Origin of the sequence: Pararhodobacter marinus, assembly GCF_003122215.1 — a bacterium.
Lineage (GTDB): Bacteria > Pseudomonadota > Alphaproteobacteria > Rhodobacterales > Rhodobacteraceae > Pararhodobacter > Pararhodobacter marinus.
Genome location: NZ_QEYD01000002.1, coordinates 171,329 through 228,344 on the forward strand (window position 1 = coordinate 171,329; position 57,016 = coordinate 228,344).

The following is a 57,016-nucleotide window of genomic DNA, read 5'->3' on the forward strand; positions in this document are numbered from 1 at the left end:
TGCAAATCCTGAGTTCGGAAAACTGATGATACGCGGGCTGCTGGAAATCGCTTCCTCCAACCCGCTCTTGCAAGCTGCCAATCGTTCTTAGGCTCAGAAATCCGTCGGCGCGCCGCCCTCTTCCTTGCGGCGCGCCACGAAGGCCTGCAATTCCTCGCGGATCGCCGGGTCCATGGGCGGGGCCTCGAACGTGTCGACGATCCCGCGATAGATCCGGTGCGCGCGTTCGGGTGTCTCGACCGCGCCCGCCTGTGCCCAGGCCTCGTAATTGCGCCAGTCGCTGACCAGCGGATCGTAGAACGCCGTGGCATAGCGCGCCTGCGTATGCGCGCAGCCGAAGAAATGCCCGCCGGCGCCCACGTCGCGCACCGCGTCGAACGCGATGGACTCGGGGTCGGTCGCCACCAGGTCCGGCTCCATGTAGCGCTCGATCATCTGCAGCAACTCGCAATCCATCACGAATTTCTCGGGGCTGGCGATCAGCCCGCCCTCCAGCCAGCCGGCGGCGTGATAGACCATGTTCGACCCCGACTGCACCGCCGCCCAGAGCGAGTTCGACGTCTCCCACATCGCCTGCCCGTCGGGCACATTCGCGGTGCAGACCCCCGAAGAGCGCAGGGGCAATCCGTAGAACCGCGCCAGCTGCCCGGTGATCTGCGTCGCGCGCATGTATTCGGGCGTGCCGAAAGCCGGCGCGCCCGAGCGCATGTCCACGTTCGAGGTAAAGGTGCCTATCCCCACCGGACAGCCCGGCGCCGCGTATTGCAGCAGCGCCACGGCGGCCAGTCCCTCGGCGATGGACAGCGCCACCGCGCCCGCCATCGTCACCGGCGCCATCGCGCCCGCCAGCGTGAAGGGCGTCACGATCACCGGCTGGCCGCGCCGCGCAAGGCGAAGCGCGCCGTCTATCATAGGGAAATCGTGCTTCAGCGGGCTGACCGAATTGATGTTGGTATACATCCGCGGCGCGGCCTCGAACTCGGCATGGCTGAGCCCGCCGGCGATGCGCACCATGTCCATCACGTCCTCGACCCGCTCGCGACCGAGGCTGTAGGCGTGGCAGACCTTGTCGGTCAGGGTGAGCTTCTCGTAGAGGCAGTCGAGATGGCGCACCGACGGGTGGATGTCGATCGGCTCGACCGGGTAGCCGCCGGCGATATGGATGCAGTTGAACGCCTGCGTCAGCATCATGAATTCGCGGAACGTGGCGAAATCGCCGGGCCGCTTGCCGCGCACCAGGTCCCAGGCATTCGGCGGGCTCGAGACATTGACGAAGGCCATGTAGCCATCGCCGATGGTCACCTGCCGGGCGGGATTGCGCGGGGTGATGGTGAACGAGGCGGGGGCACGGCCCACCATCTCCATGACGAAATCGGCGTCCATCCGAACGTTCTGCCCGTCCACCCGGCATCCCGCGTCGCGCAGGATCGTCAGCGCCTCGTCATTGAGAAATTCGATGCCGATATCCGACAGGATGCGCATCGCGCCGGCATGGATCGCCTGCACGCCGGCCTCGTCCACCGGTTCGACCGGACGGTCGGTGTTGCGCGGTACCCGCCAGGGTCTCTGTTCCAGCTGAAACCCGCTCGCCCGCCGCGCATTGCCGCCCCGCCCGCCCTGCCGCGTCCTGCGGGCCACGCTGTCATCCATCGGCGCCTCCGTCTGTCCGGTGAAAAGCCTAGAGCGCTCCGGCATACGGCGGCAATGCGAGAGAAGTCAGCGCTAGGTGGCGCGAAGTGACGGGCGCTTACGTCGCGGGCGCTGCGCAGCCGGGCCCTTGGCCCGCGCGAGAGCATCTGCACCGTCCCGGACCCTCCCGCAGGAGAGCCATGGTTCAAGGATGCCGCCTTCACACCGTGTCAACCCGGCGCATCTTTACGCCGGAAATATCCTCGGGGGTGAATTGGCCGCAAGGCCAAGAGGGGGCAGACAGCCCCCTCGACCCGCTCACCGCACCTCCAGCGCCCGGACCCAGCGCGCCGCGTCATGCGCGTGGATCTCGGCATGGCGGATATGCCGGTCGAAGCCCTGCGCCAGATCGCGGATCAGCGGTTTCGAGCGCACCAGCATGTAGGTATCGCCGGTATAGACCGCCGCGCGGGTATAGCCGAACACGGTCATCGGCGCGGCGAACCGCTTGCGGCCGTCGAACAGATACATGCGGAAGGCCGGGTAGAGCTCATCGAGCGTCGCGGCGATATGCGCCAGTTGCTGCGCGCGGGCTTCGGCGTCGAGTCCGGTCCAGATGCCCGCGCCTTGCGCGAAGATCTCAAGCGTTTGCAACGGCATGCACAGCTCGATATCGCTTTCGGGCATGCGCGAGAAATGCAGCCTGCGGTCGGTCTGGCTTTGCAGCCTGCGGCGTTCCTGCTCGTTCGACGCGGCCTGGTAGGCGATCACCTCGGGCGTGCGCATCAGGTCGGGCAGCCAGGCGGGGACGTAGCGCACCTTCTGGCCGCTGGCTTCGTGGTGCCAGCGCTCCATCGCCGTGCGGTTCTCCGCATCGAGCGCCTGCTCGGTCTCGACCGCGCCCAGCACCTGCATCGAGCGCCCCGGTTCGTCGCTGAGGCCCAGAAGCCAGTCGGCCGATACCCGGAACCGCGCGGCCAGCGCCAGCAGGGTCTCGGCCCGGGGCAGGCGGGGGTTCTGGCCGGAAACCAGTTGCGACAGCGCCGAGCGGTCGATGCCGATCTCGGCGGCGAAGGCGGTCTGCGACAGGCCCGAGCGCGCCTGCACATCGGCCAGCCGCTTGCGGAAGGCGGCGGCGGTCTCGCGTTTGTCCATGGCTTCCCCGGGGTTATCTGTCGCTTTCAGTAAACAGATGTGACTTGATGCGTCAATCGCGGCCCATACTGACGTGCAAACGCGCGTTGCCGTGCGCGTCAAAACGCTCACACTGGCGGCATTCTTTCATGACGGGAGACAGGATGCGCCGGGCATTGCGCCTTGAATGGCCGACATTGGGGCTGATCGCCTTTTGCTACGGCGCGTGGCTCGGGGCCGGTTTCTGGCTCTATCCGCGCGCCCCCCTCGCGGCGCTGGCGGTGATGGCGCTGATGACGGCGCTGCATTCCTCGCTGGTGCACGAATGCCTGCACGGCCATCCCACGCGCCACCGGCTGATCAACGAGGCGCTGGTCACGCTGCCCCTGTCGCTGGTCTATCCGTTCCGTCGGTACCGCGCGCTGCATCTGGCGCATCATCACGACACAAGGCTGACCGATCCGCTGGACGATCCCGAAAGCTATTATCGCGAGCGCTGGCTTTACCGGGCGCTTCCGGCGGTTCTGCGCGGGCTGTTGCGGGCCAACAATACGCTGACGGGGCGGGTCGTGATCGGTCCCTGGCTGGCGGCGATCGGGTTTCTGGGCGCCGAGGCGCGGCTCTTGCGCCAGAATGCCTGGGGGGTGCGGCTTGCCTGGGGGCTGCATTTGCCGGCGATGCTGGCGGTGCTGATCGCGGTCCAGGCGATGGGGATCCCGTTGTGGCTCTACCTTCTGGCGGTCTGCTGGCCGGGGCTGTCGCTGATCGCGCTGAGAACCTTTGCTGAGCATCAATGGCACGAGGCGCCTGAGGGCCGGACCATCATCGTCGAGCGCTCTCCGCTCGCCTGGCTCTATCTCAACAACAACCTGCATATCGTCCATCACCGCCATCCCTCGACGCCATGGTACGCGCTGCCGGCGCTCTACCGGTCGCGGCGCACGGAATGGCAGGCGCTGAACAAGGGTTACGTCTTTCCGCACTACTGGGCATTGTGGCGCCAGTGGGGGCTGCGGGCGAAAGAGCCCGTCGCCCATCCTGTCCTGAGACGCGAGCCCGAGACTTCATGACCCAGACGACACCGCTTGCCAGCCTGCCGATGTATGACTGGCCCGAGGTTCACGCCGAAACCGATGCCCAATGGCAGGCCCTGCGTGCCGCCATGGCCTGCGTCGACCTGCCCGAAACGCTGACCCGTCCCGATACCGGGCCCTACAAGCTCAACGATCACTGGCGCGATCCGGCGCTGGTGTTCAGCCAGTGTTGCTGGGGGCCGCTGGATGCGGGGATGATCGGCTTCCTGATCCCGCTGGCGCAGCCCGATTACGGCGCCTGGCCCGGCGGGCGCGGGCCGTTCTATCGCTCTGCCATGGTGGTCCGCAAAGGCGAGGGCGCTCCGGCGCCGCTGCCGTCGGGGTCAGCGGCGGAATTGCCGGACGGGGCGCTGAAGGGCCGGCGCTTTGCCTATAACGATACCGAGTCGCTGTCGGGCTACCGCGGCCTTGCCGCCGATCTGGGCGCCGATCCCGCGACGCTTGCGGCGCAGGCGATCCTGTCGGGCGGGCACCGCAATTCGGTACGCATGGTCGCGCAGCACGAGGCCGACATTGCCGTGATCGACTGCCGCTCCTGGGCGCTCGCGCAGCGATTCGAGCCCGAGGCGGCGTCGCGGCTCGAGGTGATCGGCTGGACCGGCGAACAGCCCGGCATCGCCTATGTCACCAGCCGCGCCACCGAGGCCTCGGCGGTGACGGCCATGCGCGAAGGTCTGCTGGCTGCCGGGTGTCACCCGGTGGCGCCACGCTGAACGAAGGGAAACGGGATGACACGAAGCTATCGGGCGGTGGTGATCGGCGGTGGCGTGGTGGGGGCCTCGGTCCTTTACCACCTCGCCAAGGCGGGCTGGACGGATGTGCTGCTGATCGAGCGCTCCGAGCTGACCTCGGGGTCGAGCTGGCACGCGGCGGGGGGCTTTCACACGCTCAACGGCGATCCCAACGTGGCGCGGCTTCAGGCCTATACCGTGTCGCTTTACGAAGAGCTCGAACAGATCAGCGGCCAATCCTGCGGCTTGCACCTGACGGGCGGCGTGATGATGGCCGACAGCCCCGAGCGGATGGACTTCCTGCGCCTGACCCATGCGCGGGGCCGCGCGCTGGGCATGGAGACCGAGCTGATCACGCCCTCCGAGGCCAAGGCCATGTTCCCGCTGATGGATGAGGGCCATTTCGTCGGCGCCCTGTGGGATCCGGTCGAAGGCCATCTCGATCCGTCGGGCACCACCCATGCCTATGCCAAGGCGGCGCGCGTTCTGGGCGCCGAGATCGAGCTGCGCAACCCGGTCGAGGACATCACCCAGACCCCGGATGGCACCTGGACCCTGCACACGAAGAACGGCCCCATCACCTGCGAGCATGTGGTCAATGCCGGCGGCCTCTGGGCGCGCGAGGTCGGGCGGATGGTCGGGCTGGAGTTGCCGGTTCTGGCCATGGAGCATATGTACCTGCTCACCGACACGATGCCCGAAGTCGTGGAATTCAACCAGTCGACGGGGCGCGAGCTGGTCGGCGTCATCGATTTCAAGGGGGAAATCTACACGCGGCAGGAACGCCAGGGCATCCTGCTGGGCACCTACGAGAAAGCCTGCAAGCCCTGGTCGCCGGTCAAGACGCCCTGGGATTTCGGGCACGAATTGCTGGCGCCCGATCTGGACCGCATCGCGCCCTCGCTGGAGGTCGGTTTCCGCCATTTCCCGGCGGTCGAACGCGCGGGCATCAAGCAGGTGATCAACGGCCCCTTCACCTTTGCCCCCGATGGCAACCCGCTGGTCGGGCCGGTGCCGGGGCTGACGAATTTCTGGTCCGCCTGTGCGGTGATGGCGGGCTTTTCGCAGGGGGGCGGCGTGGGTCTCGTGCTGGCCAACTGGATGACCGGGGGCGATCCCGGGCATGATGTCTTCGGCATGGATGTCGCGCGCTTCGGCGAATGGGCGACGCTCCGGTACACCAACGCGAAGGTGCGCGAGAACTACTCGCGCCGCTTCTCGATCCGTTTCCCGAACGAGGAACTGCCCGCCGCGCGCCCGGCCGAGACCACGCCGCTTTATGACCTGATGCTGTCCCAGAACGCGGTGATGGGCGATAGCTGGGGGCTGGAGACGCCCCTGTGGTTCGCCCCCTCGGCAGACGAGGCGCAGGATATCCCCTCTTTCCACCGCTCGAACGATTTCGCCCATGTCGCGCGCGAGGTGAAGACAACCCGCGAAAGCGTCGGCGTGACCGAGATCGCCAACTTCGCCAAATACGCGGTGACGGGCCCCGGCGCCGAGGCGTGGCTCGACCGGCTGATGACCAACACGATGCCGAAGACCGGACGGCTGGTGCTGACGCCGATGCTGAACGAGCGCGGCAAACTGATCGGCGATTTCACGATCGCCAAGGCAGGTGAGGAACGTTTCCTGATCTGGGGCTCGCTCGGTGCCTCGCGCTACCACATGCGCTGGTTCGAAAGCCACCTGCCCGGGGACGGTTCGGTCCGGGTTCATCGCTTTCACATGGATATGGTGGGGCTGTCGGTCTGCGGCCCGAAATCGCGCGACGTGCTGGCGAAACTGGTGGATACGGACGTGTCGAACGCGGCCTTCCGCTTCATGGATTTCCTCGAGATGGACGTGGCCGGCGCGCCTTGCATGGTCAACCGCATCACCTATACCGGCGATCTGGGCTACGAGATCTGGATGAAACCGGCAGCCCAGCGGCGCGTCTACGCTGCAATCAAGGCGGCGGGGGCGGAATTCGGCATCGCAGATTTCGGCATGCGGGCGCTGTTGTCGATGCGACTGGAAAAGAACTTCCCCACATGGTTCGCGGAACTGCGGCCGATCTACGGGCCGTTCGAGAGCGCGATGGACCGCTTCGTCAAACTGCAGAAACCCGATTTCATCGGCCGCGAAGCGGCGATGCGCGAGCGTGACGACGGCCCGAAACTGCGCCGCGTCTCGCTGGTGATCGAGGCAGGCAGCGCGGATGTGATGGGTGACGAGCCGATCTGGGCGCGGGTGGGCGACACCGATCACGGCACGATCGGCGCCCCGCATGGCTACGGCGCTCCGCGCTTCGACGCGGGCGGGCACGCGCTTGCCAAGCCCGACCCGTCGCGCGATGGCGACTGGCGGGTCGTGGGCTGGGTGACATCGGGCGGCTACGCGCATTGGGTCGAGAAATCCATGGCGCAGGGCTACCTGCCGGCGGCTTTGGCCGATCGCGGCGAAGCGGGTCTGTTCGAGGTCGAGATCCTGGGCGAACGCTGCGCGGCCCGGATTGCGCTGGAGCCGCCCTTCGACCCGACGGGCACGAGGATGCGGATGTAGCGGGGGCGGGGCGGCTCGGGCCCCGCAAGGGGGCCGCTCGCCGCCCCGGCGGGAGGCGCTTCGCCCTCCCGCGCCCTCCCGAGGATATTTATGGAACAAAGATGAACAGGGCCGCGCGGCCGCGTCCTTGTTCCGAAAGTATCTTCCGGGGGCGAGAGAACTGGTCTTCGGCCAAGAGGGGGGCAGAGAGCCCCCCTGATGCCTGCAGGGATCCGTGCGGGCGCTGCGCGACGCAAGGGCGGGCTTGCTCCGGACGCGCCGGGTGTGTTCTCTGAGGCGAAACCGGGGGGAGAACGAGTCATGAAAGCTGCAATCTGTCGGGACTTTGGTCAGCCGCTGACGATCGAGGAGGTCGTGCTCAGGGCACCGGGGCCGGGCGAGGTGCAGGTCGGGATCGAGGCCGTGGCGATCTGCCATTCCGATATCGGCTATCTCGACGGGATATGGCACAGCCAGCTTCCTGCGGTCTATGGACACGAGGCCGCCGGGCGGATCACCGCCCTGGGCGAGGGGGTGCAGGGGCTTTGTGTGGGCGATGCGGTCGTGGTGACGATGATCCGCGCCTGCGGGCAATGCCGCGCCTGCCGCCTGGGCAAGCCCTATCTCTGCGCCACGCGCTACAACCGGGCCAACGGCGTGCTCAGCCTGCCCGATGGCAGCGTGGTCGAGCACGGGCTCGATACCGGCGCCTTTGCCGAGGCCTGCGTGGTTCATGCCAGCCAGGTGGCGAAGGTGCCCGACGACCTGCCGATGGAGCTGGGTGCGCTTCTGGCCTGCGGGGTGATCACCGGCACCGGTGCGGTGATCAACACCGCGGGCGTCAGGGCGGGTGAGAACGTGGTGGTGATCGGCGCGGGGGGCGTCGGGCTCAACGCCATTCAGGGCGCGCGGCTGGCCGGGGCGGGCAAGATCATCGCCGTGGATCTCGCCGAGGAAAAGCTGGACGCCGCGAAGGAATTCGGGGCGACGGATGTGTTGCGGGCCGACATGAAGGGGCTGCGCAAGGCCGTCATGGCGCTGACCGAGGGGCAGGGGGCCGAGCATGTGATGGTCGCCGTGGGCGCGGTTGCTGCCTATAACCAGGCGGCCTCGCTGGCCTGCAAGGGGGGGCAGGTGGTCATGGTGGGGATGCCGCCCTCGGGTGCGAAGATGGAGGTCGAGCCGGTCATCGCCGCCGTCACCGCCCAGAGCTATCGCGGCAGTTTCATGGGCGCGACCGTGGTGCAGCGCGACATCCCCTATCTGGTCGAGATGTGGCGGCAGGGGCGGCTGAAGCTGGAAGAGCTGATCACCGCGCGCTACGCCTTTGAGGAGATCAATCAGGCCATCGCCGATGCCCGGCAGGGCCATGTTCGCCGCAACGTGATCGTCATGGCGCGGTAACAGGCCGGAGGGGCAAGATCCGGGCGCGGTATCGGCGGGCATTTCCGTCAGAGAGGGTGCGATGAAACTGCAGGATCTCGAGATCTTCGTCGTGGGCACGCCGCCCCCGGGCTGGGGCGGGCGCTATTGGCTGATCGTCAAGCTGACCGCCGATAACGGCATCAGCGGCTATGGCGAGGTCTACGCGGCCTCGGTCGGTCCCAGGGCAATGGTCGCAGTGATCGAGGATGTCTTCGCGCGCCACATGCAGGGCGAGGCGCCCGCCAATATCGAGACGATGTTCCGCCGGGTCTATTCCTCGGGTTTCACGCAGCGCCCGGACCTGACGGTGATGGGCGCCTTCTCGGGGCTGGAAATCGCCTGCTGGGATCTGTGGGGCAAGGCGCTGGGCCAGCCGGTCCATGCCCTGCTGGGCGGCCGGCTGAACGAACGGCTCAGGGCCTATACCTATCTTTACCCGCTGGACGGGATGGAGGCGCGCGATTTCTGGTCCTCGCCCGAGATGCAGGCCGAATCCGCGCGCGCGGCGGTCGCGCAGGGCTTCACCGCGATCAAGTTCGATCCGGCGGGGCCCTACACGATCCATGGCGGGCATCAGCCGGCGATGTGGGATATCGACCTGAGCGTGCGGATGTGTGCGGCGATCCGCAAGGCGGTGGGCAACAGCGCGGACCTTCTGTTCGGCACGCACGGGCAGTTCACGCCCTCGGGCGCGATCCGGCTGGGACAGGCGCTTGAGCCTTACAGCCCGCTCTGGTTCGAAGAGCCCATCCCGCCCGACAACCTGCTCGACTTCGCCCAGGTGGCGCAGGCGGTGCGCATCCCGCTGGCGACGGGCGAGCGGATGACGACCAAGGCCGAATTCGGCACGCTCTTGCGCTCGGGCGGGGCGTCGATCCTGCAGCCGGCGCTGGGCCGTTCGGGCGGGATCCTGGAGACGAAGAAGATCGCCGCCATGGCCGAGGCGTTCGGCGCGCAGGTGGCACCGCATCTCTATGCCGGACCGGTGGAATGGGCCGCGAATGTCCAGTTGGGCGCGACCCTGCCCAACCTGCTGCTGGTCGAAAGCATCCAGACCGGCGGCGCCTTCCATCGCGCGCTGACGCGCGAGTCGCTGGTGGTCGAGGACGGCTATATCACCGTGCCGACCGCGCCGGGGCTGGGCATCGCGTTCGACGAGGACCTTGCGCGGGCGCAGGCCTATGACGGCGATGCGCTCCACCTGCAGATGCAGGAAGCGCCCTGCGACTACACCGCCGCGAATGCCTTTCAGGGCGGCGCGCCGCGCGACTGAGGCGCGCGGGGCAGCTCGTGCGCCGCCGGCGTCCCGCGCGCGCCCGGCCTGAAACCGCGCCGCCGTCGAGGGAAAATTCGGTTGAAACTCGGGCCCTGTCGCGTTTGGATGGTAGGGTGTCGCTTTTAAGGCGGTGTGACGCGTGACCTTTGGGCCGCATGAGCTAATTCGGACCAGCGACATGACCGCGCAAAGAATCCGAGCCAACAGGGAGTTGAACCATGAAAGATCTTCACGCGAAGCGGGAGGCTGTTCGGCATCCCGTGGCCGAGATGTACGCGCGGGAATGCGCGGCGGGCAAACTCGATCGTCGGGAATTTCTGACCCGCGCGACCGCGCTCGGCGTGGCGGTTCCGGCGGCCTATGGTCTTCTGGGCCTCGCCGCGCCCGAAGCCCATGCCCAGGAGCCGCAGATGGGCGGCACGCTGCGGATGCAGATGGCGATCAAGGCGCAGCGCGACCCGCGCACCTGGGACTGGTCCGAGCTGGCCAATGCCTGCCGCGGCTGGCTTGAATACCTGGTCGACTACCAGCGCGACGGCTCGCTGCAGCCGGTGCTGCTGGAAAGCTGGGAAGCCTCTGACGACGCGACGACCTATACGCTGCATGTCCGTCCCGGCGTGACCTGGAACAACGGCGATCCCTTCACCGCGTCGGATGTCGCCCACAATATCGAGCGCTGGTGCGACGCCTCGGTCGAGGGCAACTCGATGGCCAGCCGCATGGGCTCGCTGATGGAAAACGACGCGATGCGCGAAGGCGCGGTCGAGGTCGTCGATGACCTGACCGTGCGGCTGAACCTGTCGAGCCCCGATATCGCGCTGATCGTGTCTATGGCCGATTACCCGGCCGCGGTCGTGCATCCGTCCTTTACCGGCGACGACCCGGTCGCCAACCCGATCGGCACCGGACCCTACCTGCCGGTCAGCTACGATCCGGGCATCGGCGCCGTGGTCGAGCGCAATCCCGACCACACTTGGTGGAACGAGGGCAACGGCGCCTATCTCGACCGGATCGAATTCATCGACCTGGGCACCGATCCGGCATCGTGGATCGCCGCCGCCGAGGCGGGCGAGATCGACCTGAACTATCAGGCGCAGGGCGATATCATCGACATCTTCGATGCCATCGGCTACCCGCGCTCGGAAGCGGTGACCGCCGCCACCATCGCCGTCCGCTTCAACCAGGACAACGCGCCCTACGACAACAAGGACGTGCGTCTGGCGCTGCAGAAGGCGGTCAACAACGCCATCGTGCTGGAGCTGGGCTACAACGATCTGGGCATTGTCGCCGAGAACCATCATGTCTGCCCGATCCACCCCGAATATGCCGAGCTGCCGCCGATCGAGGCCGACGCCGCGGCGGCGATGGCCCGGCTCGAGGAAGCGGGCCATGCCACGACCGAGTTCGAACTGATCTCGATTGACGAGCCGTGGCAGGCCGAGACCTGCGACGCGGTGGCGGCCCAGATGCGGGATGCGGGCATCAACATCACCCGCACGATCCTTCCGGGTGCGACCTTCTGGAACGACTGGACCAAGTACCCGTTCTCGGCCACCGAGTGGAACATGCGTCCGCTGGGGGTTCAGGTGCTCAACCTCGCCTACCGGACCGGTGGCGCCTGGAACGAGACGGCCTTCTCCAACGAGGAGTTCGACAGCCTGCTCGACGAGGCCAACGGCATCGCCGACGCCGATGCCCGCCGCGAGGTGATGGCGCGGATCGAGACCATCATGCAGGAAGAGGGTGTGCTCATTCAGCCCTATTGGCGCTCGATCTTCCGCAACGCGGCCGAGAACGTTCATGGTGCGGAAATGCACCCGACCTTCGTCGTCGATTACGTGAAGTACTGGAAGAGCTGATCTTCCCTTCGGGCGCGCCGGGTTCCGGCGCGCCCCCCTGTTTCCAGACCCGCATTTCCTGCCCGCAAGGGTTCCCTCCTTCGCCGCCGCGACACCCGGATGCCGCCCTGCCTCCGGCTTCCCTGATAATCGCGGCCCGCCATCGGAGACGCCATGCTGCTTTTCCTCCTGCGGCGCATCGGTCTGATGCTTGTCACCGCGCTCTGCCTGACTTTCGTGGTCTTCGCGCTTACCAACATGCCCGCCAAGCTGGAAACGCTGGCCAAGACGCAGGCCGGCAGCCGCATGTCCGACGCCGAGGTCACGAGCTGGCTGGAACGCAACGGCTATGCCGAGCCGATGCTGGTGCGCTATGGCGAATGGCTGGGCGTGATGCCGGGCTGGGTGCGGGTCGACGCGGATGGCAGCGTCACGGGCCGCTGTGTGGCCCTGCGTGGCACCGACGATGCGGCAGGCGAGCGTTGCGGCTTGCTCCAGGGTGACTGGGGCTTCTCCACCCGGTTCCGCGCCGAGGTCAGCGATGTCATCGCCGCGCGGCTGGGGGCGACGGGGCTTCTGATGATGTGGGTGCTCATCGTCATGGTGCCGATGGCGCTGATCGTGGGGGTGCTCGCGGGGATGCGTGAAGGCTCGCGCACCGACCGCACGCTCTCGACCTTCGCCATCGCCTCGACCGCGACGCCGGAATACGTCTCGGGCGTGCTGTTCATCGCCCTTCTGGCATCGTCCACCGTGGGCATCTCGCCGATCCTCGCCGAATGGGGCTGGATCGACGGGCGCGTGCTGTTTCAGGGCAATGCCCGCTCGGCCATCGAGGATATCACCCTGTCCAACTTCACCCTGCCGGTGCTGACCATCGCGCTCTACGGCATGGGCTATGTCGCGCGCATCACCCGTGCCTCGATGACCGAGGTGATGACCCAGCAATATATCCGCACCGCGCGGCTGAAAGGCGTGGCCTTCTCGAAGATCGTCCTCAGGCACGCGCTCCGGAACGCGCTGATCGCGCCATTCACGGTGATCATGCTGCAGATCCCGTGGCTGTTGAACGGCGTGGTCATCTCGGAAGTGCTGTTTTCCTATCCGGGCTTCGGCTGGACCCTCTACGAGGCCGCCGTGAACAACGATATCGAACTTCTGCTCGCCGCCTCGGTGGTGGCGGTCGTGGTGGTGCTGGTGACGCAGCTGATCTCGGATATCGGCTATGTCTATCTCAATCCCCGCATCCGGATTTCGTAAGGAGAGCCCGCCATGGACCCGCTCAACTGGTTCGAAATCCTCGCCCGCATGGCCCAGCAATTCCTGCCCGTCTGGGTGGCGCTGGTGGTGACCTACGCGCTTTCCATCCGGTTCAAACGCCGTCTGGGCCTCTACGGCAAACTCTTCGATTCCACGGTCGGCATGATCGGCTTCGGGATCGTCCTGTTCTGGCTCTTCACCGCGCTCTTCGCCGATCTCATCGTCACCCATGACGCGCTCTCGCAGGTCAGCGGCATGCGCAACGAGCCGCCGGGCAGCGCGCTGCGCGATCCCCGAGATCTCTATCCCTATTATCTGCTGGGCGGCGACAGCCTCGCGCGGGACGTGTTTTCGCGCATGGTGATGGGCGCGCGCGAGGTGCTGCGCATCGCCCCCTTCGCGGCGATGATCTCGTTCATGATCGGCATCACGCTGGGCCTGCCCGCGGGCTATTTCGGCGGCAAGCTCGATACCGGGCTGACCTTCCTCGCCAACCTGGTGCTGGCCTTCCCCGTCATCTTGCTGTTCTTCCTCCTCGTCGCGCCCGAGATCCAGGAAACCATCATCCCCTCGGTCATGGCAGGCATCTTGTTCCTCGTGCCGATCCTGTTCGTGACCATCCTGCTCAACGCGCGCTTCTTCACCCAGCCCGCCAAACGCAATCTCTATGTGGGCGGGGTGCTGCTTGTGGGCGTCTGGGCCTATGCCGGTCTGGTCTTCGATGCCGACCCGGTTGGCCTCTGGTCGATGTCGCCCAACCTGCTCAACGTCTTCGTCGCCGTGGTCTTCGTCAACGCGCCCACCGTGTTCCGCATCGTGCGCGGCATCACGCTCGACATCAAGTCGCGCGACTACGTCGCCGCCGCGCAGACGCGGGGCGAGGGGCCGTGGTACATCATGCTGTGGGAAATCCTCCCCAATGCGCGCGGACCGCTGATCGTCGATTTCTGCCTGCGCATCGGCTACACCACGATCCTCCTTGGCACGCTCGGCTTCTTCGGGCTGGGCGTCAGCCCCGAAAGTCCCGACTGGGGCTCGACGATCAATGCCGGGCGCCGGCTGCTCACGGTCTACCCGCATCCCGCGCTGGTCCCGGCCATCGCCCTCATGAGCCTCGTTCTGGGCCTCAACCTGCTCGCCGACGGGTTGCGCGAAGAAAGCCTGAAGGATTGAGGCCGCGCGCCCCTTTCACTCTGTTCCAAATACTCCACGGGGGTCCGGGGGTGTGAAACCCCCGGTTCCCGAACCCGCCACAGGAGAGCCCGCATGAGCGACTGGACCCCGAACCAACCGATCCTCGAGATCGAGAACCTGTCGATCAGCTTCTTCACCCGCCTGCGCGAGATCCCGGCGGTGATGGATTTCTCCTGCCGCGTCATGGCGGGCGAGGCGATGGGCCTCGTGGGGGAATCGGGTTGCGGCAAATCCACGGTGGCGCTGGCGGTGATGCGCGATCTGGGCGTCAACGGCCGCATCACCGGCGGGACGATCCGCTTCAAGGGCCGCGACCTGACCAATATGGGCCAGGAGGCGTTGCGCAAGATCCGGGGCTCGGAAATCGCCATGATCTACCAGGAACCGATGGCGTCGCTGAACCCGGCGATGAAGATCGGCGCCCAGCTTGCCGAAGTGCCGATGATCCATCAGAAGATGGCCCGCGCCGAGGCGCTGAAACTCGCCCGGCAGGTCGTGGCCGATGTCCGGCTGCCCGATCCCGACCGCATCCTCGACGCCTATCCGCACCAGCTGTCGGGCGGTCAGCAGCAGCGCATCGTAATCGCCATGGCGCTGATGTCGAAGCCCGCGCTGCTGATCCTCGACGAACCCACCACTGCGCTCGACGTCACGGTCGAGGCGGGGATCGTCGATCTGGTGGGCGAGCTGGCCGAGAAATACGGCACGTCGATGCTGTTCATCTCACACAATCTCGGGCTGGTGATGGAGGTCTGCGACCGCATCACCGTGATGTATTCCGGCGAGGCGGTCGAGACGGGCGACATCAAGGACGTGTTCGACAAGATGCGCCACCCCTATACGCAGGCGCTGTTCCGCTCGATCCCGCTGCCCGGCGCCTCGAAGACCGCGCGCCCGCTGCAAGCCATTCCCGGAAATTTCCCGCTGCCGCATGAACGCCCGCCGGGGTGCAATTTCGGCCCCCGCTGCACCTATTTCGAAGCCGGGCGCTGCGACGCGCGCGAGATCCCGATGGTGCCGGTCGCGGGGGACGAGCGCCATGACAGCCGCTGCCTGCGGATCGACGAGATCGATTGGAGCGCAAGCCGCGCCGCGGAGACCGGCGAAGCCCGCGCGCCGATCGGGGATGTCGTGCTGGAGATGCAGGAGGTGCGGAAATATTACGAGGTCTCGGCCTCGACCCTGTTCCGGGGCGGCGATCCCAAGGTGGTGAAAGCCAACGAGACGCTGAGCTTCGACGCGCGCGAGGGCGAAACGCTGGCCATCGTCGGCGAATCGGGCTGCGGAAAATCGACCTTCGCCAAGGTGCTGATGGGGCTCGAGACGGCGACCGGCGGGCAGATCATGCTGTTCGACGAGAACGTGCAGTCGACACCGATCCAGGCGCGCAACACCGATACCGTGTCATCGCTGCAGATGGTGTTCCAGAACCCGTTCGACACGCTCAACCCGTCGATGAGCGTGGGTCGCCAGATCGTCCGCGCGCTGGAAATCTTCGGCGTCGGGAAGAACGACGCGGAACGCCAGCAGCGGATGCTGGAACTGCTCGACCTGGTCAAGCTGCCGCGCGAATTCGCCACGCGGATGCCGCGCCAGCTGTCGGGCGGCCAGAAACAGCGCGTGGGCATCGCCCGCGCCTTCGCCGGCAATGCCAAGGTGGTGATCGCCGACGAGCCGGTCTCGGCGCTCGATGTGTCGGTGCAGGCGGCGGTGACGGAACTGCTGATGGATATCCAGCGCAAGAACAAGACGACGCTGCTGTTCATCTCGCACGATCTGAGCATCGTGCGCTACCTCTCGGACCGCGTCCTGGTGATGTATCTGGGCCATGTCGTGGAACTGGGTACGACCGAACAGGTCTTCGCGCCGCCCTATCATCCCTATACCGAGGCGCTGCTCTCGGCGGTCCCGATCGCCGATACGAGGATCGAGAAGAAGCGGATCGTGCTGGAAGGCGACATTCCCTCGGCGGTGAACCCGCCGCCCGGCTGCCCGTTCCAGACCCGCTGCCGGTGGAAGTCGCAGGTCCCCGGCAATCTGTGCGAAACCGAGGTGCCGCCGCTGCGTGACGTGGGCGGCGGGCTGCAGCTCAAATGCCACCTGTCGCAGGAGATCCTTGACGGGATGGAGCCGGTTTTCACCTTTGCCGCGGAATAGGCCGGGCCTCGGGGGCATCGAGCCCCCTCGGCCCGGCGGGCTGCCGCCCGCACCCGCCCGGAGGGGACGCAAGCGCCCCCTCCGGACCTCCCCTCTGATCCAAACCCTGACCTCGCGCATGGATGTTTCCGGAACAAGGAGACGGGCAACGGGTGCGTCAACGCCGCGTCGGTGATCCGAAATATCCTCGGGGGTGAAGGGGCCGCAGGCCAAGCGGGGGCAGGACGTCCCCTCATACCGTCCCCGGTCAGAGCGCCGCCCGAAGCCGTTCCATCAACGTGCCGATCTGCCCGACATCGGCATTGGCAAAGGCGATGCGCATTTCCCTGGCGCCCTCGGGGTCGCCGTCGGGCCGGAACATCGTGCCGGGCAGCATGAGGACACCAGCCTTCGCCAGGAGGCGCTTGGCCATCTCGGGCGAGGGCGCGTCATAGGGGTGGCGGGCATAGGCGAAATAGGCGCCGCAGCCCAGAAGCTCCCAGCCGTCGATCTGCCCGAACCCCTCACACATCGCGGCGCGGCGGCGCAGGATCTCGGCGCGTTCCCCGGCGAGCCAGTCTTCGAGGTTCTCCAGCCCCCAGAGCGCGGCCATCTGCCCGGGCCCCGAGACGCAGATCGTCACCGTGTCGAGGAACTTCTCGATTTCGGCCAGCCGCGCGGGCGAGGCGGCGATGGCGCCGACGCGGTGGCCGGTCAGCCGGTAGGCTTTCGAGAAGCTGTAGAGATGGATGAAGCTTTCGTCCCAGTCGGGATCGGTGAACAGCGCGTGTGGCGGGCCATCCTGGGTGTGGAAATCGCGGTACGTCTCGTCGACGATCAGCGCGATCCCGTGCCGGCGGGCGAGATCGGCGAAGGCGGCCAGCAGCGCGGGCGGGTATTCCACGCCGCCGGGATTGTTGGGCGACACGAGCGTGATCGCCCTGGTGCGCGGGGTGATCAGCGCCTCGGCATGGTCCGGATCGGGCAGAAGGTCGGCGCCGGTCGGCAGCGCCACGGCTTCGATCCCGGACATCGACAGCCACATGACATGGTTGAAATACCAGGGCGCGGCCAGGATCACCGCGTCGCCCGGCCCGGCCAGCGTGGCGATGGTGGCGCAGAACGCCTGGTTGCAGCCCGAGGTCAGCGCGACCTGACGGGCGGTGACGGTGCCACCGTACAGCGCCGCGATCCGCGCCGCCAGACGCTCGCGCAGCGGCGCATTGCCCAGCACCGGGCCGTAGAGATGCACCTCGGGATCCTGCTCCATCGCCCGGGCCATGGCCTGCCGCAGGGAGGCGGGCGGCGGGTCCACCGGCGCGGCCTGCGAGAGGTTCATCAGAGACAGCCCCTCGGGCAGCGTGGTTTCGCTCAGCCAGCGCCGGGCTTCCATCACCGGCGGCGCGAAGGTCCGGGCGAAGGCGGGATTGAGGATCAGGGACATGCGTGTCTCGTCTTGGGCGCGGACAGAGTGCCGCAGGGGAGGCCGGGGTGCAAGCGGGCGCAGGCGGGTCAGGCCCGCAAGGCGCGCCAGAGGCCCAGGGCGGTGGCAGCGCCAAGGGCGACGGTCAGAGCCAGCGGCAGAGGCGCCCCCTGCACCATGCCGAAGGTCAGCGCACCAAGGCCGGACGCGCCGAAAACCGCGTGCCCGAGAGCGGCCGGGCGTCCCAGTTCGATCCGGTTGCGGGCCATCCAGCCCATCATGAACAGCGCCAGCATCCCGGCGCCCGCAAGTACGTTGGCGCCCACCCGGTCCGCAAAGGGCCAGAGCGCGGTTCCGATCCCCCAGGGCCAGAGCATCCACAAAGCCGCAAGCAGGCCCGTCAGCGCAGTCATCGCGGCCCAGAGGACCCGCTCGGCGGCTTGCGGTCTGCGCCCCGCGCGCAGGTCTTTCGATTTCAGCATTTCCAGCACCGCCCAGACCGACAGCACCGTCCCGAAGCCGGCCAGAACCCAGGGCACCGGGCGGCTCCAATCGGCGATCTCTCGGTGAAAGAGCCCCATCAGCACCAGCATCGGCGCCAGCCCCGTGGCAACGACGCCCAGCCCGAAGCGGAGGCGCGCGGGCGAGGGGGCTTGCATCACGCTGACCAGCACCGCCGCCGCCGAAAGCCCCATCGCCGCCGCGAGCCGGACAGCCGGTCCGGGCGCGTCCCAGCCAAGGCTCCCTTGCAGCGCCGCCCCCCAGACCAGCGCGCCCACGATCCCCGAGGCCGCGGCCAGCGTCAGCGTGCGGCGGCTGCGGCGGGGATAGGGCGCAAGCGGGGTTGCAAAGAGGCGGGCGAAAAGCGCGGCCAGCGCGAAGGTCAGCGCCAGCGCGCCAAGCAGGAAGAGAAGCGTCACGGGTCCGTTTCCGTCGAGAGGTCGCGCGCACGCTAGTGGGGCGGGCAGGGCGGCGCAAGCCGGTGAACGCCCTTGCGGCCGCCACTTGGGTCCCGATCGTGGCCCGCTCGGCCCTTGCCAAGCCGGGCAGGCTGCCGCATGTGGGGGGCAACCGACCGGAGCCGCCCATGACCCCTGCCGCGCGTGACGCCGCCGCGATAACCCTCCTTGACCGCTGGCTCGAGGGCCAGCCGCTTGAAGCCGCGCTGACCAACTGGGCGCGCGCGAGCCGTTTCGCGGGCTCCGGCGACCGCGAGGCGGTGCGCGATCTGGTGTTCCAGGCGGTTCGCCGGCGGCGTTCCGCCGCGGCCCTCGGGCAGGGTGAAAGCGGGCGGGCGTTGCTTCTGGGCCTTGCGCGCGAAGCAGGGCAGGACCTGTCGACCTGGAACGGCGAGGGGCACGCGCCCGCGCCGCTGTCCGAGGCCGAGCGCGCATTGCTGGCCGCGCCATTGCCGGATCTGCCGCGCGGCGTCGCGCTCGATTGCCCCGACTGGTTGCTGCCTGACGTCGACGCGGCCCTTGGCGCGCAGGCGGAAGCGGTGTTGCGGCGCATGCGGGACCGCGCGCCGGTCTTCCTGCGCGTCAACACTGCCCGGACGACGCTAGAGGCCGTCGCGGCCCGGCTGGCCGGCGACGGGATCGAGACGCGGCCCCATCCGCTGGCCGAGACCGCGCTGGAGGTGACCGCCAATCCGCGCCGCCTGCGCAATTCGGCCGCCCTGGCCGAGGGCGAGATCGAGATGCAGGATGCGGCCAGCCAGGCCGTGGCGCTGGCTTTCGCCGCCCAAGCCAAGGCGCTTGCGGCTTCGCGCGTCCTGGACTTCTGCGCGGGGGGCGGCGGCAAGGCGCTGGCGCTGGCGGCCGAGGGGCTGGCCGTCTCGGCCCATGACATCGATCCGCGCCGCATGTCGGACCTGCCCGCACGAGCCGAGCGCGCCGGGGCCCGGATCAGGGTTCTGGGCGACGTGTCTGCGGGGGGGTGGGAGGCGATCCTTGCCGATGCGCCCTGTTCGGGCTCGGGCAGCTGGCGCCGCGCGCCCGAGGCGAAATGGCGCTTCAGCGCCGAGCGTCTGGCCGAATTGCTGCGCATTCAGGACCAGATCCTCGATCGCTGCGCGGCGCTGACCGCGCCGGGCGGGATTCTGGGCTATGCCACCTGCTCGATGCTGCGCGCCGAAAACGAAGAGCGCGTCGCGGCCTTTCTGAAGCGTCATCCCGGCTGGCAAAGCCTTTCGGACCTGCGCCTGTCGCCACTCGACGGCGGGGACGGCTTTTTTCTGGCCGTGTTGCGAAAGCAATAGGCCTCAACGCGCTTGGGGAAAACAACCTTCGGTGGTATCGTGAGCCGTTAAGAGTGCATTAACGGTATCGCAGGACACTCGCGTCATGTCCGTGCCCGAAGACCATGTTTCTTTCGTTTCGCAAGCCTCCCGAAAACCGCGCGGGGGCGATGGCCGTGCGGCTTCGGCTTTCGCGGTCGCCGCGTTGGCAAGGCTGGTGCCTGTGGTACAGATCCTGGGCGGCCTGGGGCTGTTCCTGGCCGTTTGCGGCGGGGGACTGGCGCTGGCGGGGATGCCGGTGGCGGCGCTGGTCGTCGCGGTGGCGGCGATCAGCATCATGGTGCTCGCACTAATCGCGGCCCTTGGCGCGCGCCACCGCCGAAAACGTCGCGCCCGCGTCAGCGATGCGCTGGCCCAAGCGATGGAAAGCGACCCCGATCCGGTTCTTGTCACCGATCCCGAGGGGACGGTCTGCGCGGCGAATCAGGCAGGCGCGGCGCAGGCCCTCGATCCCGTGGACGGGATGCGGGGCTGGTGCGTCTCGCCCGAGGTCATGCGCGACACGCTCCTCGCCGAAACCGCGCGGCGGGGCGCGGCCTCGCGCGAATTCTGGCGCCGGAGCGGCGGGTTGCGCGTCACCTGCAATAGCGTGGAGCGGGCGCTCGGCGACGGCGTCGTGGTCTGGCGCTTCGCCCCGATCCGACGCGGCGGCGGGCGATCGGTCGATGCGCTCGGGCTTGCGGTCCTGTCCGTCGATGACGAGGGCGTGCATCCCAATCCTGCCGCGCTGACGCTTCTGGGCTGCGACGCGGCGCAGGCAGGACCGCTTCTGGCGGGGCTCGATTCGCCGGGCGGGGACCTGCGCCCCGATCGGCGCGGCGCAGAGACAGGCGGCGCCGAATCTTTGCCAGTGTTGCTGACCCTGCGCGACGGACGAACCTTTCAGGCCGTGCCGCTTGCGTCGGATACGGCCAGCGGAACGGGCGGGCGCGACCTGCTGCTTCTCCCGGCACTCCCGGCCGGAACCGACAGCCAAGCCGCGCCGCACGCATCCGCCTTCGAAGACATTCCCGTGGCGCTGTTGCAGATCGGCCCCGACGGTCGCGTCGGACAGGGCAATCGCCATGCCCGCTCGCTTCTGGGGCTCGAACCCGATGCGCGGCCCTGGTTCTCGGAGGTGGTCGAGGGGCTGGGGCGCCCGGTCAACGACTGGCTCGACGATGCGCGGCTGGGCCGGGCGCTTGGCCGGCCCGAAGTGCTGCGCGTGACGCTCAGGGAACAGGAAACCTTCGTGCAGATCATCCTGCGGCGTGCGCAGGACGGGCCCGACAGCGGCGCGCTGGTGGCGGTGATTTCGGACGCGACCGAACTCAAGACGCTGGAAGCGCGGTTCGTGCAAAGCCAGAAGATGCAGGCGATCGGTCAGCTTGCAGGCGGAATCGCGCATGATTTCAACAACCTGCTGACCGCGATTGCCGGTCATTGCGACCTGCTTCTGCTCAACCGCGACCGGTTCGATCCCGATTACAGCGATCTGTTGCAGATCCACCAGAACACCAACCGCGCCGCAGCGCTGGTGCGCCAGCTTCTGGCCTTTTCGCGCAAGCAGTCGCTCACCCCCGAAATCGTCGGCGTCGAGAATCTGCTTGAAGACCTGACCCATCTGCTGACCCGGCTGGTGGGCGAGCGTATCAATCTCGACCTGCGCCACCACCCCGATGTCGGCGCGATCCGCGCCGACAAGCGGCAGCTCGAACAGGTGATCCTCAACCTTGTGGTCAATGCCCGCGATGCGATGCCGATGGGCGGCACGATCCGGATCGAGACCGAGATCCGGCATCTCGCCCGCGAAACGGATGTCGGACGCGCGCGGCTGCCCGAAGGCGATTACGTCCTGATCCATGTCATCGATCAGGGATTCGGCATCGCGCCCTCGGTGATCGACAAGATATTCGAACCGTTCTTCACCACCAAGAAACTGGGAGAGGGCACCGGGCTGGGCCTGTCCACGGCCTATGGCATCGTCAAGCAGATGGGCGGCTACATCTTTGCGGACTCCGTCGAGGGGGCGGGCACGACCTTCACGCTGTATTTCGGCGCCATCGGTGAGCGGCCCGCGGTCCGGCGCGATCCGCGGCCCGCAGGGGCCGCGACGCTTTCCGAGACACATGACGATCTCGATGCCGGGCACGGCCTGTCGGTGCATGACACGCTGGCCGCTCTCGACCGCGTGGCCGAAGAGATGCCCGCCACCACGGATACCGCAGCCACGGGTCCGGCCCCGCGGCCCCGCGCGCCGACAGATCCCGCCCTGAAACCGCGCGTGAGGGCCCCGGGGGCGCCGCGTGGCGGCGGCGCGATCCTTCTGGTCGAGGACGAGGCCCCCGTCCGTGCCTTCGCGGCGCGCGCGCTTCGCCTGCAGGGCTATCAGGTGTTCGAGGCGCAGGACGGCGAACAGGCGCTCGATTTCCTGCAGGATCCGGGCCTGCGCGTCGATCTCTTCGTCTCGGACGTGGTGATGCCGGGGATCGACGGGCCGGGCTGGGTGGCCAAGGCGCTCGAGAACCGGCCCGGCACGCCCGTGCTGTTCGTGTCGGGTTACACCGAGGACGCGCTGCGCGCCACGATCAGCGGCATCCCGGGCGCGATTTTCCTGGGCAAACCCTTTTCGCTGAAGGATCTGAGCGAGACCATCGCGGGCCAGCTCTCGCGCCAGTCGGGCAGGCAGCCTCCTGCGTCTCCCGCTGCGCCTGCCTCTGCCCGGCAGGTCGCCTCCCGGGCCTGACCCGTCGCGCGTGGTCCTTGCACCGCGCGCGCGGACTGCTAGGAAAGGCGCCGATATCCCAAGATCGGACCTTGCCGTGACAAACCCGCTTGCCGCCCGTATCCGCCACGTGATCGACACCAAGACCAAGCCGCTGGGCGCGCTTGGCCGGATCGAGACCCTGGCCGAGCAGATCGCGCTTTTGCAGGGGACCGACGCGCCCCGCATGACGCAATGCACACTGACCATCTTCGCCGCCGATCACGGCATCGCCGCGACCGGCGTGTCGGCCTTCCCGCAGGAAGTGACGCCGCAGATGGTGATGAATTTTCTGGCGGGCGGTGCCGCCGCCAATGTCTTCGCCGCCGTCAACGGCGTGGCGCTGCAGGTGGTGGATGCGGGCGTTGCGGGCGAGCGGATCGAGCATCCGCAGCTTATCGACCGTCGCATCGCCGCGGGCACCGCGAATTTCCTCGACGGCCCGGCGATGAGCTCCGAACAGGCGCAGCAGGCGCTCGATCACGGCGCGGGCGTTGCCCATGCGGCGACGGGCGAGGCGCTGGCCTTCGGCGAGATGGGCATCGCCAACACTGCCACGGCCGCCGCGCTGGCGCACAAGCTGACGGGCCGCCCGCTGGCCGGGCTGGTCGGGCGGGGCACCGGGCTGGACGATGCCGGGCTTGACCGCAAGCTCGACATCCTGACCCGCGCCGCCGCGCGCACCGGCGCGCTGAGCCCGGAACAGGCAATGGCCGAATATGGCGGGTTCGAGATCGTCATGATGGCGGGCGCGATGATCGAGACCGCGCGCGAAAACCGCGTGGTGATCGTCGACGGCTTCATCGCCAGTGTCGCGGCGCTTCTGGCCACCAAGCTGCAGCCCGAGACCCGGCGCGCGCTGGTCTTCGCCCATCGCTCGCACGAATCGGGCCACCGAGTCGTTCTGGAAGAGCTGGAGGCCGATCCGCTTCTGTCGCTCGACATGCGGTTGGGCGAGGGGACGGGCGCGCTGCTGGCCTGGCCGCTTCTGAAGGCCGCAGCGGCGATGATGACCGACATGGCCAGCTTCGAGACCGCCGGCGTCTCGAGCGCCGGTTGATCCGGTGCGCGCAGCCCGCGCCGCGCTGGCCTTCCTGACCCGGCTACCGGCCGGGCCGCTCGACAGCGCGGATTTCGCCCGCGCACCCGCATGGTTCACCGCGGTGGGGCTGGGGCTGGGCATCGCCTCGGCCGGGATCTGGTGGCTCGCCGCCTGCGTCTGGCCGCCGGTTCTGGCCGCCTTGGCCGCCGTCGTGGCGTTGCTCATGATGACCGGCGCGCTGCACGAGGACGGGCTGGCCGATACGTTCGACGGTCTCGGCTCGGGCCGCCCGACCGAACGCGCGCTCGAGATCATGCGCGACAGCCGGATCGGCAGTTTCGGCGCCATCGCGCTTGGCATCGTGCTGGCTGCGCGGGTGGCGGCGCTGGCCGCGCTGGGACTGGGCGCGCCGGTGGCGCTGATCGCCGGGCAGGCGCTCAGCCGCGCGGGCATGACGCTGATGCTGCGGCGCGGGCCCTATGTCCGCGCCACGGGCGCCGCGACCGGGATGACCGGCCCGATGGGGGCACATCGCTGGGCGCTGATCGGGGCCGTGGCGCTTGCCATAGTCATCACCGCCGTCACGCTGGGCTGGGCGGTCCTGGGCGGTCTTGCGGGGCTTGTCGTCGCGCAGTTGGCGATCCGGGGCTGGGCGGTGGCGCGGCTGCGCGGCATCACCGGCGACACCCTTGGCGCGTCCCAGGCTCTGGGCGATCTGGGCTTTCTTCTGGGGCTGCTGGCATGTCTGTGATTCTCTTGCGGCACACGAAGCCCGATGTGATCGAGGGCACCTGTTACGGTCGCACCGATCTGGGGCTGGCGGAATGTTTCGACGACACGGCGATCCGCATCGCCGCCGAACTCCCGCCCGTTGAGCGCATCCTCTCTTCCCCCCTGTCGCGCTGTCAGCGTCTGGCCCGTGCCATTGCCGAGGCGCGGGGCCTGCCGGTCGAAACCGATACCCGCTTCGTCGAGATGGATTTCGGCCGGTGGGAGGGCATTGCCTGGTCCGAGATCCCGCGCCCCGAGATCGACGCGTGGCGCGACGACTTTCTTGATGCGCGCCCGCATGGCGGCGAAAGCGTGCGCGACCTGCGCGAGCGCACACGCGCGGGGCTCGATGCCGTGGCCGAGGGGCCGGTGCCGGCGCTTGTTGTCACCCATGCGGGCGTCATCAAGGCCGCGCTGGCGCTGTCGGGGCAGTCGGATGGCTGGGACGCGCAGACCGAATTCGGCCATTGGCGGAGGCTCGCATGGCCCGCGCCGTGACGCTGGTTCTGGGCGGCGCGCGCTCTGGCAAAAGCGCGCTGGCCGAGCGCGTCGTGCTGCGGGCGGGCGGTGCGCCGGTCTATATCGCCACCGCGCAGGCCTGGGATGACGAGATGCGCGCGCGCATCGCGCAGCATAGGGCGCAGCGGGACGGGCAGGGCTGGGAAACCGTCGAGGCGCCCCTCGACCTGTCCGGCGCGCTGACGGATCTGGATCCCGCGCGCCCGGTGCTGATCGACTGCCTGACGCTCTGGCTGACCAATCACCTGTTGGCCGAGCATGCCATCGACCAGCAGGTCGGGGGCCTGATCGACGCGCTGCAGGGACGCCCCGGCCCGACCGTTCTGGTGGCAAACGAGGTCGGGCTTGGCATCGTCCCCGACAACGCGCTGGCCCGGGCGTTCCGCGACCATGCCGGGCGCTGCAACCAGCGCATCGCGGCCATGGCCGATACCGTGGTCTTCACCGCCGCCGGACTGCCGATGGTGTTGAAAGGCGCGCTGCCGCCGGGGATCTGAGCGCGCGCCCTTGACCTTCCGCACCCGGCGCGGACACGATGCGCCGAACCCAGCCCGGAGGCGCGGCGCATGACCGACGACACCCAACTCGAGACGCTCACCGATTACGCGTGGCTCCCGTCCGAGATCCGCGACTTCATCGCCCGGACCGAAGCCGCCTATCCCCCGGATGCGGTGAATTTCTCGATCGCCGAGCAGCGTGCCTTCTATGACAGGCTGTGCGCCGATTTCGATCAGCCTCATCCGCCCGGCCTGACGACCGAGGATCTCACCATCGCTGAAATCCCCTGCCGCCGCTACACGCCGACCCGGCCCAGGGGCGGCGTGACGGGGATCTATTTCCACGGCGGCGGTTTCGTGGTGGGCGGGCTTGAAAGCCACGATGCCATCGTTGCCGAACTGGCCGAGCGTGCCGGCCTGACGATGATCGCCGTCGATTACCGGCTGGTCCCCGAACACCGCCATCCCGCCGCCTATCTCGATTGCCTGGCCGTGGTCGATGCGGTGCCCGGGCCCAAGGTGCTGGCGGGTGACAGCGCGGGCGGGACGCTGGCGGCGTCGGTCAGCGCGGCGCGGCCGGGGCTGGCGGGGCAGGTGCTGATCTATCCGGGGCTGGGGGGAGAGGGGCTGCCCAGCTTCACCCGCCATGCCAAGGCCCCGATGCTGAGCGCCGATGAATGCCGCTATTACGAGACGGTGCGCTATGACGGTCCGGTGCCCGTGGGCGACGTGACCGCGCGCCCGCTCGATGCCGAGGACTACGGTGATCTGCCCCCGACCGCGATCTTCATCGCCGAGGCCGATCCGCTGGCCTCGGGCGGGGTCGAATACGCCGCGCGGCTGGCCGAGGCGGGCGTGGACGTGTCGCTGACCGAAGAACCGGGCATGGTGCATGGCTATCTGCGCGCGCGGCATATGTCGCCCGGCGCGGCGGAGTCTTTCGCCCGCATCGCCGAGGCGCTCGATCGTTTCGCCACGCAGGCTGTCGGCGCATGAAAAAAGGGGCCCCGCGGGGCCCCTTCGTCGTCCATACGCGCGCGCTTAGTAGCGCACGACGGTTTCGAAACTTTCGGGCAGTTCCACGTCGGGGTTCAGGATCTCGACCAGGTCGAAGCTGAACGAGGCCGAGGTGCCGTCTTCCGAAATCTCGCCCGTGGACGAGACGACCTCGGCACCGGCCACGCGGATCGTGAAGGAATGGCCTTCCAGCATCGGGCGCATCATCGCCGCCATCTGCGGATCGTTGCGCATCTCGGCGCCCTGCGCGCCCATCTCGCCGATGGGGAAGGTCACGCGGACGGTGCCGTCACCCAGATCCTCGGCGGTGGGCGACGGCTCGCCCGGCTCGCTTTCGAACACCTCGGCAAACGTGCCCGAGGTCATGACGTCGCAGCGCGCGGTCTCACCCTCGATGGTCAGCGTGCCGCCCTCGTCCTCGGGGCAGAAGGACGCGCCGCCGCCAATCATTTCAAGCATTTGCTGCTGAACGGTCATGTGGCCCGAAACGCTGGCCTGATCGGCGCCCTCGATCGTGGCGGTCATGTCGACATCGACGCAGGCCGACAGCGCCATCGCGCCAACCAGCGCCGCAGCTTGGATCATACGCATTGAAATCTCCCTTAGCGAAATGATTTGGCACCAGCCTAACGAGGGGGCTCGGCGGGTGCCAGAGACAATACGTCGGCCCGGGCGGGACCGGCGTTCAATTGCCGGTTGCCGCCGGGCGGGCCGCTGACCCGGTCGTCTATCCCGTGATCTGCTCGCGCAGGATGGCCGCCGTCATCGAGATCAGCAGGTAGATCCCGGCAAAGATCAGGAAGGCGAGCGCGGTGTTTTCGAAGGCGCGCGGATAGGTGGGTTCGTCCGGCGCCACGGGGCTCACGCCCAGCGACAGATAGCGGACCTGGCGGTTCGCCTCGATCCGGGCGGCCTCGAGTTGCTGCATCGCCTGCGCCAGCAGCATCTGCCGCGTCGCGACATCGGATTCCGCCATCACCTGTTCGCGCTGCAGCCGCGCCACCGAGGGGGTGTTGTCGCCGCCCTGCGTGAGGCTTCCGCGCAGATCGGCGATCTGGCTTTCCAGCGTCGCCACGCGCCGCTCGGCCTGTTCCAGGCGCGCCGGGTTCGGGCGCGGATTGGCGCGCAGGTCGGCAAGGCTGAGCCGCTCCATGTTCAGCTGCGTCTCCAGGTTGGTGATCTGCTGGGTGAGCAGCGTCACCTCGACCTCGGAGGACAGCATCTGGAACCGCTCCTGCAATTCCAGCACCCGAAGCTGCGCCTCGTTCATGCGCGCTTCGGCCTGCTCGACGCTTTCCTGCGCATCGGCCATCTGGTTCTCGCGCAGGCGCTGGGTCAACTGGTCGACCTGTTCCTCGGCATAGCTGACCAGCGCGCGGGCGAAGCGTTCGCTGGTCTCGGGGTCGGCGGCGATCACCTCCATGCGGATGATGCCCTCGGTGGGATCGAAGCTGACCTGCACCATGTCCTGATACAGCCTGTAGGCCGCCTCGTCGGTGGCGTCGGGCGGCAGGCGGCGCAACGGGTCGATCTCTTCGTTCTGGAAATAGCTCTTGAAGCCTTCCTCGCGGTCGAGCCGCCGCATCGCGTCGCGCGATTGCAGGAAGCTCTGAACGGTAATCGAGTCCTGGTTGGACCCCATCGCCGCGCCGCCGAACATGCCCGACAGCGCCCCGGCCGCCGCGCCGCCGGCATTGCTGTCGGCCTGCTGGATGACGAATTCCGAATTGGTCGCGTAGAGCGGCGTCGCCACGACGAAGAAATACCAGGCCGCGATCAGCGTGGGCAACGTGACGAAGATCCCCAGCCGGGCCGCCAGCAACAGCATCCGCCGGCGCCGCCGCTTGCGGATGTCTTTCTGGATGCGCGAGATTTCCGCCTTGCGCTGGTTCGGCGCCGAGGCGGGTTCCGCCACCGCGGGGGTGCCGGGCTGGCGGTAGGCTTTGGGCAGCTGCGGCTGTTCGGTGGTCGTCAGGGCGCGGCTTTTCGAGCCTTCCTCCTTGACGATGTCCAGAAGCGTCGAGCGCTCGAACGGGTCGATCCCCTGCTGGCGCAGAAGCCGTACGGCTTCCAGCCCCGAGGTCGCCTTGATCCCGTTGCGCTGCGCGACCCGCATCGCCATGCGCAATTGGCGGCCGGTCAGCTCTGACTCGCTTTGGGCCTGGCCGGCGGGCTGCGCTTTGTTCCCTGCCGTGCCGGGCGTCGCATCGCCGCTCTGCGGCGCCGGTCGGTCCGCCGCCGGGGTGTCGCGCGGCGGGCGCGGGCTGGTGCCAGCGCCGCCGGTATTGGGCCGGGCCGGGCGTGCCGGCTGTGGCGAAGGCTGCGCCTCGTCGCTCAGCCCGGCCGAGCGGGGGCTCGCGCTCTCTGCCGGGGTATAGGCGGCGCGCCTTGCGCCGTCGCGCGGCGCACTTTGCGCATCGGGTGCTTCCGCGCGTTGCGGCGCGACGCTGGTGCGCAGCGCCTCGGAACTGTCGTCGCCCAGTTTGAGCCGGAACCGCCTAGCTTTGGGTTTCGTAGTCATAAAGCGCTTTCGCCTCTTCCAGCGAGTCAAAGAACTGCAGCTTGCCATCGCGCAGCACCGCCGCCGATTTGCAGTATTTCTCCAGCGTTTCCGCCTGGTGCGACACGATCAGGACGGTGGCGTCCTCCAGCCGTTCCTTCAGGATCGCGCCCGCCCGCTTGTTGAACTTCACATCCGTGGTCGCGGGCATTCCTTCGTCGACCAGGTAAAGGTCGAACTCGATCGCCAGCATCAGCGCGAAGGCGAAGCGCGAGCGCATCCCCTGGCTGTAGGTACCGACCGCCATGTCGAAATAATCGCCAATATCGCACAGCCAGCGGCAGAAGGCTTCGACCTCGTCCGGGTCGAGCTGATAGAGCCGGGCAATATAGCGCGCATTCTCGGTCGCGGTGTGGCGATGGTTGATACCGCCCATGAAGCCCAGCGGGAACGAGACCCGGCAGGTCCGCGTGATCGTGCCCTCGTCGGGTTTTTCCAGCCCCGCCATCATGTTGATGATCGTCGTCTTGCCGGTGCCATTGGGGGCGAGGATGCCGACCGAATGGCCCAGCTCCACGCGGAACGACGCCTCGTGCAGGATGACCTTGCGGCCCTTTCCGGTCCAGAAGGACTTGCTGACGTTGTAGAACTCCAGCATCGCTCGCGCCTCGGTTTGCCGGTCCGTCCGGCGGCTTCGGCGCGGTCGGGCCCTGTAGGGGCATCTGTCGCGGCCCCGCTTGCGGCCCGTCGGGGCCGGAATTGTCCCGCCATTATGAAGCATTACGGGCTCTGAGTGTAGTGAAAACTGCGTGTTCGGACTGTTGCGGCCGCGCGGCAGAGGTTAGGAAGGGCAAAGCAGGGTCACGCGCACGCCCACGGCGCCGCGCCGCGGCCTGACCGCCAGACGATCACAGGGCCGATCCGGCCGACCACCGGGCCGATCCGGCCAAGGACACGAGAAGCAGGGCCGCCATGAGCAACGCGCCTCCCACCGATCTCGACACCGCGATGCAGCGCCTTGCCGCGGCCCCCGCCGACACGCCCGCGGAAATCAGCGCGCGCCTGGCCTTTCACGCCGAACTCAGCCGCGCGGAGCTGTTCGTGCTGCTCGATGCCGAGATCACCGGCGACAGCATGGCGCCGCGCGTCTTCGATCTGTCCGATGTGCGCGCGGTGCTGGCGTTCGACAGCGAATACCGGCTGGCCGAATTCGCCGGGACGGCAGCGGCCTATGCGGCGTTGCCCGGGCGCATCCTGGTGTCGATGCTGGCCGAATCGGGCGAGGGGCTGTCGCTTCTGGTCAATGCCGATGCGCCCCATGCCTCGCTGATGTCGGCCGAGGCGGTCGAATGGCTGGCGGCGACGCTTTCCGGCCCCGCGCCCTCGGAAGGGCAGGGCGTGGCGCAAAGCTTCGCCGCGCCCGATCTGCCCGACAGCATCCGCGAGCCGCTGGTCGCCGCGCTCGAACGGCGCCTGTCGGGGATGCCGGGCCTGTCGGGGACGGTGTTGGCGGGGGTGTTGTGGCAGGATGGCACGCGCGGGCATACGCTGGCGCTGGCCGGGCTGCCCGAGGAAACGCATCCCGCCGTTGCCCGCGCGGTCTCCGAGGCACTGGCGCTGTCGGGGCTGGAGGCGGGCGCGCTTGACGTGATCTTCCCGCCCGAGCGGATGATGCAGGCCATCGCCGCCGTGGGGCTGCCGCTGTCGCCCGCGCCTTTCGCCATGGACGAAGACCAGGCGATCACCCCCGGCGCCAATCCCGGGCTTGATCCCAGCCGGCCCCCCAAGCTGCGCTGAGGCTGCCATGCTTGCGGGATTACGCCACCGTCTCGGACACTGGATCGGTCGTTTTCTTGAACGCGACCAGCCCGAAACGCAGCCCGTCGTCGCCCAGGACCACGCGGCGCTGACGGCAACGATCCGGGTGGGCGACGTGCTGCTGGTCGAAGGCCGCGCCAAGGTGTCGACGGCGATCAAGTACCTGACCCAGAGCACCTGGTCCCATGCCGCGATCTGCGTGCAGGACCTTTCATCGGGGAGCGGGGCGGTCGAACTGGTCGAGGTGACAATGCACGAGGGCGCGCACCGCGTCCCGCTGTCGAAATACGCCAGCTACAACACCCGCCTGTGCCGCGCGGCGGGGCTGTCCGAGGACGAGCGCGCGGCGGTCGCCCGCTACATGGTCGACCGGATCGGTCTGCAATATGACATGCGCAACATCGTCGACCTAATGCGCTATTTCATTCCGACGCCGCCGGTCCCGGTCCGCTGGCGCCGTCCGCTGCTCAGCCTTGGGGCCGGGGATCCCACGCGGGCGATCTGTTCATCGCTGGCCGCACAGGCCTTCCAGTCGGTGGGCTATCCGATCCTGCCCGAGATCGAGATGCTGCGCGCGCCCTCGGGCCGTCCGCTGCGCACCGTCTGGTATGCCCGCGATTCCAGCTTCATCGTGCCGCGCGACTTCGACCTGTCGCCCTATTTCGCGGTGGTCAAACCGACGATCTACCGGGGCTTCGATCACGCGCGGATCCCGTGGGCCGAGCGCGGCGCAGAGGACGGCGACCGCGTCGACAGCCGGAAAAGTGTGGGGTAAAATAATACCCAAATCGTAACCATATGAAATATATGGGATAATCGAAAAGACGCTTCGCGCAACCGCACTTGACCTGCCGGATGGAATCGCTAGAACACGGCCATCCCGCAGCCGGGTTCCGCCGGTTGCGTCAATGCTTCTCATTTTCAGGGCTGGACCATGAAAACCTACACCGCAAAACCGGCGGAGATCGAGAAGAAGTGGATCCTGATCGACGCCGAAGGTGTCGTTCTGGGCCGCCTCGCCACGATCGTCGCCAACATCCTGCGTGGCAAGAACAAGCCGACGTTTACGCCGCATATGGACATGGGTGACAATGTCATCATCATCAACGCCGACAAGGTGCAGATGACCGGCAACAAGCGCGCCGACAAGCGTTACTACTGGCATACCGGCCACCCGGGCGGGATCAAGTTCCGCACCGCCGAGCAGGTGCTGGACGGCGCTCATCCCGAGCGCGTCGTGATCAAGGCCGTCGAGCGCATGATCTCGCGCAACCGTCTGGGCCGTCAGCAGATGACCAACCTGCGCGTCTATGCCGGCGCCGAGCATCCGCATGAAGCCCAGCAACCGACCGTTCTCGACGTCAAGTCGCTGAACAAGAAAAACACCCGGAGCGCTTGATCATGGCTGACGAGATCAAATCCCTCGACGCGCTGAAGGATGCCGTCGCCGGCGCTGCCTCGGCCGCGCCCGCCGGTGCCGAAGGTACCGAAACCGCCGCCCCCCGTGAGCCGCAGCGCGACTCGCTGGGCCGCGCCTATGCCACCGGCAAGCGGAAAGACGCCATCGCGCGCGTCTGGATCAAGCCGGGCTCGGGCAAGGTCACCGTCAACGGCAAGGACATGGACGCCTATTTCGCGCGTCCGGTGCTGCAGATGATCCTGCGCCAGCCCTTCACCATCGCCGGTGTCGAGAACCAGTTCGACGTCTACGCCACCGTCGTCGGCGGCGGTCTGTCGGGTCAGGCCGGTGCGGTCAAGCACGGCGTGTCGAAAGCGCTGCAGCTCTACGATCCCAGCCTGCGCGGTGCGCTGAAGGCTGCGGGCTTCCTGACCCGCGACTCGCGCACGGTCGAGCGGAAGAAATACGGTAAGCGCAAGGCTCGCCGCAGCTTCCAGTTCTCGAAGCGCTGATCGCTTCAGGCAGATCTTGTCGAAAGGCGCGGCTTCGGTCGCGCCTTTTGCTTTGTCCACCCGCCCGCTATCGTCCGCCCGGAACGGGGTGACGATGACGACACGCGGCTTTCAGATCTATGCTCTGACGCTCACGCTGGCGGGCATCGCGGCGCTTTGCGGGGTGATCGCCTGGCGCACGGGCGGCGCGCTCTTCTACACGCTCGACGATCCTTACATCCATCTTGCGCTGGCCGAAGAGATTCTGCGCGGCAATTACGGGATCAATCCGGGCGAGGTGGCCTCGCCCTCGTCCTCGATGCTGTATGCGCTGGCTCTGGCGCCCTTGCTCGCGCTGGGGCTGGGCACGCTGTCGCCGCTGGTGCTCTCCGTGGCGGGGCAGGGGGTGGCGATCTGGCTTCTGGCGGGCGCCCTGGCCCCGCCATTGGCCCTGCGGCGCGCGGTGGCGCTGGTGGCCGGGCCGCTTCTGGCGCTGGCGATCAACGCGATGGGCCTGCCGCTGACGGGGATGGAGCATCCCCTGCATGTCGCGGTGTCGGTGGCGATCCTGCTGGGCCTCGCCCGCGCCGCCACGGGGCCGGCGCCCGGATGGCTGCTCGTGGCGATCCTGCTCGCCCCGGCTTTGCGGTTCGAAGGCTACGCGCAGGCGCTTGCTGCCGTCGCCGCGTTAAGTTTCCTCGATCACCGGCGCATGGCGCTTCTCGCGCTGGCCGGTCTTGTCGCGCTGAGCCTTGCTTACGGGCTGGCGATGCAGGCCCTGGGCCTGCCGCTTCTGCCCAGCTCGGTCATGGTGAAAAGCGCGGCCTCGGCGGCGGCGCTCGGGGCGGATGGCCGCTCGGCGTTGATCGCGGTCATCGTCAACGCGATCCGGGGCGCGCAGACGCCGCAGGGCGCGTTGATGATCTTGGCCGGGCTGGTTTTGCTGGCGCTGGTCGTTTGGCGGCCCGACCGGGTGTCCCGCGCGGTCGTCTGGCCGCTTCTTGCCGCGCTGGCCGCGCATTTCCTCGTCGGTCGCTTCGGCTGGTTCGCGCGCTACGAGGTCTACGCCGTGGCGCTGACCCTGACCGGGCTGGGGCTGATCGTGCCGCGCCATCTGCCGGGGGCCGTGTTGCTTCTGCCGCTTGCCGCCTACGGCTGGACCTATCTGCCGACGCTGCAGCAAACGCCCGCCGCCGCGCTGTCGGTCTACCAGCAGCAATACCAGATGCACCGTTTTGCCACCGCGTTCTTCCCGCACCCCGTCGCCGTCAACGATATCGGCTGGGTCGCCTACGACAACGAGGGGCCCGTGCTCGATCTCTGGGGGCTCGGAAGCGAGGAGGCGCGGCAACTGACCGCCGCGCAGGGGCGAACTGTAGGGACCCTGCGCCAGCTCAGCGACGGGCGCGCCGATTACGCGATGGTCTATGACATCGCGTTCGAGGGCGCGATCCCGCCGGAATGGTGCCGCATTGCGACGCTTACCACCTCGCGCGTGATCGCGGCGTCGGACAGCGTGAGCTTCTACCTGATCGACCGCGATCTCGAGGCCGCGATGCGCGACGCGCTGACCGCTTTCGCGCCGACACTGCCCGCAGGGGCGGCGCTGTCGGTTCACTCGTGCCAATAGGCCCAGGGCGGGCGGCGCAGCTGCGTCGCGGCATACGCGACCTCATCGGCGCCGTTTCGCGCGCGGCTGGTCGCGCAGACCTCTTGCAGCGCCGGGATCTCGGTCCGGGTGAACAGCCGCAACGTGTATTGGCGCGCCCAGTAAAGCTCGCACAATTCGGTAAAGCCTTCCGCAGCGGCATAAGCTGCGAGCGCCTCGTGCTGCGCTGGCTGGTCGCGGATGCCGTCCTCGGTGGCGAAAAAGGCCAGCAGGTCGGGCGCATAGGCCGCGACAACCGCGTCGCTCAGCCCCTCGCGCGCGACGCGATGGCTGGCCAGCCCGTAGGTATCGAGCACCCGCAGGTCCGAGTGATAGGCCGGCGCGCCCGCATCGCCCAGGGCGACGGCCGACATCGCGCCCTCGCGCCCCAGACCGTGCAGCGCATGGCCCAGAAGGGCGTGGCTGTCGAGCACCCGGGGATAGTAATTGGCATAGACCAGAAGCTCGGCCACCCGTGCGGTGTGCCAGCCGAAAGCGCCGATATACAGCGCCAGACACAGCAAGGCCGCGTGCGCCCGCGCGCCGTCCATGCGCGACACGGCCCAGCCCAGATACAAGGCCATCGGCAGCAGGATCTGGAACGGAAAGCGCTGAAAATAGTTCATCAGCAGGTCCGAGCCCGCATAGGAATAGCCGACCGCGCCGAAATAGAGCAGCATCGCCGCGCCCGTGCGCCGGTTGCCGAAGACGAGCACCGCCAAGGCGGGCAGGATATAGGGCAGGATCGCCACCGCCTGCGCGACCCGGAACCCGTCGCCAGCCTTGATGAAATAGGTATTCGGCAGCGCCTCGCCAAACCACCACAGATGAAAGCCGAAATAGGCGCCCGCCAGCAGGGCCAGCAACGCCGAATGGATCGCCACAAGCCGCACCTCGGCCCGTGCGGCGATCATCAGCGCGGGGTAAAGGATGTAGAGCAGCCATGCCTCGGGCCGGGTCAGGACCAGAAGCGCGACGCAGGCGAGGGCCGCGCGCCATCTGAGGGTTTGCTGCAGAATGAAGAAGAGGCCGAGCGCGCCGCCATAGACAAGCGTCTCCAGCCCCGAAAACGCATGGGCCACGGTCGCCGGGACCGCCATCAGCAGCGCCAGCACGAACCCCATCCGCAGCTTGTCCCCGGCTTCACGCAGCAACAGCGTGGCCAGCACGATCAGCACCGCCAGCGACACAAGCTTGAAGGCCAGCACCATGTCTAGCCCCAGGGCGGCCGGCAGGATCGAGAGCGCGGCGAAAACGGGGTTGGTATAGGCCTGCGTCAGGTCGAAACCGTCGGGGTTATAGGCCCAGATCCCGTGATGGATCAGGTTCAGCCCGTATCGCCATGTGATGAAGGCATCGTCGACCGTGAAGCGCGCATAGATCCACAGGTTGACCAGCACCACGGGCACCAGCAGCGCGGTCAGGGTGGCAAGCGGGCGAGGGGGTGTCACGGGGCGATCTCCGGGGCTTTGGCGCGCGACGATAGGGGGATGCCCGCTTGTGGACAAGCGCCGCCCGGCTCTATCCTGCGCCCTGATCCGAGGACCCGGCGCCATGTATAACCCCACCCATTTCACCGAAACCGATCAGGCCGAGATCGAGCGGCTGATCCATGCCTGCCCGCTTGCGGCGGTCGTCGCGCAGACCGGCGACGGGCTGAACGCCGATCACCTGCCGCTTTTGCGCGACGGCGCGGGGTTCCTGGGCCATGTCGCGCTGGCCAACCCGATACACCGCATACTGCCGGACGGGGCGCCTGTCCTGGCGATCTTCCGGGCGGGCGACGCCTATGTCAGTCCCAATTGGTACCCGTCCAAGGCCGAGACGCACAAGGCTGTGCCCACCTGGAATTACCAGGTCGTGCAGGTGCATGGCACGATCCGCTGGTCGCATGAAGACAAGGACAAGCGCCGCGCCGTGGCGCTGCTGACCGCGCGGCACGAGAAAGAGACCAACGGCAAGACGGCGTGGCGGATGGGCGACGCGCCCGAGGATTTTCTCGTCGATATGCTGGCGCGGATCGTCGCGTTCCGGATCGAGGTCACGCGGATCGAGGCCAAGTCGAAACTGAACCAGAACCGGAGCGTGGCGGATATCGACGCGGTGGCGCAGGCGCTGGAGAGCCGCGGCAACCATGCGGTAGCCCAGGCGATGCGCCGCGCGACCAAAGGGTGAGCATCCGTCACGCCGCTGTCGCAAATCCGACGCCGGATGCCGCCTTGGCCCTTGCTCCCGCGCGGCCTTCCTTCTAAACGGTGCGCATCGCAGCTATCGGGGGCCCGACCATGGAGCCTTGGCTCAGCCATCCCTTCGACGACGACAAGTTGAAGGAGGAATGCGGCGTTTTCGGAGCAGTGAACGTCCAGGACGCGGCGAATTTCGTCGCTCTGGGCCTGCACGCGCTTCAGCACCGCGGACAGGAAGCCGGTGGGATCATCACCCACCACGAAGAACGGGGCTTCCAGTCGGCGCACAGATTCGGCCTTGTGCGCGACAATTTCACCTCGGCCAAGCTGATGGAGACCCTGCCGGGGTCGATCGGCATCGGCCATGTCCGCTATTCGACCGCCGGGTCCAAGGGCGCCACCGCGATCCGCGACGTGCAGCCTTTCTTCGGCGAGTTCTCGATGGGCGGCGCGGCAATCGCGCATAACGGCAACATCACCAATGCCGAGGCCATCCGCCGCGAGTTGATTGAGCGCGGCTCGATCTTCCAGTCCTCCTCGGATTCGGAATGCATCATCCACCTGATGGCGCGCTCGATCCAGAAAACCCATGCCGAACGGCTGAAAGACGCGCTGCGGCGTTGCGAAGGCGCGTTCTCGGTCATCGCCATGACGCGCACCAAGCTCATCGGTGTGCGCGACCGGCTGGGCGTACGCCCGCTGGTGCTGGGCAAGATCGGCGACGGCTACGCGCTGGCGTCGGAGACCTGCGCGCTCGACATCATCGGCGCCGAGTTCCTGCGGGAAATCGAGCCGGGCGAAATGGTGGTGATCGACGCCAAGGGCGTGGTTTCGTCGCGCCCGTTCGAGCGTACCTCGCCGCGTTTCTGCATCTTCGAACAGGTCTATTTCTCGCGCCCCGATTCGATCATCGGCGGCCGCTCGGTCTATGAGACCCGGCGCCAGATCGGCGTGGAACTGGCCCGCGAGGCCCCGGTCGAGGCCGATCTGGTTTGCCCGGTCCCCGATTCGGGTACGCCTGCCGCGATCGGCTACAGCCAGGAATCGGGCATTCCCTTCGCGATGGGGATCATCCGCAACCAGTATATGGGCCGGACTTTCATCGAACCGTCCGAACAGATCCGCAACATGGGCGTGCGGCTGAAGCTTAACGTCAACCGCGCGCTGATCGAAGGCAAGCGCGTGGTTCTGGTCGACGATTCGGTCGTGCGCGGCACCACCTCGCAGAAGATCAAGCAGATGATCCTCGAAGCGGGCGCGGCCGAAGTGCATTTCCGCATCGCCTCGCCGCCGACGACCTGGCCGTGCTTCTACGGCGTCGACACGCCCGAGCGCTCGAAACTTCTCGCGGCCCGCATGAGCGAGGACGAGATGCGCGATTACATCGGCGTTGACAGCCTGAAATTCGTGTCGCTGGACGGTCTGTACCGCGCCGCCGGCGAACTGGAAGGACGCAACGATTCCTGCCCGCAATTCTGCGATGCCTGCTTCTCGGGCGAGTATCCGGTCGCGCCCTCGGACATGATCGAACGCGGGTTTGAACTGAAGGCCGCCGAGTAAACGGCTGATGTTCCACGGTTTTCAAGGCCCGGCGCCGAGCGTCGGGCCTTTGTCATGCGTGGTTGACCCCGGCGATGGCGGGCGCGCGTTAAACGCCGCCCTTGACCGCGCGCCTTCGGATCCACAGGCTCGGCCGCAGACAAACCGCCGGGACCACATGACACGCGACACGCCGGGCCTCTGGGCCGTTACCGCCCCCGACTTTCCAGCACTCACACCGCTTGAGGGGCGGATCGAGGCCGATCTCGCCATCGTCGGCGCGGGCTATACCGGGCTTTCCGCCGCGCTCGAAGCGGCGCAGGCGGGCGCGCGGGTCGTCGTGCTGGATGCCGAGGGCGTCGGTGCGGGCGGCTCGGGGCGCAATGTCGGGCTGGTCAATGCGGGGCTCTGGCTGATGCCCGACGAGGTCGAGGCGCGGCTCGGTGCGGAAAGCGGGCTTCTGGAGCTGCTCAGCGCCGCGCCCGCCGCCGTCTGGGAAACCGTCGAGCGCCACGGCATCGATTGCGAAGCGCGCCCTGCCGGGACGCTGCATTGCGCCACCGACGCGGCGGGGATGCAGGCGCTGGAAGAACGCGCGCGGCAATGGCAGGGGCGGCAGGTCGCGGTCGCGTTGCTCGATGCGGCCCAGGCGCGCGCGCGAACCGGCACCGACCGATACCTGGGGGCTCTGTTCGATCCCCGCGCGGGGACGATCCAGCCGCTGGCCTATGCGCGGGGCCTTGCGCGCGCGGCGATGAAAGCAGGCGCAGTGATCCATGCGCCCGCCCGCGTGACGGGCGCCCGCGCGCAGGGCAGGGGCTGGGAGGTGGAGACAGAACGCGGGAAGGTCGGCGCCGCGCGTCTTATCTGGGCCGGCAACGCCTATGGCACGGGGCCCGCCGCCAACGACTCGCTGACGATCATGCCCTATTTCAACTTCGCCACCGATCCCTTGCCCGACGATCTGCGCAGGTCGATCCTGCCGGGCGGCGAGGGGGCTTGGGATACGGCGACGGTCTTGACCTCGTTCCGGCTGGATGCGGCCGGGCGTTTCGTGATCGGCTCGGTCGGAGAGCTGGGCCGCGCCGATACCGCCGTGCACGAGGCCTGGGCCAGCCGGCAGATGCGCCGGCTGTTCCCGCAGCTAGCCGGCATCCCCTTCGCGCATCGCTGGTTCGGGCGCATCGGCACCACGCCCGATGCGGTTCCCCGGATGGTCCAGACCGGGCCGGGCGCCTACGGTGTCACCGGCTTCAACGGGCGCGGGATCGGGCCGGGCACCGTGCTGGGCCGGGAACTGGCGCGCACGGCGCTTGGCCTGCAATCGGCACTGCCCGTGCTGCCGGTGGCGAAACCCGACCCCCTGCGCAAAGTGCGGGGCGCCGGGTATCGGCTCGGGGCGGCGGCGCTGCATCTGGCGGACCGCCGCCGCTGATCTCAGCCGTGGTGATGGTGGCCGTGCGCGCGCTCCTGCGCCGCCTTGCGCAGGATCTGCACCGAGGACGACAGGAACAGCCCCGCCATCGCCACCGCGACGATCAGATCGGGCCAGCCCGATCCGGTCCAGGCGACCACCAAGGCCGCGCCCATCACCGCGATATTGCCGATTGCATCGTTGCGCGAACACAGCCAGACCGAGCGGACGTTCGAATCCCCGTCGCGCCAGCGCATCAGGATCAGGACCGAGGCCACATTGGCCGCAAGCGCGGCAAAGCCCACGGCGCCCATGACCTCGGCGCGCGGCACCTCGGGGCCCAGCATGTCGCTGATCGCAAAGCCCAGCACCGCCAGCCCCATCGCCGCCAGCGACAGGCCCTTCAGTTGTGCCACGCGCGCGCGCAATTGCAGCGAGCGTCCGATCACCGCCAGCGACAGCCCGTAAGTCAATGCGTCGGCGGCAAAATCCAGCGCGTCGGCCTGCAGCGCCCGGCTTCCCGCCAGCGCGCCCGCGGTCATCTCGACCAGAAACAGCCCGCCGTTCAGGATGATGACCGCGATCAGCGCGCGGCGATAGGCGGGGCTGGTCCCGTCGAAGTCGAGATCGTCATGGGAATGGTCATGGGGCATATCCGGCCCTCCGCTTGTTTCGTGTTGGCCCCGTCCTACTTTCTACAGCGACTGTAGAAGCAAGCGGAAAAACACCCATGCGCGAGATTTCCATCGGCGAGGCCGCGCGGCGAAGCGGCATCAAGGTGACGACGATCCGGTTCTACGAGGAACGCGGACTTCTGCCTGCGCCCCCGCGCAGCGATAGCGGACGGCGGATATACGACACGGCCACGGTCGAGCGGCTGGGTTTCATTCGCCACGCCCGCGACCTGGGGTTCCGGCTGGAGGACATCGCCGACCTTCTGGCGCTGCAGGGCCAGCCCGGCGCATCTTGCGCGCCCGCCGATTCGCTGGCGCGGCGGCATCTGTCGGCGGTGCGTGAACGAATCGCCGCGCTCCGTGCGCTGGAGACCGAACTCGAACGCATGGTCTCGGGCTGCGACCATACCGACACCGCGCATTGCCGCGTGATCGAGACGCTGGCCGACCATGCCCGCTGCATCGCCGACCATCCGACGGGCCTGACGGGCGAGCTGGATACGGCGGGCGCCGGAAAGGCGGACTGACCGGCCAGCTGGCCAAGGATGCGGATAATGCTTGTCTTGGCGGGACCGACGCGCTTGTCTGAGCGCAGGAACCGAGAGGCAGGCAATGCGGTATTCAGGGCTACGCGTCTTCGCGCAGGGGCTGGCGGGCAACCGCGGCTGGAAGCCCGTCTGGCGCCGGCCCGAGCCAAAAGCCGAGTATGACATCGTCATCATCGGCGGCGGCGGGCATGGCCTGTCGACGGCCTATTACCTGGCGAAGAACCACGGGCTCAGGAACATCGCCGTGCTGGAGAAAGGCTATCTCGGCGGCGGCAATGTCGGGCGCAATACCACGATCGTGCGCGCGAATTACTTCCTGCCCGGCAATTCCGAATTCTACAGCCATTCGCTGAAACTCTGGGAAGGGCTGGAAGCCGAGCTGAACTACAATGTCATGCATTCGCAGCGCGGCCTCATCAACCTGTTCCATTCGGACGGCCAGCGCGACGCCTTCGTGCGGCGCGGCAACGCGATGCTGGCACAGGGCGACGATGCGGTGCTGCTCGACCGCGAGGGGGTGCGCGAGAAACTGCCCTATCTCGATTTCGAACAGGGGCGTTTTCCGATCCATGGCGGGCTTTATCACCCGCGCGGCGGCACCGCGCGCCACGACGCGGTCGCCTGGGGCTATGCCCGGGGCGCGGACCGGCTGGGCGTCGACCTGATCCAGAACTGCGAGGTGACGGGGATCGACACGCGGCAGGGCCGCGTCACCGGCGTGCAGACCACGCGCGGGCCGATCCGGGCGCGACAGGTGGCGATGGTCGCCGCCGGACGTTCAAGCCAGGTCGCGGCGATGGCGGGGCTGCGGCTGCCCATCGAAAGCCACGTCCTGCAGGCTTTCGTCACCGAGGGGCTCAAGCCCGTCATCGACCATGTCGTGAGCTTCGGCATGGGGCATTTCTATATCAGCCAGTCCGACAAGGGCGGGCTGGTTTTCGGCGGCGATCTGGATTTCTACGCCTCGTATGCCGCGCGCGGCAACCTGCCGATGGTCGAGCATGTGATGGAAGCGGGCATGACGCTGATGCCGATGATCGGACGCGCGCGGGTGCTGCGCTCGTGGGGCGGGATCATGGATATGTCGCCCGATGGCTCGCCGATCATCGACCGCACGCCCGTGGAGGGCCTTTTCGTGAATTGCGGCTGGAACTACGGGGGCTTCAAGGCCGTTCCTGCGTCGGGCTGGTGCCTTGCGCATCTGATGGCGACCGGCGCGCCGCACAAGGTGGCCGAAGGCTTCCGGCTTGACCGTTTCCGCACCGGACAGGGATTGATGGATGAAGAAGGCACAGGCTCGCAACACAACCTGCATTGACCCGGCCCGTCATACGGTCGCGCTGGTCGCGTTTGCCGCGTCGGTGCTGGCGTCGGTGGCGGCCTCGGCGCCGGCTCTGGCCGAGACATTGCCGCAAGGCTGTTTCGCGCGCGAATACTCCGCGCAGCATCTGGCCGAGCATCCGGGTCAGGGCGTTGCAGCGCTGCGGCTGTGGTTCTTTCACGAAAGCGACGATCCGGCCAGTTCCGCCGCGCTGGTCGAGGCGCGGATGGCCGATCAGGGGCAGGGCGCACGCGACGGGGTCGGCGGCGAGGTGCTGACGCAATACGCACTTTGCGACGCCGACGGCGCCTGTTTCGTGGAATGCGATGGCGGCACGTTCGAGACGCAGCGTCTGCCCGATGGGGATCTGCACCTGACCACCCGGTTCTTCGCCTTGGGCGAGGGCGATGCCTGCGGTGGCGGCTCGGATCTGGCCGAAAGGCCGGGCGAGGAGACGCGCTACCGCCTCAGCGCCGCCGCGCCCGAAATCTGCCAGGCCCTCTGGCAGCGCCATCCGCTGCCGGAGCCGGGCTGCTACGGTATGGATTACTCCGACATGGGCCACGGGCAGGGGCTTCTGGGGCTGCGGCTGCTTCTGCATCCCGCCGATGACGGCTACGCCTTTCCGCAGGCCGAGGGCACCTTTCTCGTGACGCTGCCCGAGGGCGGGCGCGCCGCCGCGGCGGGGCTCGGCGGCGCGCGGCTGTCGGTACCGGTCTGGTGCTCGACCCGCGACGGGTTGTGCCGCTCGGGCGTGGACGAGGGCGCGCTGGCGATCGCCCCGCTGGGCGACGGCGTGGCGCTGTCGACCGGGCGCTTCCTGATCTTCGGCGCCGAGGCCGCCAATCTCGACATCGCCGCGCCCGGGCAGGCGATCACCCGCCATCAGTTGCGCCCGCTGCCGCCCGGGCAATGCCGGGGCATGGAATGACGAACGCCGCCCCTCATCGCCGCCCCCGTCCGGAGTAACGAATGCGCCTGTCCTGTCCTTGCTGCGGCCCGCGCGACCGGCGCGAATTCACCTATTACGGCGCGGCCGATTACCTGGACCGGCCGGCGCCCGACGCGGGGCTCGACGCCTGGGACAGCTACCTGCACCTGCGCGACAACCCCGCCGGGCCAACACGCGATCTGTGGTATCACGATCCCTGTCAGAGCTGGCTTCAGGTCGAACGCGACACCGTCACCCATGCCATCCATTCCGTGGCTCCCGTGGCGGGGCGGCGCGCATGACCCGGGCTTACCGCTTTCCGGGCAAGGGCCTACTCATCGACCGCGCGCGCAAGGTGCAGTTCACCTTCGACGGCAGGGTGTTTCAGGGCTTCCACGGCGACACGCTCGCCTCGGCGCTTCTGGCCAATGGTCAGCGGCTCATGGCGCGGTCGTTCAAGTATCACCGCCCGCGCGGCGTGATGACGGCGGGCTCCGAGGAGCCCTCGGCGCTGGTCGAGATCCACGAAGGCGCGCAGCAGACCCCGAATGTCCGTGCGACGATGCAGGAGATCTACGAGGGTCTCGACGCGCGCAGCCAGAACCGTCTGGGATCGCTCGGTTTCGACCTGCTGGCGGTCAATGACCGGCTGTCGCCGTTCCTTGGCGCGGGCTTTTACTACAAGACCTTCATGTGGCCGCGTGCCTTCTGGGAAAAGCTCTACGAACCCGCCATACGGCGCGCGGCGGGGCTGGGGCGGCTGTCGGGGCGGGCGGATGAAGCGGCCTACGAGAAAGCCTTTGCCCATTGCGATTTGCTGATCATCGGCGCGGGGCCCGCAGGGTTGATGTCCGCGCTCACCGCCGGGCGGGCGGGGGCCGACGTGATCCTGGCCACCGAGGACACGCAGCCGGGCGGGCGGCTGCTGTCCGATCAGCCGGTGATCGACGGCCAGCCCGCGCCGCTCTGGGTCGATTCCGTCATGGCAGAGCTGCGAAGCCTGCCCAATATCCGGGTGATGACGCGCACGACCGTGACGGGCCGCTATGACCACGGCACTTTCGGCGCGCTCGAGCGGGTCAGCCTGCACAAGGCACCCGGCGAGGCCCCGCGCGAGTGTTTCTGGCGCATTGTCGCGCGCCACGCGATCCTTGCTAGCGGCGCGCTGGAACGGCCCCTCGCGCATCCCGACAACGACCGTCCGGGCGTGATGCTGGCGTCGGGCGTGAGCGCGCAGTTCGGGCGCTATGGCGTCGATCCCGGGCCGCTGGTGATCTTTTCCAACAATGACAGTGGCTTGCAAACCGCACGCACGCTGACCGCGCAGGGCGTCGAAATCGCCGCCTATGTCGATCCGCGCCCAATCGCCGTGACCGAGGATTTCCCGGTCTATCCCGAGGCGCAGATCACCGGCACGCGCGGGCGGCTGGGGCTGCGGGACGTGGCGGTGCGGCACAAGGGCGGAACCTCGGTGATCGCGGCCCGCACGCTGGCGCTGGCGGGCGGCTGGAACCCGAATATCGCGCTGGCCTGCCATCTGGGCGCGCGCCCGGTCTGGGAACCGGTGCTGCAAAGCTTCGTCATGCCGCCGGGCAGTACGCCGGGTCTTGGCATCGCCGGCGCGGCCGGGGGTTTGCTGTCCACCCGCGCCGCGCTCATCGACGGGCGCGACAAGGCGCTGACGGCCCTGTCCGCACTGGATCTGCGCGCGGCTGTGACCGACATCCCGCAGGCCGAGGACACGCCCTATGCCATCGCGCCTTTCTGGGCGGTCGATGCGGGCGGGCGCGCATGGCTCGATTTTGCCAATGACGTGACCACCAAGGATGTGAAACTCGCCGCGCAGGAAGGCTTTACCGCCGTCGAGCACATGAAGCGTTACACCACGCAGGGAATGGCGCCCGATCAGGGCAAAAGCTCGAATGTGGCGGCGCTGGCGGTGCTGGCCGATGCGACCGGGCAAGGGATCGCCGAAACCGGGCTGACCACCTATCGTCCGCCCTACGGGCCCGTATCCATCGCCGCCCTCGGCGCCGGCGGGCGCGGCGAGGGGTTCGCGCCGGTGCGGCGGCTGACCTCGGACGCGAAGAGCCGCGCAATGGGCGCCCCGATGATCGAGGCCGGGCTATGGTATCGGCCCAGCTATTTCCCCCGTCCGGGCGAAACCGGCTGGCGCGAAGCCTGCGACCGCGAGGTGCGGCTGGTCCGCGTCAAGGCGGGCGTCGCCGATGTGTCGAGCCTTGGCAAGATCGACGTGCAGGGCGCGGATGCGGGGCGGTTTCTGGACTTCGTCTATACCAATACCATGTCGAGCCTCAGGCCCGGCAAGGTCCGCTACGGTCTGATGCTGCGCGAGGATGGCTTCGTCATGGATGACGGCACCTGCGCCCGGCTGGGGCCCGAGCATTTCCTTGTCACCACCACCACCTCTGCCGCCGGGCTGGTCATGCGGCATCTGGATTTCGTGCATCAGGCCTTTTGCGCGGACTGGGACGTGCGGCTTCTGTCGGTAACGGAAGCCTGGGCGCAGTTCAGCGTGGCCGGGCCCCGGTCGAAAGAGGTGCTCGGGCGTCTGGGCATCACGCCCGGGCTGCCCTTCATGGGCTGGCGCGGGCTGTCGCTGAACGGTGTTCCTGCGCGGCTCTTCCGCATCTCGTTCTCGGGCGAAGAGGGCTACGAGATCGCCGTGCCCACCCGGTACGGCGCCGCGCTGTTCGACGCGCTCGTTGCCGCTGCCGAGGCCGAGGAGGGCGGCGCCTACGGGATGGAGGCGCTGAATGTCCTGCGGGTCGAGAAGGGGTTCCTGACCCACGCCGAGATCCATGGCCGCGTCACCGCCGGGGATGTCGGACTGGGGCGGATGGTCAGCGACGCCAAGGATTGCATCGGCAAGGCCGCGGCGCAACGTCCCGGACTGGTGGAAAACCGCGAGCAATTGGTGGGCCTGATGCCGGTCAACCAGGGCGAGGACCTGAGTGCGGGCGCGCATCTCTACAACGAGAAGGATCCCGCCGAGCGCGCCTTCAATCAGGGCTATGTCACCTCGGTCGCCCCGTCGCCGACGCTGGGCTGCTGGCTGGGCCTTGGTTTTCTGAAGAACGGCCGCGCGCGGCATGGCGAGGTGATCCGGCTCGATGACGGGTTGCGCCGCCGCGCGGTGCTGGTCGAGGTCCGCGACCCGGTCTTCTTCGACCCGGACGGAGGACGGATGCGTGATTGACCTGACGACGACCACGGCCTTTACGGGTCTGCCCCTGACCATCGGGCGCGTGACGCTCACCGCTTTCGATCCCGGCCCCGTGACATCCGTCGCGCCCTATCCCGGCCGCGACCTGTCCCGGGCGTTGGCGCCGCTGGCGTTTCCCCAACCGGGTGCCATCAGCGAAGCCGCGGGCCTGCGGCTGGTCTGGGCCGGGCGCGACCTGGCCTTCTTGATGGGGGGACCGGCGCCCGACCTGACCGGCCTTGCCGCCACCACCGACCAGACCGACGGCTGGGCCTGGCTCACGCTGGCCGGGCGCGATGCCGTGGCGGTGCTGGCCCGCCTGTGTCCGCTGGACCTGCGCGCTGCGGCGTTTCCCCCGGGGCGTTCGGCCCGGTCGCTTGTGGGGCATATGCAGGCGATCGTGATCCGCACCGGCCCCGAAGCGTTCGAGCTTGCGGTCTTCCGCTCGATGGCCGGGAGCCTGCTGCACGACCTGACGGGGGCGATGCGGGGCGTGGCCGCGCGGCGCGCGCTGTGACGAGCACTGTGAAGGGCACCGGCCTCAGTCTGCAGCCCGCATCACCACCCGGGTTCCCCATTCCGCGCATTTCGCGGCCAGCGACGGGGGCAGGGGGCAATCGGTGAACACGGTGTCGATCACCCGAAGCGAGTCGATGCGCGCGGGCGCGGTGCGCGACAGCTTGCTGTGATCCACCACCAGCCATGTCCGCCGCGCCAGCGCGATCAGACGGCGGCTCGCATCGACCTCCTGGATGTCGTAATCCAGCATGTCGCCCTCGGCATCGAGCGCCGAGCAGCCGATCACCGCGATATCCACCTTGAACTGCCCCATCGCGTTCTGCGTGAGGGGGCCGGTCAGTCCACCATCCGAGCGCCTGAGCGCCCCCCCGGTGACGATCACTTGCGCCGCCGGGTTCTCGGCCAGGATATTCGCCACGTTCAGATTGTTGGTGACAACCATCAGCCCGTCATGGCGCCGCAATTCGCGCGCGACGGCCTCGGTCGTGGTGCCGATGGCGATGAAGATCGCGGCGTTATGCGGGATCGCCTCGGCACAGGCCCGGGCGAGGGCGCGCTTGCCGTCGGCATTCAGCGCCGCGCGGTCGTGATAGCCAATATTCGCCACGCCCGAGCGCAGGATCGCGCCGCCATGCACGCGTTCCAGCTCGCCCGCATCGTCCAGCTCGGCCAGGTCGCGGCGGATCGTCTGCGCCGTGACCCCGAACCGCGCGGCCAGATCGTCCACCGTGACCCGGCCTTCCGACCGGGCGATGTCGAGGATTTCGGGCAACCGAAAGCCCTGAGCCATGAGTCGCATCCTTTTGCGGCATTTTCGGATCGCATACCGCAGAACCGCGTTGTTTCCGTGAAAAACCCGCAGCATCCGGATCAATTTCGTCGCGCGCCCTGTTGAAACGTCACAAAAGCGCGTATAATCGCGCCTAAACGAACATTTTCGCGCCTCCCTCTGCGCGACTCGCCAGGAAGCCTCTCATGACCCCGTCATCCGACAGCGATCCGATCTATGACCTTGTCGTCATCGGCGGCGGCATCAATGGCTGCGGGATCGCCCGCGACGCGGCCGGTCGGGGGCTGAAGGTGCTGCTGGTGGAAAAGGGCGATCTGGCGGGCGCGACCTCGTCGGCCTCGACCAAGCTGTTTCATGGCGGGCTGCGCTATCTCGAATATTTCGAGATCGGTCTGGTGCGCAAAGCGCTGATCGAGCGGGAAGTGCTGTTGCGCGCGATGCCGCATATCTCGTGGCCGATGCGTTTCGTGCTGCCCTATCACAAGGACATGCGCTTCGACTCCGAGACGCCGACCTCGCGGCTTTTGTCGACGATCATGCCGTGGATGAAAGGCCGCCGCCCGCGCTGGCTGATCCGGCTGGGTCTGTTCCTGTACGATCATCTGGGCGGACGAAAGATCCTGCCCGCCACGCGCAAGCTGGATCTCGACCACGCGCCCGAAGGCGGCCCGCTGCAGGAGCATTTCAAGACCGCCTACGAATATTCGGATTGCTGGGTGCAGGATGCCCGCCTTGTCGTGCTCAATGCCCGCGATGCCGAGGGGCGCGGCGCAAGGGTGCTCACCCGTACCGCTGTGACCGAGGCGCGGGTCGAGGGCGATCACTGGCGCGTCAGCATGGGCGAGGACAGCGTCCGGGCCCGAGCCCTGGTCAATGCCGCGGGTCCCTGGGCGGCCGAGGTGGTGCGCGACGTCTTGCACAAGAATACCGGGGCCAGCATCCGGCTGGTGCGCGGTTCGCATATCGTCACGCGCAAGCTTTACGAGCACGACAAGGCGTATTTCTTTCAGGGTACGGACGGGCGCATCATCTTCGCCATTCCCTACGAGCAGGATTTCACCCTGATCGGCACGACGGATGCCGAGCATTCCGACCCCGACACGCCGCCCCGCTGCAGCGAGGAAGAACGGGACTATCTTTGCGCCTTCGCGTCCGGGTATTTCAAGCGCGCGGTCCGGCCCGAGGACGTGGTCTGGACCTATTCGGGCGTGCGCCCGCTCTACGATGACGGCGCGCGCAGCGCCACGGCGGCGACGCGGGATTACGTTCTGGACCTCGACACCAGCGCCGGCGCGCCGGTGCTCAACGTGTTCGGCGGCAAGATCACCACCTATCGCAAGCTTGCGGAATCGGCGCTGCACAAGCTTGCTGCGCATTTGCCGATGCAGGGCGACTGGACGGCAGGCGTGGCGCTGCCGGGGGGCGATTTCCCGGTCGACGGCGTGCCCGACCTGATCGCCGATCTGCGCGCCGATTACCCGTTCCTTACGCAACGCTGGGCGCGGCGGCTGGTGCAGGCCTATGGCACCGAAGCGCGGGCGATCCTGGGCGAGGCGGCCTCGGCCGACGATCTGGGCGCGGATTTCGGCGCGACCCTGACCGCGCGCGAAGTGGACTGGCTCATCGCGCATGAATACGCCCGCACCCCCGAGGACGTGCTGTGGCGGCGCGGCAAGCTGGGGCTGCATCTGGATGCGGGGCAGGTGGCCTGGCTCTCCGAGTACATGGCCCGCGCGCAGTCCCGGGCGGCGTGAGGCGCGAAGCCTGCTGATCCATCACGCGATTTTCGACAAAGTCCCGTTCCCCTCGGAGGCCGGGCGCGATAAGTTGCGCCAAATTCCCGAAAGGAGACCGGCATGGCCGAGATCAAGGACCCCGAAAACACCATCCTGATTGAACTCAAGGACGGCACCGTCACCATCGAGCTTCTGCCCGATATCGCGCCGCTGCACTGCGCGCGGATCAAGGAACTGGCGCGCGCCGGGGCCTATGACGGCGTGGTCTTTCACCGCGTGATCGACGGCTTCATGGCCCAGACCGGTGATGTCGAGCACGGCAATGCCGACAAGGACGGCTTCAACCTGCGCCGCGCGGGCACGGGCGGGTCGGATCTACCGGATCTGAAGCAGGAATTCTCGGGCGTCCCGCATGATCGCGGCACGCTGGGCGCCGCGCGCTCGCAGAATCCGAACTCGGCCAACAGCCAGTTCTTCATCAATTTCGGCGACAACCACTTTCTGAACCGTCAGTACACGGTCTACGGCCGTGTCATTTCCGGGATGGAGCATGTCGACGCGATCACGCGCGGCGAGCCGCCGGCGAACCCGGACAAGATGATCTCGATGAAAGTGGCTGCCGATGCTGCGTCGTAATCTCCTTCTGGCTGCGGCCTTCAGCCTGTTGCCGCTGGGCGTTGTCGCCCAGACCCAGCCGCCCGCCGATGCGCCCGAGCTGGTCATCCAGGTCGCGGGCGAGGCCAATGGCACGATCCGCATCGCCCTGCGCCCGGATCTGGCTCCGCAGCACGTTGCCCGCGTGATCGAACTCGCCGAAAGCGGCGCCTATGACGGCGTGGTGTTCCACCGCGTGATGTCGGGCTTCATGGCGCAGACCGGCGACGTGCAATATGGTCGCGCGGATGGCGACCGGTCGCGCGCGGGCTATGGCGGCTCGGACCTGCCCGACCTGCCGGCCGAGTTCAGCGACGAGCCCTTCGTGCGCGGCGTCGTGGGCATGGCCCGCGGCCAGTCGCCCAACTCGGCCAACAGCCAGTTCTTCATCATGTTCGACGAAGCCGCCTATCTGAATGGCCAGTACACCGTGCTGGGTCAGGTGGTCGACGGGCTCGACGTGCTGGACCAGATCAAGCTGGGCCGCGGTCAGAACGGCGCTGTTCTGGGTGAACCCGACGTGATGGTCGACGTGTCTGTCGTGCAATAACGCCCGTCTGAAAGGGGCGGGGAAACCCGCCCCACCGGCTTCGCCGCGATGCGGCGGGGCTTTATTTTCCACCCGACTTGGTTCATATGTCGGGGCAAATGCAGATCCTCGGGGGCCGCGCCATGAAATTCCTGCTTCGCATCCTGACATGGTGGAACAGCCAGACCATCGGCACGCAGCTTTTCACCTGGCGCAAGGGCGTCAAGGTGGGCGAGGACAGCCAGGGCAACGTGTTCTACCGCACCGCCGACGGCAAGCGCCGCTGGGTGATCTATAACGGGGAAACCGAAGCCTCACGCATCGACCCGGAATGGCATGGCTGGCTGCACAATACCTGGGACGAGCCGCCGAGCGAGCGTCCGCTGCCGCGCAAGAGCTGGGAAAAGCCCCATCACGAGAATCTCACCGGCACGATGGCCGCTTACGCCCCGCCGGGATCCATTCGCAATGCTCCGGTCGAGCGCCGCGACTACGAAGCCTGGCAGCCCGAGTAACCGATGGCTTATCGCGCCTGGGAGGTCGCGCTGGGGGCCGTGGTCATGGCCGCCGCGATCGTGTTCGTGGTGTTCGCCCTGCGCAGCACCGGCACCGTGCTGACCCAATCCGACAGCTACGACCTGCATGCCTCGTTCCGCTCGGCCGAGGGTGTGCGCCCGGGCACCGAGGTCCGGCTGGGCGGCGTGAAGATCGGCAGCGTCACGGCGTTGACGCTCGACCCGCAGAGCTTTCGCGCGCAGCTGACCGTGGCGATCCAGCAGGATCTGGCCCTGCCGCTCGATTCGACGATCCAGGTGGCGTCCGAGGGCATCCTGGGCGGCACCTTCGTGGAAATCCTGCCCGGCGGCGATTTCGACAACCTGCAGCCCGGCGACAGCTTTCAGGACACCCAGAGTGCGGTCAGCCTGATCACCCTGTTGCTGCGCGCCTTCACCGGCTCGGACGCTTCGGAGGTCGCGCAATGATCCGCGCAAGCCTTACCGCCGTCGCCCTCACCGCCCTTGCGCTGATCGCCGCCCCGGCGGCGCAGGCGCAGGTCGAATGGCGCCCGCTGGGCGACGGCCCGGTGGAATGGACCCCGCTCGGCGCGGGCGAAGCGGCGCAGGGCCAGCGTCCCGAGGGACCGCAGATGTCAACCGGGACGCAGGCCGTGCTGCGCGGGCTCGACAAGGTGTCGGGCGAAGTCGAGGACCTGCCCGTCGCGGTGGGCGACACGGTGACGTTCGGACGGCTCTCGGTCGCGCTGACCGCTTGCCGTTACCCGGCGGACAATCCGGCGTCGGATGCCTTCGCCTTCCTCACGATCAGCGATACCCGCAGCGACGAGCGGGTGTTCCAGGGCTGGATGATCGGGTCGAGCCCGGCTTTGAACGCGCTCGACCATCCCCGTTACGATATCTGGGTGCTCAGCTGCTCCTGAGCGGCGCGCAGGCCTGTTCCAGCCATGTCCGCGCTTCGGGCGAGACCAGCGGCGACAGCTCGGCCTCGACCCAGGCGTGATAGGCATCGAGCCACGCGGTCTCGTCCCCGGTCAGCATCTCGGCCACGATCAGCCGCTTGTCGATCGGGCAGAGCGTGATCGTTTCGAAATCCAGCATCTTGCGATTGTCGCCCATGGGCGCGGCCTCGCGCACGATGACGAGGTTCTCGATGCGGATGCCCCAGCCCCCGGCGCGGTAATAGCCCGGCTCGTTCGACAGGATCATCCCCGGCTGCAGCGGCAGGGTCGAGACCCGGCTGATCCGCGCGGGCCCTTCATGCACGCTGAGCGCCGCGCCGACGCCGTGCCCGGTGCCATGATCGAAATCCTGACCTGCCAGCCACAGCGGATAGCGCGCCAGCGCGTCCAGATGGCCCCCGGCCACGCCGCGCGGGAACCGGGCGCGGCTCAGCGCGATCATGCCCTGCAGGACACGGGTATAGGCATCGCGGCGCTCGGCCTCGACGACGCCCACCGGCAGGGTGCGGGTGATGTCGGTTGTGCCGTCGGGATATTGCCCGCCCGAATCGATCAGGAACAGATCGCCCGGTTCCAGCCGCCGGTTGGTCTCTTCGGTCACGCGGTAATGGTTGATCGCCGCGTTGGGGCCGGTCGAGGAAATGGAATCGAAGCTCAGATCCAGCAAGTCGCCCGTTGCCGCGCGGCATTCTTCCAGCTTGCGCGCCATATCGATTTCCGTCAGCCCCGCCAGCGCGTTGGCATCGAACCAGCTCAGGAACTCGACCATCGCCGCGCCGTCGCGCCGATGCGCCGCGCGCATCCCGTCCAGCTCGGCCGGGTTCTTCATCGCCTTGGCCATCAGGCAGGGATCGGCGCCCGCCACGCCGTCGGCCAGGGCCGTCTTGACCGCGACGGGCGCGGTCGCCGGGTCAAAGCGGGTAGCGCCATTGAGCGCGCGCAGGGCTTCGGGAAAGTCCGAAACAGCGCGCCGCGCAACCCCGTCTTCTTCGGGGATCTGCGAAACCTTGGCTGGGTCGATGAACAGATCGAGCCGCGCATCGTCGTGCAGGATCGCGAAACCCTGCACCACCGGGTTGCGGATGATGTCCGAACCGCGCCAGTTCATCAGCCAGGCCAGACTGTCGGCCAGCGTGACCACGCTCGCGGCAACACCATCGCGCTTCAGTCCCGCGGCCAGCTCGGCGCGCTTGTCGGCGGCGGATTTCCCGGCCAGGCTCAGGGGATGCTCGCGCACGGCACCCGCCGCAGGCGCGGGCTGTTCGGGCCAGACCGCATCCAGCGGATTGCTCTCGACCGCCCGAAGGGTCAGGCCGCTTCCCGCCAGCCCCTTTTCGATCCGGTCGATTTCATCGGGGGTATGCAGCCACGGATCGAAGCCGATCACCGCGCCTTCGGGCGCATGTTCGCGCAGCCAGTCGGCGGGCTGGATCTCGGGCCAGTCGACCGGGGTGAAATCGGGGATCGCGATCTGATCGCGTACCTGCAGCCGGTAGCGGCCATCGACGAACACCCCCGCGATGTCGGGCAGCACGATGCAGAACCCGGCCGAGCCGGTGAAGCCCGTCAGCCAGCCAAGCCGCGCGTCGTGGTCGCTGACATATTCCCCCTGATGCGCGTCCGAGCGCGGAACGATGAAACCGCCGAGGCCCCGCGCGTCCAGTTCGTTGCGCAACGCGGCCAGCCGGGGCGGGCCGTCCGAAGGGCGGGTCGAGGCGGTATAGGTCTGGAACATGGCTGTCTCGCGTCCGTAGGGTCAGAAAGGCCCGGCGCGGGCCGTCAGGATCAGAAGTTGGGGCGCAGGGGCTCAGCGTCGGGCCATTGCGCTCATCCCCATCACCCGCGCCCGCGCGCGGGGATCGGAGTCGAACAGGGCCGCAAGCTGCTCGGTCATCGCGCCCGCCAGCTGCTCGACATCGGTGATCGTCACCGCGCGTTCGTAATAGCGGGTCACATCGTGGCCGATGCCGATGGCCAGCAGTTCCACCGCCTTGCGCTTTTCCACCATCGCGATCACGTCGCGCAGGTGTTTTTCTAGGAAATTCGCGGCGTTGACGGACAGCGTGCTGTCATCGACCGGCGCCCCGTCCGAGATGACCATCAGGATCTTGCGCTGCTCGCGCCGCGCCAACATCCGCCGATAGGCCCATTCCAGCGCCTCGCCGTCGATGTTTTCCTTCAGCAGGCCCTCTTTCATCATCAGGCCCAGATTGTCGCGCACCCGCCGCCACGGCGCGTCGGCGCCCTTGTAGACGATGTGGCGCAGGTCGTTCAGACGGCCCGGCGATTGCTTGCGACCCTCGGCCAGCCATTGCTCGCGGCTCTGACCGCCCTTCCAGGCGCGGGTGGTGAAGCCCAGGATCTCGACCTTGACCTGGCAGCGTTCCAGCGTGCGGGCCAGGACATCGGCGCAGATGGCCGCGATCGAGATCGGACGGCCGCGCATCGAGCCGGAATTGTCCAACAGAAGCGTCACGCAGGTATCGCGGAACTCGGTGTCCTTTTCCCACTTGAAAGACAAAGGCGTGGTCGGGTTCGCCACCACGCGCGCCAGCCGCCCGGCATCGAGGATGCCTTCCTCCTTGTCGAATTCCCAGCTGCGGTTCTGCTGCGCCTGCAGACGGCGCTGCAACTTGTTGGCAAGCCGGCTCACCGCGCCTTTCAGGGGTTCAAGCTGCTGGTCCAAATAGGCGCGCAGACGTTCCAGCTCGGCGGGTTCGGCCAGATCCTCGGCGGCGATTTCCTCGTCGAATTTCGTGGTGAAGACGGCATAGGTCGGGTCGGCATCCGAAACGGGCTGCGGCGCGGGCGGCTCGGGCGGAGCCTCGGCCTGCGGCATCTCGGTCTCTTCGGACATCTCGTCCTCGGACTGGTCGTCCATGACCGTCTCGGTCTCGGCCGTTTCTTCCTGCGGGCCGTCCTCCGACTGCTCGGTCTCGTCCTGCTGGCTGTCGTCGTCGCCCTGCGATTCGGGATCGTCGGCGGCTTCTTCCTGCTCGTCCTCGTCGCCCTCGGGCTCGTCGCCCATATCGTCGGGATCGTCCCCCAACTGGTCGCCGTAGCCCAGATCCTCGATCACCTTGCGGGCGAGCTTGGCAAAGCTGGTCTGATCGCTCAGCGCCTCGTCCAGCGTCTCCAGCGTGCCGCTCGCCTGCTGCTCGAAGAAGGGCCGCCACATCTCGGCCACCGTCTCGGCGCCCTTGGGCAGGGGCCGGCCCGAGGCCATCTCGCGGATCAGATACCCGGCCGCGACAGAAAGCGGCGCCTCGGCCTGGCTGCGGATCTGCGCGTAGCCCTTGCGCTCGGCCTCGTGCGCGATGCGGGCATCGATATTCGACGCGGTGCCGGGCATGTGCTGCGCGCCCACGGCTTCGCAGCGGGCGGTTTCCATCGCTTCGTAAAGATCGCGCGCCATCTGGCCCTGCGGCATGTAGCGGGCATGGACGCCGTCATCGTGATAGCGCCGCTTCATCGCGAAACTGTCCGCCGTGCCCCGCGCCAGCAACACCTCGTCGCGGGTCATGCGGCGGGTGATCTGCGGCAGGCGCATCGACTCCTTGGTCATGCCCGGGGGGTCGACGGTGAAGCTGACCGCGACGTCGGGATCGTTCGACAGCGTGCGCGTCGCTTCGGTCAGCGCCTTCTTGAACGGATCGGCGGGGTTGTCGGAGTTCTTCTGCATCGCGTCGCGGGGACCATTCGGCAATTGGAGGGGGAAGCGCGGCAAGGGCGCGCGCTCCTTTGCTGACAGGTAAATCATTCAAGCGCGATGGGAACAAGAGGCGACCGCCCAAGCCGCCGGCGCGACGCTCCGGTGGCGGATTTGCACGGATGCACAGCGCGTGTGCGAGTCTGGGGAACTGACAATCTCCCCTTGAGCGCCGATCTGTACGCCAAGCAAGCAACCACCGACCAACCGACAGGAGTTTCCCATGTCCAATCCCCGGATTGCCGTCATCATCAGCTCGACCCGCGACTCGCGTTTCGGCGACACCCCCGCCAAGTGGATCCTCGCCAAGGCGCAGGAACTGCATCCGGACTGGGATGTCGAGCTGGTCGACCTGAAAGACTACGACCTGCCGCTCTTCAACGAGATGGCCTCGAATGCGTGGATGCCCTCGTCGGACCCCAAGGCGGTCGCGTGGCAGAAGAAAGTGGGCGAGTTCGACGGCTATATCTTCGTGCTGGCCGAATATAACCGCTCGATCACCGGCGCCCTGAAGAACGCTCTGGACCAGGCCTATGTCGAGTGGAACCGCAAGGCCTTTGGCATCGTCGGCTACGGGGCCCTCGGCGCGGCACGCGCGGCCGAGCACATGCGCACCATCGGTGTCGAGCTGCAAATGGCCTCGACCCGCGCGGCCGTCCATATCGCCGGCGCCGATTTCTTCGCCGTCCACCCGCTGGGCCAGCAGAACAAGCCGATGACCGATATCGAAGCCACGATCGGCGACTCGGCCAAGGCGATGCTGGGCGAGCTGGACTGGTGGACCCGCGCCACCAAGGCCGCGCGCGGCTGACACGACCTCGTTTGTAACGCGTGACGGCGGCCCTTCGGGGCCGCCTTTTTCATCGGGCGACGCCAGGAAACGCGACCCGCAAACGACAAACGCCCGCCTGAGGCGGGCGTTGGGAAAAGTCGTGATGCGGAAAGCTTAGCCCAGAGCGACCGAGGCGGCGCTTTCGGGCAGTTCCTCGCCAAAGCAGCGCTGATAGAACTCGGCCACCGTCTGACGCTCGAGCTCGTCGCATTTGTTGAGGAAGGTCAGGCGGAAGGCATAGCCGATATTGCGGAAGATGCGCGCGTTCTCGGCCCAGTTGATGACCGTCCGGGGCGACATGACGGTCGAAAGCTGGCCCTTCATGAAAGCCGTGCGCGTGAGATCCGCCACGGTGACCATCTGGCTGATTTCCTGCCGGCCCTTGGCATTGTTGTAATGCGGGTTCTTGGCCAGCACGATCGCACTTTCGGCGTCATGGCTCAGGTAGTTCAGCGTGGCGACGAGGGACCAGCGGTCCATCTGCGCCTGGTTGATCTGCTGCGTGCCATGATACAGGCCCGTCG

General features: G+C 67.9%; 51 protein-coding genes (2 of these 51 cut by a window edge). 38 read left to right on the forward strand and 13 right to left on the reverse strand.

What is annotated here, in order from left to right:
• Positions 1-91 carry the end of a hypothetical protein gene (locus tag C4N9_RS03430; protein WP_109531900.1) on the forward strand. Its footprint begins 644 nt before the window's first position, so 91 of the gene's 735 nt are visible here — the last part of the coding sequence; its start codon lies beyond the left edge, outside the window; its stop codon occupies positions 89-91.
• A 2-nt stretch (positions 92-93) separates the two neighbouring features.
• On the opposite strand, the gene C4N9_RS03435 is transcribed toward C4N9_RS03430, so the two are convergent.
• Together C4N9_RS03435 and C4N9_RS03440 are read right to left on the reverse strand one after the other, a co-directional pair.
• Positions 94-1,650, reverse strand: a complete 1,557-nt coding sequence (locus tag C4N9_RS03435) for a trimethylamine methyltransferase family protein (protein WP_109531901.1) — start codon at positions 1,648-1,650, stop codon at positions 94-96.
• Between the two features lie 297 nt (positions 1,651-1,947).
• Positions 1,948-2,784, reverse strand: coding sequence for a helix-turn-helix domain-containing protein (locus tag C4N9_RS03440; protein ID WP_109531902.1), 837 nt, complete (start codon positions 2,782-2,784; stop codon positions 1,948-1,950).
• Positions 2,785-2,927: 143 nt separating this feature from the next.
• On the opposite strand from C4N9_RS03440, the gene C4N9_RS03445 reads away from it, so the two are divergent.
• From C4N9_RS03445 to C4N9_RS03485, 9 genes are all read left to right on the forward strand, one after another.
• On the forward strand, positions 2,928-3,833 hold the full coding sequence (locus tag C4N9_RS03445; protein ID WP_210403973.1) for a fatty acid desaturase: 906 nt from the start codon (positions 2,928-2,930) through the stop codon (positions 3,831-3,833).
• Entirely contained in the window at positions 3,830-4,570 is a 741-nt protein-coding gene (locus C4N9_RS03450) for a phosphate/phosphite/phosphonate ABC transporter substrate-binding protein (RefSeq protein ID WP_109531904.1), read from the forward strand. The genes C4N9_RS03445 and C4N9_RS03450 overlap by 4 nt, the downstream gene beginning before the upstream one ends.
• 15 nt (positions 4,571-4,585) lie before the next feature.
• Positions 4,586-7,132 carry a GcvT family protein gene (locus tag C4N9_RS03455; RefSeq protein WP_109531905.1) on the forward strand — a complete coding sequence of 849 codons (2,547 nt, stop codon included), beginning with the start codon at positions 4,586-4,588 and terminating at the stop codon, positions 7,130-7,132.
• 300 nt (positions 7,133-7,432) lie between these two features.
• Positions 7,433-8,515, forward strand: a complete 1,083-nt coding sequence (locus C4N9_RS03460) for a zinc-binding dehydrogenase (RefSeq protein ID WP_109531906.1) — start codon at positions 7,433-7,435, stop codon at positions 8,513-8,515.
• A 61-nt stretch (positions 8,516-8,576) separates the two neighbouring features.
• A complete protein-coding gene (locus C4N9_RS03465) occupies positions 8,577-9,809 on the forward strand; it encodes a mandelate racemase/muconate lactonizing enzyme family protein (protein WP_109531907.1) in 1,233 nt (410 codons plus the stop codon).
• Between the two features lie 221 nt (positions 9,810-10,030).
• Positions 10,031-11,671 carry an ABC transporter substrate-binding protein gene (locus C4N9_RS03470; RefSeq protein WP_245902442.1) on the forward strand — a complete coding sequence of 547 codons (1,641 nt, stop codon included), beginning with the start codon at positions 10,031-10,033 and terminating at the stop codon, positions 11,669-11,671.
• A gap of 153 nt (positions 11,672-11,824) precedes the next feature.
• The gene (locus C4N9_RS03475; RefSeq protein ID WP_109531908.1) at positions 11,825-12,910 is read left to right on the forward strand and encodes an ABC transporter permease; all 1,086 of its coding nucleotides are present in this window, start codon (positions 11,825-11,827) and stop codon (positions 12,908-12,910) included.
• Between the two features lie 12 nt (positions 12,911-12,922).
• Entirely contained in the window at positions 12,923-14,083 is a 1,161-nt protein-coding gene (locus tag C4N9_RS03480) for an ABC transporter permease (protein WP_109531909.1), read from the forward strand.
• Between the two features lie 93 nt (positions 14,084-14,176).
• The gene (locus C4N9_RS03485; protein ID WP_109531910.1) at positions 14,177-16,261 is read left to right on the forward strand and encodes a dipeptide ABC transporter ATP-binding protein; all 2,085 of its coding nucleotides are present in this window, start codon (positions 14,177-14,179) and stop codon (positions 16,259-16,261) included.
• A gap of 247 nt (positions 16,262-16,508) precedes the next feature.
• Here C4N9_RS03485 and C4N9_RS03490 read toward each other — a convergent pair whose 3' ends face one another.
• Both C4N9_RS03490 and C4N9_RS03495 read right to left on the reverse strand, forming a co-directional pair.
• On the reverse strand, positions 16,509-17,684 hold the full coding sequence (locus tag C4N9_RS03490; RefSeq protein WP_109531911.1) for an aminotransferase: 1,176 nt from the start codon (positions 17,682-17,684) through the stop codon (positions 16,509-16,511).
• Between the two features lie 68 nt (positions 17,685-17,752).
• Positions 17,753-18,583 carry a hypothetical protein gene (locus C4N9_RS03495; protein ID WP_109531912.1) on the reverse strand — a complete coding sequence of 277 codons (831 nt, stop codon included), beginning with the start codon at positions 18,581-18,583 and terminating at the stop codon, positions 17,753-17,755.
• Positions 18,584-18,750: 167 nt separating this feature from the next.
• Here C4N9_RS03495 and C4N9_RS03500 point away from each other — a divergent pair, with 167 nt between their 5' ends.
• From C4N9_RS03500 to C4N9_RS03530, 7 genes are all read left to right on the forward strand, one after another.
• Positions 18,751-19,923, forward strand: a complete 1,173-nt coding sequence (locus C4N9_RS03500) for an RsmB/NOP family class I SAM-dependent RNA methyltransferase (protein ID WP_109531913.1) — start codon at positions 18,751-18,753, stop codon at positions 19,921-19,923.
• Positions 19,924-20,125: 202 nt separating this feature from the next.
• Positions 20,126-22,687, forward strand: coding sequence for a hybrid sensor histidine kinase/response regulator (locus C4N9_RS03505; protein ID WP_146195115.1), 2,562 nt, complete (start codon positions 20,126-20,128; stop codon positions 22,685-22,687).
• A gap of 76 nt (positions 22,688-22,763) precedes the next feature.
• Entirely contained in the window at positions 22,764-23,765 is a 1,002-nt protein-coding gene (gene cobT, locus C4N9_RS03510; RefSeq protein WP_210403974.1) for a nicotinate-nucleotide--dimethylbenzimidazole phosphoribosyltransferase, read from the forward strand.
• A 4-nt stretch (positions 23,766-23,769) separates the two neighbouring features.
• Positions 23,770-24,498, forward strand: coding sequence for an adenosylcobinamide-GDP ribazoletransferase (gene cobS, locus C4N9_RS03515; RefSeq protein WP_109531915.1), 729 nt, complete (start codon positions 23,770-23,772; stop codon positions 24,496-24,498).
• Positions 24,489-25,016, forward strand: a complete 528-nt coding sequence (gene cobC / locus C4N9_RS03520; protein ID WP_109531916.1) for an alpha-ribazole phosphatase family protein — start codon at positions 24,489-24,491, stop codon at positions 25,014-25,016. Before cobS (C4N9_RS03515) ends, cobC begins: the two co-directional genes overlap by 10 nt.
• The gene (cobU, locus tag C4N9_RS03525) at positions 25,001-25,534 is read left to right on the forward strand and encodes a bifunctional adenosylcobinamide kinase/adenosylcobinamide-phosphate guanylyltransferase (RefSeq protein WP_210403975.1); all 534 of its coding nucleotides are present in this window, start codon (positions 25,001-25,003) and stop codon (positions 25,532-25,534) included. Before cobC ends, cobU begins: the two co-directional genes overlap by 16 nt.
• Before the next feature lie 69 nt (positions 25,535-25,603).
• On the forward strand, positions 25,604-26,530 hold the full coding sequence (locus tag C4N9_RS03530; protein ID WP_109531917.1) for an alpha/beta hydrolase fold domain-containing protein: 927 nt from the start codon (positions 25,604-25,606) through the stop codon (positions 26,528-26,530).
• A gap of 45 nt (positions 26,531-26,575) precedes the next feature.
• Here the strand turns inward: C4N9_RS03530 and C4N9_RS03535 are convergent, their stop codons facing one another.
• The 3 genes from C4N9_RS03535 to C4N9_RS03545 form a co-directional block, all read right to left on the reverse strand.
• Positions 26,576-27,142, reverse strand: a complete 567-nt coding sequence (locus C4N9_RS03535) for a hypothetical protein (protein ID WP_109531918.1) — start codon at positions 27,140-27,142, stop codon at positions 26,576-26,578.
• Between the two features lie 136 nt (positions 27,143-27,278).
• Complete coding sequence (locus tag C4N9_RS03540) at positions 27,279-29,072, reverse strand: KpsE/RkpR family capsule polysaccharide export protein (protein WP_109531919.1); 1,794 nt, start codon at positions 29,070-29,072, stop codon at positions 27,279-27,281.
• Complete coding sequence (locus C4N9_RS03545) at positions 29,050-29,709, reverse strand: ABC transporter ATP-binding protein (RefSeq protein WP_109531920.1); 660 nt, start codon at positions 29,707-29,709, stop codon at positions 29,050-29,052. The genes C4N9_RS03540 and C4N9_RS03545 overlap by 23 nt, the downstream gene beginning before the upstream one ends.
• Before the next feature lie 314 nt (positions 29,710-30,023).
• Here C4N9_RS03545 and C4N9_RS03550 point away from each other — a divergent pair, with 314 nt between their 5' ends.
• The 5 genes from C4N9_RS03550 (at position 30,024) to C4N9_RS03570 (ending at position 34,389) form a co-directional block, all read left to right on the forward strand.
• On the forward strand, positions 30,024-30,848 hold the full coding sequence (locus tag C4N9_RS03550) for an SseB family protein (protein ID WP_109531921.1): 825 nt from the start codon (positions 30,024-30,026) through the stop codon (positions 30,846-30,848).
• 7 nt (positions 30,849-30,855) lie between these two features.
• Complete coding sequence (locus C4N9_RS03555; protein ID WP_109531922.1) at positions 30,856-31,644, forward strand: YiiX/YebB-like N1pC/P60 family cysteine hydrolase; 789 nt, start codon at positions 30,856-30,858, stop codon at positions 31,642-31,644.
• Between the two features lie 159 nt (positions 31,645-31,803).
• Positions 31,804-32,268, forward strand: coding sequence for a 50S ribosomal protein L13 (gene rplM, locus C4N9_RS03560; RefSeq protein ID WP_109531923.1), 465 nt, complete (start codon positions 31,804-31,806; stop codon positions 32,266-32,268).
• Between the two features lie 2 nt (positions 32,269-32,270).
• The gene (rpsI, locus tag C4N9_RS03565; protein WP_109531924.1) at positions 32,271-32,780 is read left to right on the forward strand and encodes a 30S ribosomal protein S9; all 510 of its coding nucleotides are present in this window, start codon (positions 32,271-32,273) and stop codon (positions 32,778-32,780) included.
• 94 nt (positions 32,781-32,874) lie between these two features.
• Entirely contained in the window at positions 32,875-34,389 is a 1,515-nt protein-coding gene (locus tag C4N9_RS03570) for a hypothetical protein (RefSeq protein ID WP_109531925.1), read from the forward strand.
• On the opposite strand, the gene C4N9_RS03575 is transcribed toward C4N9_RS03570, so the two are convergent.
• On the reverse strand, positions 34,374-35,858 hold the full coding sequence (locus C4N9_RS03575) for a hypothetical protein (protein ID WP_109531926.1): 1,485 nt from the start codon (positions 35,856-35,858) through the stop codon (positions 34,374-34,376). The genes C4N9_RS03570 and C4N9_RS03575 overlap by 16 nt on opposite strands.
• A gap of 103 nt (positions 35,859-35,961) precedes the next feature.
• On the opposite strand from C4N9_RS03575, the gene C4N9_RS03580 reads away from it, so the two are divergent.
• From C4N9_RS03580 to C4N9_RS03590, 3 genes are all read left to right on the forward strand, one after another.
• A complete protein-coding gene (locus C4N9_RS03580; RefSeq protein WP_109531927.1) occupies positions 35,962-36,582 on the forward strand; it encodes an FMN-binding negative transcriptional regulator in 621 nt (206 codons plus the stop codon).
• A 110-nt stretch (positions 36,583-36,692) separates the two neighbouring features.
• Positions 36,693-38,153: an amidophosphoribosyltransferase gene (purF, locus tag C4N9_RS03585; RefSeq protein WP_109531928.1), complete on the forward strand. Its 1,461-nt coding sequence runs from the start codon at positions 36,693-36,695 to the stop codon at positions 38,151-38,153.
• Positions 38,154-38,310: 157 nt separating this feature from the next.
• Positions 38,311-39,567, forward strand: a complete 1,257-nt coding sequence (locus C4N9_RS03590) for an NAD(P)/FAD-dependent oxidoreductase (protein WP_109531929.1) — start codon at positions 38,311-38,313, stop codon at positions 39,565-39,567.
• A gap of 2 nt (positions 39,568-39,569) precedes the next feature.
• On the opposite strand, the gene C4N9_RS03595 is transcribed toward C4N9_RS03590, so the two are convergent.
• A complete protein-coding gene (locus C4N9_RS03595) occupies positions 39,570-40,199 on the reverse strand; it encodes a cation efflux transmembrane domain-containing protein (protein WP_109531930.1) in 630 nt (209 codons plus the stop codon).
• A gap of 77 nt (positions 40,200-40,276) precedes the next feature.
• Between C4N9_RS03595 and C4N9_RS03600 the strand changes: the two genes are divergently transcribed.
• The 6 genes from C4N9_RS03600 to C4N9_RS03625 all read left to right on the forward strand — a co-directional run bounded on the left by C4N9_RS03600 (position 40,277) and on the right by C4N9_RS03625 (position 46,763).
• Positions 40,277-40,747, forward strand: a complete 471-nt coding sequence (locus C4N9_RS03600) for a MerR family transcriptional regulator (protein ID WP_109531931.1) — start codon at positions 40,277-40,279, stop codon at positions 40,745-40,747.
• Positions 40,748-40,832: 85 nt separating this feature from the next.
• Entirely contained in the window at positions 40,833-42,086 is a 1,254-nt protein-coding gene (locus C4N9_RS03605; protein ID WP_109531932.1) for a sarcosine oxidase subunit beta family protein, read from the forward strand.
• On the forward strand, positions 42,049-43,020 hold the full coding sequence (locus tag C4N9_RS03610; protein ID WP_109531933.1) for a hypothetical protein: 972 nt from the start codon (positions 42,049-42,051) through the stop codon (positions 43,018-43,020). The genes C4N9_RS03605 and C4N9_RS03610 overlap by 38 nt, the downstream gene beginning before the upstream one ends.
• Before the next feature lie 41 nt (positions 43,021-43,061).
• Positions 43,062-43,322, forward strand: coding sequence for a sarcosine oxidase subunit delta (locus C4N9_RS03615; protein ID WP_109531934.1), 261 nt, complete (start codon positions 43,062-43,064; stop codon positions 43,320-43,322).
• Positions 43,319-46,240: a 2Fe-2S iron-sulfur cluster-binding protein gene (locus tag C4N9_RS03620; RefSeq protein ID WP_109531935.1), complete on the forward strand. Its 2,922-nt coding sequence runs from the start codon at positions 43,319-43,321 to the stop codon at positions 46,238-46,240. Before C4N9_RS03615 ends, C4N9_RS03620 begins: the two co-directional genes overlap by 4 nt.
• The gene (locus tag C4N9_RS03625) at positions 46,233-46,763 is read left to right on the forward strand and encodes a sarcosine oxidase subunit gamma (protein WP_245902443.1); all 531 of its coding nucleotides are present in this window, start codon (positions 46,233-46,235) and stop codon (positions 46,761-46,763) included. Before C4N9_RS03620 ends, C4N9_RS03625 begins: the two co-directional genes overlap by 8 nt.
• A gap of 24 nt (positions 46,764-46,787) precedes the next feature.
• On the opposite strand, the gene C4N9_RS03630 is transcribed toward C4N9_RS03625, so the two are convergent.
• On the reverse strand, positions 46,788-47,555 hold the full coding sequence (locus tag C4N9_RS03630) for a DeoR/GlpR family DNA-binding transcription regulator (protein WP_109531937.1): 768 nt from the start codon (positions 47,553-47,555) through the stop codon (positions 46,788-46,790).
• 185 nt (positions 47,556-47,740) lie between these two features.
• Between C4N9_RS03630 and glpD the strand changes: the two genes are divergently transcribed.
• From glpD to C4N9_RS22220, 6 genes are all read left to right on the forward strand, one after another.
• Positions 47,741-49,309, forward strand: coding sequence for a glycerol-3-phosphate dehydrogenase (gene glpD, locus C4N9_RS03635; RefSeq protein WP_109531938.1), 1,569 nt, complete (start codon positions 47,741-47,743; stop codon positions 49,307-49,309).
• Positions 49,310-49,411: 102 nt separating this feature from the next.
• Positions 49,412-49,927, forward strand: coding sequence for a peptidylprolyl isomerase (locus tag C4N9_RS03640; protein WP_109531939.1), 516 nt, complete (start codon positions 49,412-49,414; stop codon positions 49,925-49,927).
• Positions 49,914-50,495 (forward strand): peptidylprolyl isomerase, encoded by a 582-nt coding sequence (locus tag C4N9_RS03645; RefSeq protein ID WP_109531940.1) that lies wholly within the window; start codon positions 49,914-49,916, stop codon positions 50,493-50,495. Before C4N9_RS03640 ends, C4N9_RS03645 begins: the two co-directional genes overlap by 14 nt.
• A gap of 122 nt (positions 50,496-50,617) precedes the next feature.
• A complete protein-coding gene (locus tag C4N9_RS03650) occupies positions 50,618-50,989 on the forward strand; it encodes an NADH:ubiquinone oxidoreductase subunit NDUFA12 (protein ID WP_109532192.1) in 372 nt (123 codons plus the stop codon).
• A gap of 3 nt (positions 50,990-50,992) precedes the next feature.
• Entirely contained in the window at positions 50,993-51,457 is a 465-nt protein-coding gene (mlaD, locus tag C4N9_RS03655; protein ID WP_109531941.1) for an outer membrane lipid asymmetry maintenance protein MlaD, read from the forward strand.
• Positions 51,454-51,912, forward strand: coding sequence for a DUF2155 domain-containing protein (locus C4N9_RS22220; protein WP_245902444.1), 459 nt, complete (start codon positions 51,454-51,456; stop codon positions 51,910-51,912). The genes mlaD and C4N9_RS22220 overlap by 4 nt, the downstream gene beginning before the upstream one ends.
• On the opposite strand, the gene C4N9_RS03665 is transcribed toward C4N9_RS22220, so the two are convergent.
• Entirely contained in the window at positions 51,899-53,686 is a 1,788-nt protein-coding gene (locus C4N9_RS03665; RefSeq protein WP_109531942.1) for an aminopeptidase P family protein, read from the reverse strand. The two genes, C4N9_RS22220 and C4N9_RS03665, sit on opposite strands and share 14 nt — an antisense overlap.
• Before the next feature lie 72 nt (positions 53,687-53,758).
• Entirely contained in the window at positions 53,759-55,633 is a 1,875-nt protein-coding gene (cobT, locus tag C4N9_RS03670) for a cobaltochelatase subunit CobT (protein WP_109532194.1), read from the reverse strand.
• A gap of 250 nt (positions 55,634-55,883) precedes the next feature.
• Here cobT (C4N9_RS03670) and C4N9_RS03675 point away from each other — a divergent pair, with 250 nt between their 5' ends.
• Entirely contained in the window at positions 55,884-56,471 is a 588-nt protein-coding gene (locus tag C4N9_RS03675; protein ID WP_109531943.1) for an NADPH-dependent FMN reductase, read from the forward strand.
• 135 nt (positions 56,472-56,606) lie between these two features.
• Here C4N9_RS03675 and cobS (C4N9_RS03680) read toward each other — a convergent pair whose 3' ends face one another.
• Positions 56,607-57,016, reverse strand: the 3' end of a protein-coding gene (gene cobS / locus C4N9_RS03680; protein WP_109531944.1) for a cobaltochelatase subunit CobS. Its footprint extends 565 nt past the window's final position; only the last 410 of its 975 coding nucleotides appear in the window; its start codon lies beyond the right edge, outside the window; its stop codon occupies positions 56,607-56,609.

Excerpts from the sequence above, each read along its gene's own strand:
- C4N9_RS03645 (WP_109531940.1), top strand. The coding sequence starts at position 49,914 with ATGCTGCGTCGTAATCTCCTTCTGGCTGCGGCCTTCAGCCTGTTGCCG.
- C4N9_RS03580 (WP_109531927.1), top strand. The coding sequence starts at position 35,962 with ATGTATAACCCCACCCATTTCACCGAAACCGATCAGGCCGAGATCGAG.
- C4N9_RS03605 (WP_109531932.1), top strand. The coding sequence starts at position 40,833 with ATGCGGTATTCAGGGCTACGCGTCTTCGCGCAGGGGCTGGCGGGCAAC.
- C4N9_RS03450 (WP_109531904.1), top strand. The coding sequence starts at position 3,830 with ATGACCCAGACGACACCGCTTGCCAGCCTGCCGATGTATGACTGGCCC.
- C4N9_RS03620 (WP_109531935.1), top strand. The coding sequence starts at position 43,319 with ATGACCCGGGCTTACCGCTTTCCGGGCAAGGGCCTACTCATCGACCGC.
- C4N9_RS22220 (WP_245902444.1), top strand. The coding sequence starts at position 51,454 with ATGATCCGCGCAAGCCTTACCGCCGTCGCCCTCACCGCCCTTGCGCTG.
- cobC (WP_109531916.1), top strand. The coding sequence starts at position 24,489 with ATGTCTGTGATTCTCTTGCGGCACACGAAGCCCGATGTGATCGAGGGC.
- C4N9_RS03465 (WP_109531907.1), top strand. The coding sequence starts at position 8,577 with ATGAAACTGCAGGATCTCGAGATCTTCGTCGTGGGCACGCCGCCCCCG.
- C4N9_RS03675 (WP_109531943.1), top strand. The coding sequence starts at position 55,884 with ATGTCCAATCCCCGGATTGCCGTCATCATCAGCTCGACCCGCGACTCG.
- C4N9_RS03665 (WP_109531942.1), bottom strand. The coding sequence starts at position 53,686 with ATGTTCCAGACCTATACCGCCTCGACCCGCCCTTCGGACGGCCCGCCC.
- rplM (WP_109531923.1), top strand. The coding sequence starts at position 31,804 with ATGAAAACCTACACCGCAAAACCGGCGGAGATCGAGAAGAAGTGGATC.
- C4N9_RS03555 (WP_109531922.1), top strand. The coding sequence starts at position 30,856 with ATGCTTGCGGGATTACGCCACCGTCTCGGACACTGGATCGGTCGTTTT.
- rpsI (WP_109531924.1), top strand. The coding sequence starts at position 32,271 with ATGGCTGACGAGATCAAATCCCTCGACGCGCTGAAGGATGCCGTCGCC.
- C4N9_RS03595 (WP_109531930.1), bottom strand. The coding sequence starts at position 40,199 with ATGCCCCATGACCATTCCCATGACGATCTCGACTTCGACGGGACCAGC.
- C4N9_RS03490 (WP_109531911.1), bottom strand. The coding sequence starts at position 17,684 with ATGTCCCTGATCCTCAATCCCGCCTTCGCCCGGACCTTCGCGCCGCCG.
- glpD (WP_109531938.1), top strand. The coding sequence starts at position 47,741 with ATGACCCCGTCATCCGACAGCGATCCGATCTATGACCTTGTCGTCATC.
- C4N9_RS03590 (WP_109531929.1), top strand. The coding sequence starts at position 38,311 with ATGACACGCGACACGCCGGGCCTCTGGGCCGTTACCGCCCCCGACTTT.
- C4N9_RS03485 (WP_109531910.1), top strand. The coding sequence starts at position 14,177 with ATGAGCGACTGGACCCCGAACCAACCGATCCTCGAGATCGAGAACCTG.
- C4N9_RS03600 (WP_109531931.1), top strand. The coding sequence starts at position 40,277 with ATGCGCGAGATTTCCATCGGCGAGGCCGCGCGGCGAAGCGGCATCAAG.
- C4N9_RS03455 (WP_109531905.1), top strand. The coding sequence starts at position 4,586 with ATGACACGAAGCTATCGGGCGGTGGTGATCGGCGGTGGCGTGGTGGGG.
- C4N9_RS03550 (WP_109531921.1), top strand. The coding sequence starts at position 30,024 with ATGAGCAACGCGCCTCCCACCGATCTCGACACCGCGATGCAGCGCCTT.
- C4N9_RS03610 (WP_109531933.1), top strand. The coding sequence starts at position 42,049 with ATGAAGAAGGCACAGGCTCGCAACACAACCTGCATTGACCCGGCCCGT.
- C4N9_RS03445 (WP_210403973.1), top strand. The coding sequence starts at position 2,928 with ATGCGCCGGGCATTGCGCCTTGAATGGCCGACATTGGGGCTGATCGCC.
- C4N9_RS03570 (WP_109531925.1), top strand. The coding sequence starts at position 32,875 with ATGACGACACGCGGCTTTCAGATCTATGCTCTGACGCTCACGCTGGCG.
- cobT (WP_109532194.1), bottom strand. The coding sequence starts at position 55,633 with ATGCAGAAGAACTCCGACAACCCCGCCGATCCGTTCAAGAAGGCGCTG.
- purF (WP_109531928.1), top strand. The coding sequence starts at position 36,693 with ATGGAGCCTTGGCTCAGCCATCCCTTCGACGACGACAAGTTGAAGGAG.
- C4N9_RS03480 (WP_109531909.1), top strand. The coding sequence starts at position 12,923 with ATGGACCCGCTCAACTGGTTCGAAATCCTCGCCCGCATGGCCCAGCAA.
- C4N9_RS03535 (WP_109531918.1), bottom strand. The coding sequence starts at position 27,142 with ATGCGTATGATCCAAGCTGCGGCGCTGGTTGGCGCGATGGCGCTGTCG.
- C4N9_RS03435 (WP_109531901.1), bottom strand. The coding sequence starts at position 1,650 with ATGGATGACAGCGTGGCCCGCAGGACGCGGCAGGGCGGGCGGGGCGGC.
- C4N9_RS03440 (WP_109531902.1), bottom strand. The coding sequence starts at position 2,784 with ATGGACAAACGCGAGACCGCCGCCGCCTTCCGCAAGCGGCTGGCCGAT.
- C4N9_RS03460 (WP_109531906.1), top strand. The coding sequence starts at position 7,433 with ATGAAAGCTGCAATCTGTCGGGACTTTGGTCAGCCGCTGACGATCGAG.
- C4N9_RS03540 (WP_109531919.1), bottom strand. The coding sequence starts at position 29,072 with ATGACTACGAAACCCAAAGCTAGGCGGTTCCGGCTCAAACTGGGCGAC.
- C4N9_RS03475 (WP_109531908.1), top strand. The coding sequence starts at position 11,825 with ATGCTGCTTTTCCTCCTGCGGCGCATCGGTCTGATGCTTGTCACCGCG.
- C4N9_RS03470 (WP_245902442.1), top strand. The coding sequence starts at position 10,031 with ATGAAAGATCTTCACGCGAAGCGGGAGGCTGTTCGGCATCCCGTGGCC.
- C4N9_RS03545 (WP_109531920.1), bottom strand. The coding sequence starts at position 29,709 with ATGCTGGAGTTCTACAACGTCAGCAAGTCCTTCTGGACCGGAAAGGGC.
- C4N9_RS03650 (WP_109532192.1), top strand. The coding sequence starts at position 50,618 with ATGAAATTCCTGCTTCGCATCCTGACATGGTGGAACAGCCAGACCATC.
- C4N9_RS03630 (WP_109531937.1), bottom strand. The coding sequence starts at position 47,555 with ATGGCTCAGGGCTTTCGGTTGCCCGAAATCCTCGACATCGCCCGGTCG.
- C4N9_RS03530 (WP_109531917.1), top strand. The coding sequence starts at position 25,604 with ATGACCGACGACACCCAACTCGAGACGCTCACCGATTACGCGTGGCTC.
- cobU (WP_210403975.1), top strand. The coding sequence starts at position 25,001 with ATGGCCCGCGCCGTGACGCTGGTTCTGGGCGGCGCGCGCTCTGGCAAA.
- C4N9_RS03500 (WP_109531913.1), top strand. The coding sequence starts at position 18,751 with ATGACCCCTGCCGCGCGTGACGCCGCCGCGATAACCCTCCTTGACCGC.
- C4N9_RS03640 (WP_109531939.1), top strand. The coding sequence starts at position 49,412 with ATGGCCGAGATCAAGGACCCCGAAAACACCATCCTGATTGAACTCAAG.
- mlaD (WP_109531941.1), top strand. The coding sequence starts at position 50,993 with ATGGCTTATCGCGCCTGGGAGGTCGCGCTGGGGGCCGTGGTCATGGCC.
- C4N9_RS03615 (WP_109531934.1), top strand. The coding sequence starts at position 43,062 with ATGCGCCTGTCCTGTCCTTGCTGCGGCCCGCGCGACCGGCGCGAATTC.